The sequence below is a fragment of the Bacillus sp. YH3-2-B2 genome, from assembly GCF_053663335.1.
Window position 1 is genome coordinate 1 of sequence record NZ_JBSJQE010000004.1, and the last position, 57,671, is coordinate 57,671.

The 57,671-nt window shown below is 46.4% G+C and carries 54 protein-coding genes, 5 tRNA genes and 1 rRNA gene (1 of these 60 running past the window's edge); 37 read left to right on the forward strand and 23 right to left on the reverse strand.

What is annotated here, in order from left to right; all coding sequences use genetic code 11:
* The first annotated feature begins 49 nt into the window (after positions 1–49).
* Positions 50–164 (forward strand): 5S ribosomal RNA (gene rrf / locus ACWJJX_RS14705).
* A gap of 95 nt (positions 165–259) precedes the next feature.
* Here the strand turns inward: rrf and ACWJJX_RS14710 are convergent.
* Positions 260–1,471, reverse strand: coding sequence for an MFS transporter (locus tag ACWJJX_RS14710; protein WP_230014806.1), 1,212 nt, complete (start codon positions 1,469–1,471; stop codon positions 260–262).
* 228 nt (positions 1,472–1,699) lie between these two features.
* On the opposite strand from ACWJJX_RS14710, the gene ACWJJX_RS14715 reads away from it, so the two are divergent.
* From ACWJJX_RS14715 to ACWJJX_RS14735, 5 genes are all read left to right on the forward strand, one after another.
* Entirely contained in the window at positions 1,700–2,968 is a 1,269-nt protein-coding gene (locus ACWJJX_RS14715; RefSeq protein WP_039252950.1) for an aspartate aminotransferase family protein, read from the forward strand.
* Positions 2,965–3,915: an inositol monophosphatase family protein gene (locus tag ACWJJX_RS14720; RefSeq protein ID WP_229153664.1), complete on the forward strand. Its 951-nt coding sequence runs from the start codon at positions 2,965–2,967 to the stop codon at positions 3,913–3,915. Before ACWJJX_RS14715 ends, ACWJJX_RS14720 begins: the two co-directional genes overlap by 4 nt.
* Positions 3,890–4,936, forward strand: a complete 1,047-nt coding sequence (locus ACWJJX_RS14725) for a zinc-dependent alcohol dehydrogenase (RefSeq protein WP_003156784.1) — start codon at positions 3,890–3,892, stop codon at positions 4,934–4,936. Before ACWJJX_RS14720 ends, ACWJJX_RS14725 begins: the two co-directional genes overlap by 26 nt.
* A 231-nt stretch (positions 4,937–5,167) precedes the next feature.
* The gene (locus tag ACWJJX_RS14730) at positions 5,168–6,601 is read left to right on the forward strand and encodes a SulP family inorganic anion transporter (RefSeq protein WP_454023082.1); all 1,434 of its coding nucleotides are present in this window, start codon (positions 5,168–5,170) and stop codon (positions 6,599–6,601) included.
* A 150-nt stretch (positions 6,602–6,751) separates the two neighbouring features.
* Complete coding sequence (locus ACWJJX_RS14735) at positions 6,752–7,693, forward strand: bile acid:sodium symporter family protein (RefSeq protein ID WP_094247904.1); 942 nt, start codon at positions 6,752–6,754, stop codon at positions 7,691–7,693.
* Here the strand turns inward: ACWJJX_RS14735 and ACWJJX_RS14740 are convergent.
* The 12 genes from ACWJJX_RS14740 to ACWJJX_RS14795 form a co-directional block, all read right to left on the reverse strand.
* Positions 7,682–8,434 carry an alpha/beta hydrolase gene (locus ACWJJX_RS14740; RefSeq protein ID WP_070081283.1) on the reverse strand — a complete coding sequence of 251 codons (753 nt, stop codon included), beginning with the start codon at positions 8,432–8,434 and terminating at the stop codon, positions 7,682–7,684. The genes ACWJJX_RS14735 and ACWJJX_RS14740 overlap by 12 nt on opposite strands.
* Complete coding sequence (gene feuC, locus ACWJJX_RS14745; RefSeq protein WP_032872817.1) at positions 8,431–9,441, reverse strand: iron ABC transporter permease FeuC; 1,011 nt, start codon at positions 9,439–9,441, stop codon at positions 8,431–8,433. The genes ACWJJX_RS14740 and feuC overlap by 4 nt, the downstream gene beginning before the upstream one ends.
* A gap of 1 nt (position 9,442) precedes the next feature.
* Complete coding sequence (locus tag ACWJJX_RS14750) at positions 9,443–10,450, reverse strand: FecCD family ABC transporter permease (RefSeq protein ID WP_007609051.1); 1,008 nt, start codon at positions 10,448–10,450, stop codon at positions 9,443–9,445.
* Between the two features lie 19 nt (positions 10,451–10,469).
* Positions 10,470–11,426 (reverse strand): ABC transporter substrate-binding protein, encoded by a 957-nt coding sequence (locus ACWJJX_RS14755; protein ID WP_077721704.1) that lies wholly within the window; start codon positions 11,424–11,426, stop codon positions 10,470–10,472.
* An 87-nt stretch (positions 11,427–11,513) separates the two neighbouring features.
* On the reverse strand, positions 11,514–13,109 hold the full coding sequence (btr, locus tag ACWJJX_RS14760; RefSeq protein ID WP_327968999.1) for a bacillibactin transport transcriptional regulator Btr: 1,596 nt from the start codon (positions 13,107–13,109) through the stop codon (positions 11,514–11,516).
* A gap of 137 nt (positions 13,110–13,246) precedes the next feature.
* A complete protein-coding gene (locus ACWJJX_RS14765; protein ID WP_454023083.1) occupies positions 13,247–14,491 on the reverse strand; it encodes an exo-beta-N-acetylmuramidase NamZ family protein in 1,245 nt (414 codons plus the stop codon).
* A gap of 15 nt (positions 14,492–14,506) precedes the next feature.
* The gene (locus ACWJJX_RS14770) at positions 14,507–16,420 is read right to left on the reverse strand and encodes a glycoside hydrolase family 3 N-terminal domain-containing protein (protein ID WP_454023084.1); all 1,914 of its coding nucleotides are present in this window, start codon (positions 16,418–16,420) and stop codon (positions 14,507–14,509) included.
* 46 nt (positions 16,421–16,466) lie between these two features.
* Positions 16,467–17,750 (reverse strand): penicillin binding protein PBP4B, encoded by a 1,284-nt coding sequence (pbp4b, locus tag ACWJJX_RS14775; protein ID WP_327969004.1) that lies wholly within the window; start codon positions 17,748–17,750, stop codon positions 16,467–16,469.
* Between the two features lie 18 nt (positions 17,751–17,768).
* Positions 17,769–19,136 (reverse strand): PTS transporter subunit EIIC, encoded by a 1,368-nt coding sequence (locus tag ACWJJX_RS14780; protein WP_003156771.1) that lies wholly within the window; start codon positions 19,134–19,136, stop codon positions 17,769–17,771.
* A gap of 128 nt (positions 19,137–19,264) precedes the next feature.
* Entirely contained in the window at positions 19,265–20,194 is a 930-nt protein-coding gene (murQ, locus tag ACWJJX_RS14785; protein ID WP_058906522.1) for an N-acetylmuramic acid 6-phosphate etherase, read from the reverse strand.
* Between the two features lie 99 nt (positions 20,195–20,293).
* Positions 20,294–20,770 (reverse strand): GNAT family N-acetyltransferase, encoded by a 477-nt coding sequence (locus tag ACWJJX_RS14790; protein ID WP_014304238.1) that lies wholly within the window; start codon positions 20,768–20,770, stop codon positions 20,294–20,296.
* Between the two features lie 18 nt (positions 20,771–20,788).
* Positions 20,789–21,241 (reverse strand): DUF523 domain-containing protein, encoded by a 453-nt coding sequence (locus tag ACWJJX_RS14795; protein ID WP_003156767.1) that lies wholly within the window; start codon positions 21,239–21,241, stop codon positions 20,789–20,791.
* A gap of 180 nt (positions 21,242–21,421) precedes the next feature.
* Here ACWJJX_RS14795 and ACWJJX_RS14800 point away from each other — a divergent pair.
* From ACWJJX_RS14800 to ACWJJX_RS14860, 13 genes are all read left to right on the forward strand, one after another.
* A tRNA-Glu gene (locus ACWJJX_RS14800) sits at positions 21,422–21,493 on the forward strand.
* A gap of 3 nt (positions 21,494–21,496) precedes the next feature.
* Positions 21,497–21,572 (forward strand) — tRNA-Val (locus ACWJJX_RS14805).
* A gap of 5 nt (positions 21,573–21,577) precedes the next feature.
* Positions 21,578–21,650: transfer RNA gene (locus ACWJJX_RS14810), tRNA-Thr, on the forward strand.
* Positions 21,651–21,669: 19 nt separating this feature from the next.
* Positions 21,670–21,754 (forward strand) — tRNA-Tyr (locus tag ACWJJX_RS14815).
* Positions 21,755–21,758: 4 nt separating this feature from the next.
* Positions 21,759–21,830, forward strand: a tRNA-Gln gene (locus ACWJJX_RS14820).
* Between the two features lie 229 nt (positions 21,831–22,059).
* Positions 22,060–22,623, forward strand: a complete 564-nt coding sequence (sigW, locus tag ACWJJX_RS14825) for an RNA polymerase sigma factor SigW (protein ID WP_003156766.1) — start codon at positions 22,060–22,062, stop codon at positions 22,621–22,623.
* A gap of 13 nt (positions 22,624–22,636) precedes the next feature.
* A complete protein-coding gene (gene rsiW, locus ACWJJX_RS14830) occupies positions 22,637–23,263 on the forward strand; it encodes an anti-sigma-W factor RsiW (protein WP_065180897.1) in 627 nt (208 codons plus the stop codon).
* A gap of 167 nt (positions 23,264–23,430) precedes the next feature.
* On the forward strand, positions 23,431–24,252 hold the full coding sequence (cdaA, locus tag ACWJJX_RS14835) for a diadenylate cyclase CdaA (protein WP_017419295.1): 822 nt from the start codon (positions 23,431–23,433) through the stop codon (positions 24,250–24,252).
* Complete coding sequence (locus tag ACWJJX_RS14840) at positions 24,245–25,687, forward strand: CdaR family protein (protein ID WP_095318536.1); 1,443 nt, start codon at positions 24,245–24,247, stop codon at positions 25,685–25,687. Before cdaA ends, ACWJJX_RS14840 begins: the two co-directional genes overlap by 8 nt.
* 17 nt (positions 25,688–25,704) lie before the next feature.
* On the forward strand, positions 25,705–27,051 hold the full coding sequence (gene glmM / locus ACWJJX_RS14845) for a phosphoglucosamine mutase (protein WP_095315909.1): 1,347 nt from the start codon (positions 25,705–25,707) through the stop codon (positions 27,049–27,051).
* Positions 27,052–27,481: 430 nt separating this feature from the next.
* Positions 27,482–29,284, forward strand: a complete 1,803-nt coding sequence (gene glmS / locus ACWJJX_RS14850) for a glutamine--fructose-6-phosphate transaminase (isomerizing) (RefSeq protein ID WP_003156758.1) — start codon at positions 27,482–27,484, stop codon at positions 29,282–29,284.
* 422 nt (positions 29,285–29,706) lie between these two features.
* A complete protein-coding gene (locus ACWJJX_RS14855) occupies positions 29,707–30,579 on the forward strand; it encodes an ABC transporter ATP-binding protein (RefSeq protein ID WP_070081292.1) in 873 nt (290 codons plus the stop codon).
* Positions 30,557–31,210: an ABC-2 transporter permease gene (locus ACWJJX_RS14860; RefSeq protein WP_316276321.1), complete on the forward strand. Its 654-nt coding sequence runs from the start codon at positions 30,557–30,559 to the stop codon at positions 31,208–31,210. The genes ACWJJX_RS14855 and ACWJJX_RS14860 overlap by 23 nt, the downstream gene beginning before the upstream one ends.
* Before the next feature lie 114 nt (positions 31,211–31,324).
* On the opposite strand, the gene ACWJJX_RS14865 is transcribed toward ACWJJX_RS14860, so the two are convergent.
* Entirely contained in the window at positions 31,325–32,200 is an 876-nt protein-coding gene (locus tag ACWJJX_RS14865; RefSeq protein ID WP_024084819.1) for a hypothetical protein, read from the reverse strand.
* 134 nt (positions 32,201–32,334) lie between these two features.
* On the opposite strand from ACWJJX_RS14865, the gene ACWJJX_RS14870 reads away from it, so the two are divergent.
* Positions 32,335–33,501 (forward strand): DUF4885 family protein, encoded by a 1,167-nt coding sequence (locus ACWJJX_RS14870; RefSeq protein WP_454023085.1) that lies wholly within the window; start codon positions 32,335–32,337, stop codon positions 33,499–33,501.
* Between the two features lie 52 nt (positions 33,502–33,553).
* On the opposite strand, the gene ACWJJX_RS14875 is transcribed toward ACWJJX_RS14870, so the two are convergent.
* The 3 genes from ACWJJX_RS14875 to ACWJJX_RS14885 all read right to left on the reverse strand — a co-directional run bounded on the left by ACWJJX_RS14875 (position 33,554) and on the right by ACWJJX_RS14885 (position 35,576).
* Positions 33,554–34,399 (reverse strand): aldo/keto reductase, encoded by an 846-nt coding sequence (locus ACWJJX_RS14875; protein WP_079890943.1) that lies wholly within the window; start codon positions 34,397–34,399, stop codon positions 33,554–33,556.
* Between the two features lie 110 nt (positions 34,400–34,509).
* Complete coding sequence (locus ACWJJX_RS14880; RefSeq protein ID WP_070081295.1) at positions 34,510–35,202, reverse strand: LrgB family protein; 693 nt, start codon at positions 35,200–35,202, stop codon at positions 34,510–34,512.
* Entirely contained in the window at positions 35,172–35,576 is a 405-nt protein-coding gene (locus tag ACWJJX_RS14885; protein WP_070081296.1) for a CidA/LrgA family holin-like protein, read from the reverse strand. Before ACWJJX_RS14885 ends, ACWJJX_RS14880 begins: the two co-directional genes overlap by 31 nt.
* Positions 35,577–35,770: 194 nt before the next feature.
* On the opposite strand from ACWJJX_RS14885, the gene ACWJJX_RS14890 reads away from it, so the two are divergent.
* The 12 genes from ACWJJX_RS14890 to ACWJJX_RS14945 all read left to right on the forward strand — a co-directional run bounded on the left by ACWJJX_RS14890 (position 35,771) and on the right by ACWJJX_RS14945 (position 45,933).
* Positions 35,771–36,202: a MarR family winged helix-turn-helix transcriptional regulator gene (locus ACWJJX_RS14890; protein ID WP_003156749.1), complete on the forward strand. Its 432-nt coding sequence runs from the start codon at positions 35,771–35,773 to the stop codon at positions 36,200–36,202.
* A 425-nt stretch (positions 36,203–36,627) separates the two neighbouring features.
* Positions 36,628–38,013 carry an amino acid permease gene (locus tag ACWJJX_RS14895; protein WP_077721718.1) on the forward strand — a complete coding sequence of 462 codons (1,386 nt, stop codon included), beginning with the start codon at positions 36,628–36,630 and terminating at the stop codon, positions 38,011–38,013.
* Positions 38,014–38,105: 92 nt separating this feature from the next.
* Positions 38,106–38,819, forward strand: coding sequence for a YjjG family noncanonical pyrimidine nucleotidase (locus ACWJJX_RS14900; RefSeq protein WP_454023086.1), 714 nt, complete (start codon positions 38,106–38,108; stop codon positions 38,817–38,819).
* Positions 38,820–38,829: 10 nt separating this feature from the next.
* Positions 38,830–39,960, forward strand: coding sequence for a sensor histidine kinase (locus tag ACWJJX_RS14905; protein ID WP_003156744.1), 1,131 nt, complete (start codon positions 38,830–38,832; stop codon positions 39,958–39,960).
* Between the two features lie 4 nt (positions 39,961–39,964).
* Positions 39,965–40,609 (forward strand): response regulator, encoded by a 645-nt coding sequence (locus tag ACWJJX_RS14910; protein ID WP_070081300.1) that lies wholly within the window; start codon positions 39,965–39,967, stop codon positions 40,607–40,609.
* A gap of 141 nt (positions 40,610–40,750) precedes the next feature.
* Entirely contained in the window at positions 40,751–41,686 is a 936-nt protein-coding gene (locus ACWJJX_RS14915) for an ABC transporter ATP-binding protein (RefSeq protein ID WP_102421939.1), read from the forward strand.
* A 9-nt stretch (positions 41,687–41,695) separates the two neighbouring features.
* A complete protein-coding gene (locus ACWJJX_RS14920) occupies positions 41,696–42,883 on the forward strand; it encodes an ABC transporter permease (RefSeq protein WP_146283863.1) in 1,188 nt (395 codons plus the stop codon).
* Complete coding sequence (locus tag ACWJJX_RS14925; RefSeq protein WP_146283862.1) at positions 42,880–44,022, forward strand: ABC transporter permease; 1,143 nt, start codon at positions 42,880–42,882, stop codon at positions 44,020–44,022. The genes ACWJJX_RS14920 and ACWJJX_RS14925 overlap by 4 nt, the downstream gene beginning before the upstream one ends.
* A 13-nt stretch (positions 44,023–44,035) precedes the next feature.
* Positions 44,036–44,215 carry a hypothetical protein gene (locus ACWJJX_RS14930; RefSeq protein WP_003156739.1) on the forward strand — a complete coding sequence of 60 codons (180 nt, stop codon included), beginning with the start codon at positions 44,036–44,038 and terminating at the stop codon, positions 44,213–44,215.
* 103 nt (positions 44,216–44,318) lie between these two features.
* Positions 44,319–44,795 (forward strand): DUF4879 domain-containing protein, encoded by a 477-nt coding sequence (locus tag ACWJJX_RS14935; protein WP_015239070.1) that lies wholly within the window; start codon positions 44,319–44,321, stop codon positions 44,793–44,795.
* Positions 44,796–44,875: 80 nt separating this feature from the next.
* On the forward strand, positions 44,876–45,124 hold the full coding sequence (locus tag ACWJJX_RS14940; protein ID WP_007408989.1) for a sigma-G-dependent sporulation-specific acid-soluble spore protein CsgA: 249 nt from the start codon (positions 44,876–44,878) through the stop codon (positions 45,122–45,124).
* Positions 45,125–45,234: 110 nt separating this feature from the next.
* Positions 45,235–45,933: a YqeB family protein gene (locus ACWJJX_RS14945; RefSeq protein ID WP_063174898.1), complete on the forward strand. Its 699-nt coding sequence runs from the start codon at positions 45,235–45,237 to the stop codon at positions 45,931–45,933.
* A gap of 44 nt (positions 45,934–45,977) precedes the next feature.
* On the opposite strand, the gene ACWJJX_RS14950 is transcribed toward ACWJJX_RS14945, so the two are convergent.
* A complete protein-coding gene (locus ACWJJX_RS14950) occupies positions 45,978–46,238 on the reverse strand; it encodes a hypothetical protein (protein WP_003156732.1) in 261 nt (86 codons plus the stop codon).
* Positions 46,239–46,423: 185 nt separating this feature from the next.
* Between ACWJJX_RS14950 and ACWJJX_RS14955 the strand changes: the two genes are divergently transcribed.
* The gene (locus ACWJJX_RS14955; RefSeq protein WP_063174899.1) at positions 46,424–48,043 is read left to right on the forward strand and encodes an APC family permease; all 1,620 of its coding nucleotides are present in this window, start codon (positions 46,424–46,426) and stop codon (positions 48,041–48,043) included.
* A gap of 94 nt (positions 48,044–48,137) precedes the next feature.
* Here the strand turns inward: ACWJJX_RS14955 and ACWJJX_RS14960 are convergent, their stop codons facing one another.
* Both ACWJJX_RS14960 and glpT read right to left on the reverse strand, forming a co-directional pair.
* Entirely contained in the window at positions 48,138–49,025 is an 888-nt protein-coding gene (locus ACWJJX_RS14960) for a glycerophosphodiester phosphodiesterase (protein WP_063174902.1), read from the reverse strand.
* A 95-nt stretch (positions 49,026–49,120) separates the two neighbouring features.
* Positions 49,121–50,455 (reverse strand): glycerol-3-phosphate transporter, encoded by a 1,335-nt coding sequence (gene glpT, locus ACWJJX_RS14965; protein ID WP_003156725.1) that lies wholly within the window; start codon positions 50,453–50,455, stop codon positions 49,121–49,123.
* Between the two features lie 334 nt (positions 50,456–50,789).
* On the opposite strand from glpT, the gene ACWJJX_RS14970 reads away from it, so the two are divergent.
* Entirely contained in the window at positions 50,790–51,032 is a 243-nt protein-coding gene (locus ACWJJX_RS14970) for a DUF2651 family protein (protein WP_003156724.1), read from the forward strand.
* 55 nt (positions 51,033–51,087) lie between these two features.
* Here ACWJJX_RS14970 and hpaB read toward each other — a convergent pair whose 3' ends face one another.
* From hpaB to ACWJJX_RS14985, 3 genes are all read right to left on the reverse strand, one after another.
* On the reverse strand, positions 51,088–52,533 hold the full coding sequence (gene hpaB / locus ACWJJX_RS14975; protein WP_146276035.1) for a 4-hydroxyphenylacetate 3-monooxygenase, oxygenase component: 1,446 nt from the start codon (positions 52,531–52,533) through the stop codon (positions 51,088–51,090).
* Positions 52,534–52,684: 151 nt separating this feature from the next.
* On the reverse strand, positions 52,685–53,110 hold the full coding sequence (locus ACWJJX_RS14980; RefSeq protein WP_454023087.1) for a hypothetical protein: 426 nt from the start codon (positions 53,108–53,110) through the stop codon (positions 52,685–52,687).
* Positions 53,111–53,182: 72 nt separating this feature from the next.
* The gene (locus tag ACWJJX_RS14985; RefSeq protein ID WP_454023088.1) at positions 53,183–55,357 is read right to left on the reverse strand and encodes a glycoside hydrolase domain-containing protein; all 2,175 of its coding nucleotides are present in this window, start codon (positions 55,355–55,357) and stop codon (positions 53,183–53,185) included.
* Between the two features lie 379 nt (positions 55,358–55,736).
* On the opposite strand from ACWJJX_RS14985, the gene ACWJJX_RS14990 reads away from it, so the two are divergent.
* The 3 genes from ACWJJX_RS14990 to ACWJJX_RS15000 all read left to right on the forward strand — a co-directional run.
* The gene (locus ACWJJX_RS14990; protein ID WP_017419322.1) at positions 55,737–56,180 is read left to right on the forward strand and encodes a hypothetical protein; all 444 of its coding nucleotides are present in this window, start codon (positions 55,737–55,739) and stop codon (positions 56,178–56,180) included.
* Positions 56,181–56,438: 258 nt separating this feature from the next.
* Positions 56,439–56,909: a helix-turn-helix transcriptional regulator gene (locus tag ACWJJX_RS14995; protein ID WP_003156718.1), complete on the forward strand. Its 471-nt coding sequence runs from the start codon at positions 56,439–56,441 to the stop codon at positions 56,907–56,909.
* A 72-nt stretch (positions 56,910–56,981) separates the two neighbouring features.
* Positions 56,982–57,671, forward strand: partial view of an iron-containing alcohol dehydrogenase family protein gene (locus tag ACWJJX_RS15000; RefSeq protein WP_454023089.1) — the 5' portion only. It continues 381 nt past the right edge of the window; 690 of the gene's 1,071 nt are visible here — the first part of the coding sequence; the start codon lies at positions 56,982–56,984; its stop codon lies beyond the right edge, outside the window.

The window sequence follows — 57,671 nt, forward strand, 5'->3', positions numbered from 1 at the left end:
TTGAATGTATGCTTACTGTTATCTAGTTTTGAGAGAACACTCTCAATGGTTTGGTGGCGATAGCGAAGAGGTCACACCCGTTCCCATGCCGAACACGGAAGTTAAGCTCTTCAGCGCCGATGGTAGTCGGGGGTTTCCCCTGTGAGAGTAGGACGCCGCCAAGCTGTCTTAAACCAGTTCATGATGAACTGGTTTTTTTATATGAAAGATCACATAGATATAAAAAGCTAATGCCTTTGAAAGGCATTAGCTTTTTTGTTTACATTGATTTTGCTTTGCTGTTGTGATTTTGAAGATTGTTTGATTTTATTGTCTCGAGTATTCTTAAACTGAACACAATCAGCAGCATAAGGACCATCAGTGCAGTAAACAGCCAGAATGCAGTTTGTGCGGGATATTCATCTAAGCTCCAGCCGACGGCGATCGGAAGGAGTGAACCTCCTAATCCGTTTGAAGCGAGCAGAATACTGGTAGTCGTTTCTGTCTTTCCGGGATAAAAATGATTCGTGATGATTAGGGCTATTGCAAACATGCCTGCCATGAACAGCCCTAAAAAGAAGCAAAGGGCAAAGCCGAACCATACGTTTTTACTTAGTGCCAATACGGTAAGTGCAGCCAGACCGCCAATGCTTATGAGACGAAGATAACGGTGATATGTCAGCTTTTCTGATACCGGGCCTGTTAATAACCTTCCGATGATCATCCCCGTCCAATACACTGTAACTGTTATCGTTGCCAAAGAGTTGGGGATATCCCATTTCTCAGCGAAAATGGAGGGGATAAAATGTACAATTGAAACTTCACTGCCGCCGTAAAAGAAGAAGTAAGCCCCCGCCAAGGTAATAAAAAGCAATCCGTGTGACTGATAACCGGTGCTTTCTTTTTTAGTGTCATCGGAAGAGACCTCTTTTCGGATGAGAAGCTGATCAATACTGCCGAAACTCATCTGCTTCCATGCGATTAAAAGTGCAAAACTGGATAACCCTAATACTAAAAAAGCAATTGTCCACATGTGGTTGTTGATAAGAAAGCCTGAGAGCAGAGGCATGAAAAGCGCGCCTAATCCGTAGGCCACTTCCATCTTGCTCATGGCCACAGCCTGTCTTTCTTTAATAGCGGTGAGGATGATCGTGCCTACACAGGATTCCACCAATCCGGCGCCAAGCCCCGCGATGCTGACGAGAAGAAAGAGCAGCGGCCAGGGCGGCAGGAAGGTGATGAACATTTCACAGCTGATGAGTGCCATGCCAAAGATAACGACGTTTTTGCGCCCAAGCTTTTTCACCATGTAAGGCATTCCGATGACACCGATGAGAAAGCCCATGAACTGAGAGAATACCAATACACCGCCATTACTGTAGCTTTGTGAATAATGTGTGAGTAACTCAGGCAGTACGGCTCCCAGAATAACAAGTGTAAAAGCAATCGATCCATAAGAAAAACAGCTTATCCACAGCAGACGAGTTTTCATCATTTTATCTCCTTATTGGTAAAATAATATTTCTCTCTACTCGTATGACATGACGTTTTTACAAAAAATCCAAGTATTGTTACTATATCACATAACTTTTTCTCATACATCCCTTATGGTAACGTTAACAAATTGTTAACATTTTTTACAAGAAAGATCGTTGACATTATTTTCAATAATTAATACGATAAAAAGCGAAATTCTAATAATTTCATAGGGGTGGTATTTGTGGGAACGAAGGAAATCACGAATCCAGACAGCTTGTATTACAGTGTTGACGATGTAGTAATGGAGCGCGGAGAAGGGATTTACCTGTACGATCAAGAGGGGAATGAGTACATTGATTGCGCTTCTGCCACATTTAACTTGAATTTAGGATACGGTAACAAAGAAGTCATTGATACGGTTAAAGAACAAGCCGATAAGCTGATCCATGTGACATCATCTTTTCAAACAGACGCTGTAAATAAACTGGCAGAAAAACTAGTAGAAATCGCCCCCGATAATCTCACAAAAGTACACCCTAAAGTCAGCAGCGGTTCCGGTGCAAATGAAGGAGCTATTAAAATGGCTCAGTATTACTCCGGAAAAACCGATGTCATCTCCTTATTTCGAAGCCACCTCGGACAAACGTATATGACTTCCGCTTTGTCCGGCAACTCATTCAGAAAAGAACCTTTCCCGCCGCAAATTTCTTTTGGCCTTCAAGTCCCTGATCCGTATTGCAGCCGCTGTTTTTATAATCAGAAACCTGATTCATGCGGTATGCTGTGCGTAGAAAGAATTAATGATTTTATTGAGTATGCGAGCAATGGAAAAATTGCCGCCATGATTATTGAACCGATATCCGGAAACGGTGGAAACGTCGTTCCGCCTAAAGAGTATTTTAAACAGCTGAGACAGCTTTGTGATGAACACGATATCGCTCTGATTTTTGATGAAATTCAGACCGGGTTCGGACGGACGGGCAAAATGTTTGCCGCGGACCACTTCGATGTGAAACCTAATATGATGACGGTAGCAAAAGGGCTCGGGGGCACAGGCTTCCAAGTCGCCGCCACTCTGACGGAGGACAAGTATACCGGGCTTCCGGGGTATACGCACTCCTTCACGTACGGCTCAAATGTGATGGCCGCCGCTGCCGCGTGTAAAACCATAGATATCATGCAGCGTCCGGGATTTTTGGAAAATGTAACGACGGTCGGTCATTATATTATGGATCGCTTAGAAACGATGAAAGAGGAGTTCGCTTTTATTTCTGAGGTAAGAGGCGTCGGTCTTATGATCGGTGTGGAAATTGTCAAAGAGAACAATGAACCGGATGTGGAATTGACCAATTATATTGCCAAACGGGCGATGGATTACGGGCTGATTCTCCGGACATCCCGTTACGGGTTCGGAAATGTATTTAAAATCCGTCCGCCTTTAACCATTACACTTAGTGAAGCCGAAGTGCTCTGCTACAGACTTCGCAAGCTATTGGAGGAAATCAAGTGAGAGACTATATCATTGAGCTTGGACAATTTGTTTATCATAAGGTGAAAAATCAAAAAGGCACGCTGAAAAACCGGCTCGTAAACGGCTATTCTCCGGGAGGCGACGCCCAATTTAACATAGACGCCGCTGCTGAGGAGGCGGTGCTGGATTATATTCAAGAAAAGGGCCATCCGGTTGCTTTTTACACGGAGGATGGCGGCCTGAAGCTGATTGGAGAAGATCCGCAATATATTTTAATTGTAGATCCGATAGACGGAACGCGCCCGGCCGCCGCGGGGCTTGAAATGTCGTGTATTTCGATTGCGCTTGCTTCATATAAGCCAAACGCAAAGATTAAGGATATCGAATTTGCTTTTTTGCTTGAATTGAAATCGGGCTCTTATATGTACGGTGATATTTACAGCGATGTCATTCAATTTGAGGGGTATCAGGGAGATTTGCCGAATTTGAGCGGAGTGCGGGATATTAAGAATATGTTTTGGAGCCTTGAATTTAACGGGCATCCGGCGAAGCTGATGACGGACGCATACGGCCATCTGATTGACCAATCGGCTAATAATGGCGGGGTTTTTGTTTTCAACAGCGCTTCTTATTCGATTTCACGAATTATCACGGGGCAGATGGATGCTTATGTGGATATCGGCAATCGTCTGCTGAAAGATGATCCGAAGCTGCTTTCAGATTTTCAGCAGGTCGGGAACGGACAGGTGCTGCATTTGTTTCCTTATGATATTGCCGCAAGCGTCTTTTTGGCGAAGAAAGCCGGAGTGGTCATTACGGACGCATACGGCCGGTCTTTGGACGAAACGCTTCTGACAGATTTAAGTTATCAGAACCAGCAATCATGTATTGCGGCATCAACGAAGGAGCTTCATCAAACATTGTTAGACCAAATCCGCTGGGGCAGAAAGGAAGAGAAATATGAAGGCGTTGGTCTGGACTCCTAATGATAAGCTTGAATATCAAGAGGTGGACGAGCCTCAAATTCGGAAATCCAATGATGTGAAAGTGAAAATTTTCGGCACCGGTATATGCGGAACGGATTTAAATGTGCTGAAAGGAAAAATGAATGCAACCCATCATATGATTATGGGGCATGAATCGGTGGGAGCGGTCGTGGAAATCGGACCGGACGTGACAAATGTAAAAGTCGGAGACCGGGTCGTGATAGATCCTACGCAGTTTTGCGGGAAATGTCATTATTGCCGGAGAGGGCTGACGTGTTATTGCGAAACCTTCGAGGATTGGCAGCTCGGAATCGGGGCACACGGAACGTTTGCGGAATATTACGTCGGAGAAGACAGGTTCATGTACAGAATTCCGGATTCAATGGAATGGGAGCGGGCCACATTGGTTGAGCCTCTCTCCTGTGTGCTGAATGTTGTGGACAAAGCTTCGATTCAGCCGGAGGACTCGGTCTTGGTTTTGGGGTCCGGACCGATCGGACTGCTTGTGCAAATGATGGTGAAAAAACTGGCGCGATTGACGGTTGCGACTGAAATAGGCAGTTTCCGAAGCGAGGCGGCGAGCCGGATATCGGATTATGTCTACCACCCTGAAGCATTAACCGTGGATGAAGTGAAACGGATTAATCAAGGAAGAAAATTTGATGTAATTTTTGACGCGATCGGCAATCAGCTTGATTGGGCTTATCCTTTTATTGAAAAGGGAGGCAGAATCGTGCCGATGGGCTTTGATGATACGTATGAGATGACAGTCAGGCCGTACCAGCTGCTGTCAAACGGCGTAACGATTGTGGGCACAGGTGAAGCCCGTCAGATCATGGAGGCTGCGTTAGCATGCGCGTCCGACCTTCCGCAGCTCTATGATTTTATTACGGAAAAGACGGAACTGAAGAATTATGAAGAAGCCATTGATCATCTCATGGGCATCGACCCGGTGACAAAAGAAAGAAAGGATATCAGCGCAATAAAAACGATTCTTGTGTCTGATCCGGAACTTTTATAAAAGCGGAAACGGCTCCAGTGAGAGCCGTTTTCTTTTCTTATTTATACGGTCTTGCACATTTCTTTAAAGTTTAATATGATACTCTTTGTTAACCATTCCTTTCCTCAACGACATTATACTCTGAGCGTGTCCCCTTTTTCCCCGCAAGCTTGCCTCATATTCCCCAGATGAAAATCAATGTTTCCAACTGATAGGGTGCGGATTTTTATAGTAAAAAGGAGTCGTTATCATTTGAAAGATTATACGTTACAGCAGCAATGGTTCGGGAATGTCCGTAAAGACATTCTGGCCGGTATTCTGGTTGCTCTCGCTCTGATCCCTGAGGCGATCGGATTTTCAATTATTGCAGGTGTCGATCCGATGGTCGGGCTTTATGCATCATTTTGTATCGCGATTATTATTTCTATCTTCGGCGGCAGACCGGGAATGATTTCAGCCGCTACGGGTTCAATGGCGGTTGTCATGGTGACATTGGTGGCTGATTACGGGCTGCAGTATTTGTTTGCGGCAACCATTTTGACAGGTATTATTCAATTTATTCTTGGTGTCAGTAAGATAGCGAAATTGATGAAATTTATTCCGCGTTCGGTCATGATCGGATTTGTGAATGCTTTGGCGATCTTGATTTTTTCTGCGCAGCTGCCGCAGTTCAAAGGAGCTTCATGGGTCATGTACGCCATGCTTGCCGGATCACTGGCTATCATATATCTTTTGCCGAAGGTTACGACGGCTGTGCCGTCTCCGCTGGTGGCGATTATTGTCATGACGATCATTGCGGTGGTCTTCCATGCGGATATCCGCACGGTCGGTGATATGGGCGGGATTACAAGTTCACTTCCGCATTTCTTGATACCGGATGTTCCGTGGACGTTTGAGACATTGCGGATTATTTTCCCGTATTCACTGGCGCTTGCATTCGTCGGATTGCTTGAGTCGTTGCTGACGGCCCAGATCATTGACGAAATGACGGATACGGATAGTGATAAGAACAAAGAAAGCCGCGGACAAGGCATCGCCAATATTGTGAACGGATTTTTCGGAGGCATGGCCGGATGCGCCATGATCGGCCAGTCTGTCATTAATACGAAAGCCGGCGGTCGCGGCCGGTTGTCGGCTTTTACGGCCGGAGCGTTTTTAATGTTTTTAATTGCCGTATTAAGCGGTATCGTCGTGAAAATTCCGATGGCTGCGCTCGTGGCCGTGATGGTTATGGTGTCCATCGGCACGTTTGACTGGTCATCGATTAAAGGTTTGCGGAAAGCGCCCCTTACTGATTCGATCGTTATGGTGATTACCGTCGTGACAGTCGTTCTGACAAATGATTTATCGAAGGGTGTTTTCGCGGGTGTGCTGCTAAGTGCAATCTTTTTTACGGCGAAAATTTCTAAGCTGAAGATTGTGTCACATTCCGAACAGAAAGATGTCAGAACTTATAAGGTCACGGGACAAATCTTTTTTGCTTCCGTGTCTGAACTGATGAATGCCATCGTTTATGATGAAGACGTGAAACGGATTATCATCGATTTGACCGATGCCCATGTGTGGGATGATTCGGGAGCGGCGGCTCTTGAGAAGATTGTCGCCAAATGTAAAGAATACGGAATTGAGGCTGAATTAAAGGGATTAAATCAGAAAAGCCGAGATTTAATGAAGCAAATGGCATAGAATTTGTGAAGTCCGGATGAATATATCCGGGCTTTTTTTCGGTTAAATTTGGCGATGTGCATTGTTATAATGAATGAGACTTGAAAACCGTATATAGGAGACTTGCATATGATGTGGCTTCAGAAGTTGAACCAAGTGTTGGGGAGAATCATGCCGCTTTTGACTCCGTCAAGTGTGGCGGCGGGTGTGCTGTTATCTCAGCATATCAGCTGGATGGCCGGCGCTGTGCCGTGGATATTTGCATTTATTACATTTACGGGCAGTCTGAGTGCCAATTTTCAATCGCTGAAGCGCAGTATCGAGAAGCCGCTCCCGATGATCATGGCATTGTTTGTTCTGCATATTTTCATGCCTGTTTTTGCATGGGGAAGCGGCCATCTGATTTTCAGCGGTGACCCTTTAACTGTGACGGGGCTGATTATGGGTGTGGTGATCCCGACCGGAATTACGAGTTTGATTTGGGCTGCGATGTATAAGGGAAATGTCGGATTGACGCTGTCTATTATCCTGGTTGATACCGTACTTTCTCCTTTTATCGTACCGTTAAGCCTGTCTGTCCTGGCCGGGGCGAATGTTCAGATGGATGTGTGGGGCATGATGAAAGGGCTGGCGGAGATGGTGGTGATTCCGTCCATCGCAGGGATGATGGTCAACCAGTTTTCCCCGCCGGTAAGGACTCAGGCGATAAGCCGGTCATTGTCTCCTTTTTCAAAAATCTGTCTGATGATTGTCATTGCCATTAACAGTTCGGAAATCGCGCCGTATGTCACGCATGTGGATATCAAATTTGCGGGCATCGCTGGCATGGTATTTTTTATTGCCATGACGGGTTATGCCGTGGCTTGGCTGATCGGAAGACTGATGAAGCGGAGCCAGGATGAAATCGTGTCTCTGATTTATACGGGGGGCATGCGCAATATCAGCGCCGGAGCTGTTCTCGCCGTGTCTTTTTTTCCGTCTCAAGTGGCGGTTCCGGTCGTCATCGGGATGCTCTTTCAGCAAATCCTTGCCGCTTTGTTCGGCTATTTGCTGAGACGCTTTGAACTTAAGCCGGTCGTGATCAAGTATGAAAAAAACCGCTCAGCTACGTGAGCGGTTTTTTCCGTACAGCCAGCTTAGTGCTGAATTGAATTGTCGTTTGAACGCTTCTTGATGGTGCACGGCACCCTCTTCGATCGTAAATGAGAGCTGAGATTGAGAAAAGCCTTTTTGCCTCAGGCTTTTGTACACGCCTTTATTTTGTCCGATCATGGTGTTTTGGATGTTACATTTTTGCTCTGCTTCACGGCTGCCGACAGACATATAGATACGCCGCCGTGCCGGCCGCAAAGGTGCGGAGCGGACATAATCTGCTGATTTTTCATACCAGAAGGAACCGGAAATACAGCCGATTCTGCCGAATATTTCAGGCTTTTGCAGCATCGCGTATATCGAAAACAGTCCGCCTAATGACGCGCCGATCAGTCCTCTCGTTTCCGAATGTGCAGAAATGTGATGCATATCTTCAACAGTTGGAATGATGACATTTGTCAGCTCCTCAAGAAAGAGCCTCCCTTTGCCGCCGAAATCATGAAACGCAGGGCTCAGGGAAGGCGCGGGCCACGGTGTGTACTCATCGAGTCTGTCAGCCGGTTTGATGCCGATGAAAATCAATTCGGAAAGTGTTCCGTCTGCAAATTGGAATTCAAGCTTATCTATCTGTTCTAAAAACAAAGATCCTCCGTCAAGTACGTACACACAGGGTAAAGCCCCCGTTTGAACCGAATAGGACGGAGGAAGATACACAGTGCATTCCCTTCCGTTTATCCGGTGTTCTGTAAGGGTGCCTCTCATGCGTCCAGCCCCTTCTTTTGCTTAAACAGAAGAAAAAAGAAATAAGGAACGCCGAGAATCGCAAGAATAATTCCCGCCGGCACTTCTGAAGGCTGAAAGAACAATTTGCCCGCAAAGTCGGCGGATATGACGAGGAGCATACCGACCAGTCCGCTGACCGGTAATGAGTATCTGTGCTCAATGCCGGCGAGCCTGCGGGAAATATGGGGCGCGATCAGTCCGACAAATGCCATGCTGCCCGCTGCGGTTACACATGCGCTGATCAAAGCGATGCAGGCAATGAGTAAAATGGTTTTTTCTTTATTGGTTGAAACACCGAGGCTTTTCACCGTGTCCTCATCGAAACGAATGGTATCCAGCAATGACGTTTTCGCCATAAGAAGAGGAATGAACAAGATCAGCCACGGAAGGATTGCCGTAATGGTCATCCAGTTTGCCGACCAGATGCTGCCGTTTTTCCAAACCATCGCCATCTCATAATCCTGCGGGTCCATTTTTAATGATAGAAATAAAGACAGCGCGCTGAATCCGGAATTCATGGCGATTCCGACGAGAATAATTCTGCCCGATTCCAGATGCCCCCGGTGCCAGGCGAAAATATAGATCAGCACGGCCGCCATCAATCCTCCGATGAGGCCGAAGACAGGCATACCCATCGCAGAGGCAAGTGCCGTCGCTTCAGATTGTCCCTGAAACAGAAGCATAAACGTGACGATTCCCGCTCCGGCTCCTGCATTAATGCCCAAAATACCGGGATCGGCAAGACCGTTTTTGGTAATGGCCTGAATAACGGCTCCGGCTATCCCCAATCCGAGTCCGATGGCAGCAGCCATGACTATGCGCGGCAGCCTCAGCTGAAACAGCAAAATGTCATATTGCGGATTCGGATGGATGCGGAAAAGCGTACTGAGCAGTTCACCCGGCTTTGCGGAAAAAGAACCGCTTGTCATGCTGAAATAGCTTACGAGCAATATGAGAGCAATCAGAATGATATAAATTCCGGCCATTTTACGCACCACGCTGATCCCCTCCTTTTCTTTTAATCAAATAAAGAAAGAAAGGAACACCGATGATAGAAGTAACTACTTCAATAGGCGTCTCAAACGGGTAATTGATGAATCGGCTGGCAAGATCGCAAAGGGTCAGGAAGACGCCGCCGATGATGCACGCGCATGGGATCAGCCTGCTGTAGTCCGATCCGACGAGAAAACGTGTGATGTGCGGAACGACCAAACCGACAAAGGCAATTTTTCCGGCGAGCGCCACCGAGCTTCCGGTCAATATGACAACGGCTGCCATCGCCATGAGTTTGATGGTTCTTTTCTGCTGTCCCAGACTTTTTGAAATGTCGTCTCCTAATGATACGGCAGTGACCTTTTTGCTGAGAATCATGGCCGTGATGATTCCGATCGCAAAAAATGGGACGGCCAGTTTCAAAAAATCAGGGTTCATTTGATGCAGTCTCGCACTGTACCAAAAACTGAGATCCTGCGAAATTTGAAAATAAATCGAAAGCGCAGCCGACAGACTGCTGAGAAGCATACTGGTTACCGTTCCGATAATGGCAAGCTGCACAGGGGTAAAACCGCCGGGAAGAATGGAGGCCAGCCCGAAAACAAGAGCCGCGCCGAATGCGGAACCGATAAACGAGTATATGATCATTTCAATGGATGTCGATTGAGGGAGCAATACCATGCAAAGGGTGATGATAAAAGCGGAGCCGTCCGACACACCCATGATCGAAGGCGAGGCCAGATAGTTCCGTGTGATTCCCTGCATGAGCGCTCCGGAAACAGCAAGGGCGGCGCCGATAAACATAGCGCCGGCAGCCCTCGGGATTCTTGAATGCCATATGATCTGATGGTCGGTATTCTCCGGATTAAAGTGCAGCAATGCGGAGAACACGGTATGGAAGTCAAGCTGCTTTGCGCCGTATAAAACGGAAAGGAGCAGTGACAGAACAATGGCAATCGGTGAAGCAATGATAATAATGTGTGTCCGCCGTTTTGCATACATGTGAAAAACCTACTCTTTATTAGTCTTGAGTCAATTTGTCAGCCGCAACCTGTAAGAAGCTGATTTTACTCCACGCGGTTCCGCCTTGGGCTAATGGATCAATCGTATTGACGTATACATGGTCTTTTTTGACTGCCTTCAGGCTCTTCCAGATCGGATTTTTCTCTAAGTCTTTCAAAGCGTCCGGCTTATCTGCGTTTTCGTCATCAGAAAATTGTACGAAGATATGGTCAGGGTTCATTTCGCTTAATTTTTCAAGAGAGATCAGTTCCTGCGCTTTCGCCGCTTTGACTTCGTCCGGTGCCTTCAGGCCTAAATCACCGTAAAGCGTGGAGTTGAAATAAACTTGTTCAGGATAAATATAAATATTGCCTTGTCTGATTCTGATGACCAGTGCGTTTGACTGTTTCGCTTTGCTGTTGATCTTTGTTTTTGTCTTTTTCAGATCCTGTTCGTAATCTGCGATGATTTTTTTCGCTTTTTTCTCTTTATCTGTAAGCTGGGCGAGCAGCATCATGTTTTCTTTCCAGTTTGATGAGATATGAGAGACAGGGATGGTTTCAGCGGTGCCGCTCAATTTTTTCAACGTTTTTTCCGGGAATTTGGTTGATGCCAGAATGACGTCCGGCTGCAGCTCAAGAATTTTTTCCATATTCGGCTGCATTTTTTCTCCCGTTGATACGGATTTATCTGTAATATCTTTAAACAGTTCCGGGAATTTGCCGGAGAAAGAAATTGCTCCTGCCGGATGAACGTCAAGCAATTTGGCGTCTTCCATTGATTCTACGCTGCCTGTAATGGCGATTTTGTCAGTCGGCGCTTTGACTTCATATGTTTTTCCGAGATATTCGATTTTCTGTTTATCTGAAGAAGCGTCCTTTCCTTTACTTGCTGTATCAGATGTTTCTGAGCTTCCGCAAGCCGCGGCCGTGAAAGCCAAAAGCAAAATCATGAAAGCGAATGCCAATTTCTTCATCTATTGTTCCTCCTGTTCAATTGATAACTATTATCAATTGGAATTATAGAGAATGAACAGGGATAAGACCATGGATAATTTCCGGCATTACCATGGACGATCTTCGGATAAAATGGAAATGCTTTGCTCGATCATCCGCTGATGTCCGCTTGGAGAATATTCAATCCACGGGTCAGATGAAATGGGAAACACGCGTTTACTGCTGACGGCACTAAGGTTCTGCCATATCCCGGTCTGCTGAATCCGCTGAAAATAGCGAAGCGTTTCCGGTTCTTTACAAGTGAAAAGCATGATGCAGTCAGCCTGGCAATCCGCCAGCATTTCCAAGGAAATCTTTTCGTCAGGAGCAAAAGATTCCGGTTTTGCGGAGGCAAAGTCTAAATCACCGAAGAAGACTTCCTCAATACTGTTGTTATGGGCGATGTACATATTTTCTTTATATACACGGACAAATAAGAACCGCTGATGCCGCACGTGTTTAAGAGCATCTTTCGCTGAATGGGCGAGACTTTGATAAGTATTAAGCCAGTGCCGCGCTTCCTGCTCTTCATTCAGATATGCGGCAGTGCGAAGAAACTGGTCTCTCCAATTCTCTTGAGCCGGAAGATAAAAAACTTCAGTGATGTCATTCAGGCGCTGTTTTTCTTCTTCACTGACAGAATCGAGACTGAAAATGATGTCCGGGGCAGCTTGAGACAGCGTGTGCAGGTTCTCTTCCCAATTTGCATTATAGCGGTAAGCGCTCAGGTGAACCGGAATATCGGAAGAGAATTGTTTGTAATAATAGGCCGTCCATTTCGGGTGCAGCGCCGCAGCGTAAGGCACGTGATGCAGAGGAATCAGATGCCCCATCGTTTCTTTTCCGTACGCGGCCATTTTTGTGCGCCTTTTTTTCATATAGCTTGTAGGTGAGCTGCCGGTATGTTTTTTAAAGATGCGGCTGAAATAAAATTCGTCCTGGTAGCCGATTTGATGAGCGATTTCCCGAAGTTTGCAGCTTGCCTTGGCCATCAGTTTTTTCGCATTGGTTATGCGGATGTCTGTGATATATTCAGTTACGCTCTGCCCGTATAGTTTTTTAAAGGTTTCACTGTAATGCTTGGGACTGATTCCCGCCATATGAGCGAGCTGGGTGAGCGTGATTTTTGTGTCGGACTGAGCATGTATGAATTGTTTTGTCTGTTCGATCGCCGCTTTCGTATTATTTTGATGGCATACTTTTGCGGCATAAAGGTCGTACATCAGCTGCTGAAAGTCGGCTGTATATTTCATTTTCTGCAATCCATCCGCCGATCGCACGTTTTCAGAAAGTGATTGAAGCCGGCTTGTCAAATGATCAATCGTTTGTAAATTCATTTGCTGAAGTCCGTGGAAGATGTCTTCCCCGTTATCCGGAAGCATCGCTTCATCATCTGAGGAATAGGAGAAAACACGGAGTCTGACGATATACAAATGGATGCCGCCTGACGATATAGGGGCAATATTGAATGTCTCATCACAAGGACAGATGTAGAGCGTTTCCTTCTGCAGCGGAAAGCTGTCTGTGCCGATATCAATTTGTCCCTCGCCTTTCACATGAAAGATCAATACGGGGGAATCAGTGAGCTGATGCTCTGACAGAAGGTCGGCTGTTTTTTTTACGGAGATGATATCAATGGGCTGAAAGAATAATGTGTTTTTCATGAGAAACCACCTTTTAGGAAACATTCATTTAAATGATAACTGTTATCAATTGAATTGTACCAAATAAATGAATGTTTTCCTATAAAAAGCGGAAATGTGAAATGCGACAAAATGTTACACGTGTAACACGAATGTTGTCAGTATATGAGGTATTGTTTTCTTAGAGTTTTGAATTGGTCCAGCCGGCGTTGATATGTGCCGGTGATGTCTTCAATGGAAGCGCCGTTTTCTATTTTTTTGCGTACCCAGCCGTTACCGATCAGCATGTCAAAAGAGCCTGTCGGCAAGAATGAAAAGTCATTCGGATATAAGTCATGCATGGTTTTCAGAATGGAGAGCCCTGTTTTTGCCGCTTCAAATGTGTTTCTGTTTGTTACGTAGACTTGTACGCCGTGGCACAGCTTGCCCTGGTGCTTGGAGAAGCTGGGGATGAATGAAGCGGCTCTGAAGGTGACGCCCGGAAGCTTGAGACTGTTCAGGCGTTCTTCGAGCTCGGTGCTTTTCATATAAGGCGCGCCGATAAGTTCAAACGGCTTTGTCGTGCCCCTTCCTTCGGATACGTTTGTGCCTTCGATTAGTCCTGTCGCCGAATATGCGAATATGCTGTCCGGGGTCGGGATATTAGGCGAAGGGAGGACGAACGGCAGACCGGTATCTTCAATCGTCATCGTCCGCTTCCAGCGCTTCATTTTTACGACGGTGAGGTCGGCGCCAATATGAAACTCTTTATTGAATAAAAGAGCAAGCTCACCGATCGTCATGCCGTGCTTCAGCGGGATCGGATACAGTCCGACAAATGAAGCGTAATCCGGTTCAAGAACCGGGCCGTCCGGATTTCGTCCGCCTTGCGGATTCGGCCGGTCCAAGACATAAAAAGGAATGCCTTTTTCTTTGGCCGCTTCCATGGCATAGGCCATTGTATAAATGTACGTGTAGTACCGCGTTCCGACATCCTGAATATCGAAAATCAGCACATCTGTATCTTTCAGCATGTCAGGCGTCGGTTTCCTCGTTTCCCCGTATAGGCTGTAGACGGGAAGTCCTGTTTTTTCGTCTATATAGGATGTGACTTTGTCTCCGGCCTGAGCGTCGCCGCAGACACCGTGCTCCGGTCCGAATAATGCCGTCAAATGGATGTCTGGCGCCTCATACAGCACGTCAACGCTGCTTTTCAATGATGCGTTCACACCGGTCGGGTTGGTGATCAGCCCGACCCTTTTTCCCTTCAGTTCCTGTTTATAATCTTTCAGCAGGCGGTCGATGCCTGTTTGGATGCTTGGTTTCTTGGCGGTATGAAGGTTTCTGTCAGAAGCCGCCGAGACTGCCGTCATAGCACTGATGACGACAAGTCCGGCGAGAAGTGCAGCCGTATGTGTTTTCATAATCAGCCCTCCTGTTTAAAGCGGTTTTCCGGTCTTCAGATTGATACCGAAACCATAAGGATACAGTGTCGTTCCCGGATGCGTGACGGAAGGAATGTCAGCGGGCAGCCTGCCTTGCGGTGTTGTCTGTCCGAATATCGCTTCAATGCCTGCCGGAATGTTTGGCTGGAGGAATTGTCCGTCTGTATATCCTTTAAAACCGTAGACTGCGATAAGGGCTTCAGCTTCTTCAAAATTCGCGGCGTCGTAAGGATTACGCAGGCTCATCAGCACAAAGGGTTTTTGGTTCGATTGTGCGGCTTTCATGACGGCGCGCGGAAATGCAGTCGTCCACTTGCCGGGATCTGTGACGGAATCGTCAATCACGCCGTCGTTTACGACAGGGTCATTTTTCACGACATAGGAGCCTGTAATCACGTAATCCGCGTCGGATACCAGCTTTTTGTGTTCATCATGAAATGTGCGCTCGGCGAAGTTCATTTTACTGATGGTTACCGGCCGGATTTTTTTCTTCTTGATGAGCTGCTGAATGGTTTGTTCCATTGCCACTGTTTGATCTTCATAAGGAGCGGCAATGAGAACGCGGCTGTTCTTTTTCGGTTTGAATGGGAGCGTGCGGTTTTTGTTTTGTAAGACGGTGACGGATCTTTCCGCGATTTGTTTTTCAGTTTTTAGGTGATTTTTACTGCCGACGGTTTTCTTTGCTTTTGCAATCTTCTTTTTCAGATTTGTCTCTTTCGGTGCGGGATATATCCCTCGTTTTATTTTCAGGGAAATGATGCGTTCAACTGATTTGTTAATTTGCTGCAGCGGAATTTCCCCTTTTTGTACCGCCTGTTTTAAAGCGGAATGAACCCGGGCAAAGCGGTTTTCTGTTTGCAGCGATGTCACTTGGGCCGGCATCAGGGCAATATCGACTCCTGCTTTTACTGCCATGACGACCGCCTCTTCCTGGCCGAAATGATCGGCAATGGCTTTCATATTTAATGCATCCGTAACGATGACGCCGTTAAATCCCATTTCCTCACGGAGAAGATGAGTCATCACTTTTTTCGAGAGTGTGGCGGGTACGAGGATGTCTGAACCGTCCAGCTTGCTTTTATAGGTTGTATCGTCAAAAGCGGGAAATTGCACATGGGCTGTCATGATCATATCAGCTCCGGCCTGAATGGCCTGCCGGAACGGATAAAGTTCAATTTGACGCAGCCTTTCTTGATTGTGGGTGACAAGCGGAAGACCGTAGTGGCTATCGACATCCGTGTCGCCGTGTCCCGGGAAATGTTTGACGGCGGCAGCGACATTCTGCTTTTGCTGAGCCTTCATTGAGGCAAGGCCGAGTGAAGCTGTCAGATCACGGTCTGAACTGAACGACCTGACGCCGATGACAGGGTTTCCGGGATTATTATTGATATCGAGAACGGGAGCGAAATTCGTATTAATGCCCAGTGCTTTCAGTTCTTTCCCGATAATGGCGCCGGTCTGGGACGCGTAGGCTGTTTTTCTAGCAGCCCCGAGCGCCATATTGCCTGGGAAATGAGTGCCCTCACCAAGTCTAGTTACGATGCCGCCCTCCTGATCAATGCTTAATAATAGCGGAATGTCAGGGCTCGCCTTTTGAAAGGCATCTGTCAGGCGTACCGTTTGCTCAGTATTTTTTACATTTTCTGCAAATAAGATAACGCCGCCGAACCGGTACTTTTGAATAAGCCTTGCGACTTCGTCATTCATTTGGGTAAGAGCCTCAGGTGATGACTGCCCCTTTTTTTGCCAATTACGAAAATCAGGCATGAGCATCTGCCCTAATTTTTCATCTAATGTCATACGGGATACCGCTTGTTCCGCCTGTGACGGAATATCCGGTTTTGTCGATGCATGATGCGTGCCGAAAACAATAAACAACAGTAATACAGCTGAGATGAAAAGTTTCATAATGGTGCCCTCCTGCCGTCATAGTTTGGACAAAAGACATGGGTTGTCATTCAATGGCTTCATAAATCGCTTTTATGACGCTGCCGTAGCTTCCGGTCGGGAAAAGATCCCCTTCAAAAACATTCGGGTTTTCACCGGGGCTGACGACGGGGGAATGCTTTTTATTGGTCAAAAGTGCGATCCCCAGCTTATAAGCGGGATCAATAATCGTGATGGTGCCGGTCCATCCCGTATGGCCGTATGCCTGCCTGCTTGCATAAGGTCCGAACATCCACTCCATATCCGGGCTGCCGTTTTTCCGCCAGCCGAGAGCGAATGTCGGATCAGAGGATGCCGCGGTTGTGAACAAATCGGCCGTTCTTTTATTGAAGAGAGAAACATGTTTATAACTGCCGCCGTTCAGCATGACTTGAAGTAGGACGGCCATATCATCAGCTCTGGAAAACAGCCCGGCGTGTCCGGACACTCCTCCCATTGAGTAAAATGCTTTTTCATCGTGAACTTCCCCCTGCAGCGTATACGTCCTGATGTGAGGGAAATGGATGACTCCGTCACGTGTGTTGCCTAAACGTTCAGTAGCTGCGAATGCTTTTTCTTTAAAACCTTTTTGCAGCGGATTGAACAGTGTGTGCGTCAGTTTCAGCGGTTTGTACAGTTCTTGTTCCGCATAGGTATCAAGGGTTTTTCCGGTTATGTTTTCAATGATGCAGCCGAGAAGCATGTAACCGATATCGCTGTATACGTGTTTTGTTCCCGGCTTGTATTCAAGCGGGATTTGGGTGAGAAAACGGATCGTTTTATCCCGTTCTTGTGAATATAAAGGGCCTGCGGTGTCCGGCTGATAGAAATAAAAGCTTGCCGGCAGACCGGATTGATGCTGGAGCACATCGATGACGCGTATGCGGTCTTTTCCTTGAATCGGATCGCTTTTTCTGTCCTTGAAATCAGGAAGGTAAGCCGAGACTTTTTGATACACATCAAGCTTTCCCTGGCTGACGAGTCGCTGTAGTGCAAAATTGGCCGCGTACATTTTTGTATTGGAAGCTAAATCAAACATGGTTGATGTTTTCATTTTTTTCGGACGGGATAAAAGGGTGTTCCCGTCATATTTTTTGCTGTAGCCGTATGCTTTCTTTTTGATCACCCGTCCGTCCTTTACGACGACGAGGACGGCTCCGGGGAATCCTGCTGCGATGTCTTTTTCAATCATTTGATCAACCTTTCTGAGCTTTGCTGCGTCGTATAATTTGGATTGGGCTTCGACTTTGTGCTGCGGCAGAAAAGAGAGGCTCATGACCATTGTGAGTATGGCGGCTGTCAGTGTTTTCATATTCTGATCCCTCCCGGTTTATTCAAATTCAGCAGCCATGTCATCCTTAAATCCGAACGCATAAGTGAAGACAAAGCCCGCCGCGTAAGAGATGAAGAGACCGATGATATACAAAACGATTTGAGCCGGCTGTACGAGAAACGAGAGCGGAAGGCCGGAGACACCGATTGAAAAAGTAGCCACTTGAAAATGGGCTTGAAAAGCGCCGCCGATTCCCGCCCCTAAACACGCCGTCAAAAACGGCCGGCCGAGCGGGAGCGTGACGCCGAAGATAAGCGGCTCCCCGATTCCGAGCAGACCGGATGGAAGTCCGCCGCCGATCGCTCTTTTTAATGAGGCTTTTTTTGTTTTCATAAAGATGGCGAAGGCCGCGCCTACTTGACCCGCGCCTCCCATCGCGAGAATCGGAAGAAGCGGGTCATCTCCGATTGATCGGATTAATTCCAAATGTACGGGAGTCAAGCCCTGATGCAGGCCGGTGACGACAAGCGGCAGGAAGGCGGCTCCCAGTACAAACCCTGAGAGCACTCCCCCGACATTCAGCAGCGACAATAAACCTGATGTAATCAGATCAGAAATAAAACCGCCTGCAGGGATAAAAACGACATATGTCACCAGCCCGGTGATAAGTAAAGACAATGTAGGCGTGACGATAATGTCGATGGATTGATGGACGTACTTTCTGATAAACCGTTCGGTATAAGCGATAAAAACCGCAGCGAAAAGAACGCCGATTAATCCTCCCCTGCCAGGGAGCAGATTCTCTCCGAACAAACTGATATTGGCGATCTCAGGGTTAAGGATCAATATGCCCGCAAGGCCGCCCATCGCGGGTGTCCCGCCGAATTCCTTCGCCGCATTGATGCCGACAAGGACGCCGAGGTAAGCGAACAAGCCTGAACCGATAACCGTTAAAATAAGTGCGATTTGAGATTCTTTCGGGAGCCAGCCGGCCTGAATGACGGCTTTCGTAATACCGGTGATTAAACCTGATGCAATGAGTGCGGGAATAAGGGGAATGAAGATGCTTGATATTTTTCTCAGAAACAATTTGATGGGTGTGGTGTTTTTTCTGTTGAGATCGGCTTTTTTCCGTGAGGCGGCTTCTTTTAAATCAATGTTTTTTCCGGATGGCATAAGTTTTGCGAAAGCGTCGGCGACATGATTGACGACACCCGTGCCGAGAATGATCTGCAGTGTTTCAGCTTCGACGACGCCTATTACCCCGTCAAGCCGTTTCAGCGCCTCAATATCCGTTTTGTCCCGATCTAAAGGTGTAATCCTCAGGCGTGTCATACAGTGGGTAAAGCCTGAAATATTCGATGAACCGCCGCAATTGTCCAGGATATCTTTGGCCAGTGACTGATAAAATGCCTCTTTGCTCATGGAGATCCTCCTTTTTCCGTACGATTTTTCCCGGGGAGCTATGCCTGAAACGCGTCCTAAAAGCGCCTGCGCCGAACATGAAAACGGCGCGGGCTCGTAAAAGCACATTATTTTTCACCAAAGAACGATCAGCGTTCTTTTTCTCTTGAAACGTGCTGTTCAATGGCTTTATCAATGAATCCTTCTGATTCTTTGAGCAGTGCCTTCGCGTGTGTTTCGTCCGAATTCGTCTTCAGCATGACGATTGCCGTTTTGACATGGCTGCCTGCGGCCTCAAGCGTTTCTTTTGCCTTGTCGTACGGAACGCCAGTGATGCTTTGGATAATGCCGATTGCGCGTTCTTTCAATTTTTCGTTGCTGACATGAACGTCCACCATTAAATTTTCGTACACTTTGCCGCTTTTAATCATCACGGCCGTGGAAATCATGTTCAGAATCATTTTATGTGCCGTCGCGGCTTTCATTCGTGTTGACCCTGTAATCACTTCGGGGCCGACAATGACTTCAATGCTGTGATCGGCAAAGGTGCTGATCAATGAGTCCTTATTGCATGTGAGCGCGACGGTTTTGGCGCCGATTGTTTTTGCATATTTCAGCGCACCGGCCGCATACGGCGTGCGCCCGCTTGCCGCGATGGCGATCACGGTGTCTTCTGCGGTAAGCCCGATCGTTTTGAGATCGAGAGCGCCGGTTTCCTCGCTGTCTTCTATACCTTCAGCCGCTTGCAAAAAGGCGTCTGCCCCTCCGGCCATCAGACCGATGACGGTGTCGGGACTTACGCTGTATGTAGGCGGGCATTCAACCGCATCCAGTACACCGAGTCTGCCGCTTGTGCCCGCTCCCGCATAAATCAGCCTGCCGTTTCGCCGTAAGGACTGATGGGCGAATTGAACGGCAATCTGAATATCGGGCAGCACCTGCTGAACGGCTTCAGCCACTTTGAAATCCTCTTCGTTAATGATGCGGAGAATTTCCATCGTGTCTGCCTGATGGATTGAAGCGGTCTGCGGGTTTCTGGTTTCTGTGGTCAATCTGTGAATGTTAAGCCGGTCTGTCATGATTGTACCCTCCCAAGTCGTTAATACTTGAAGTATATGGGCTTCTGAATAGATGTTTCAAGAAAAATCGGCAGGGATGAGATGAATAATCAAGCGCTTTCACAAAAAATGATGCAGAATGTGCTGTTCACCGATCGGGCCGATCCTGCGCCGCCCTTTGTCAATAAAACCGGAAGACCGGTACAGGTTCTTTGCACGTTGATTGCGATGGTTTACAGCAAGCACGATTTCATCACACCAAGGAAAATAATTTGCGACAAAAGCGGGCAGCTGCAGCATCGCTTGTTTGGCATAACCTTTTCCCTGATGCGGCGCATGTAATGACAGCGCACTCAGCAAAATGGCAGACACATTGTTCGAATACGGGGCAATGGTTTCTTTTGAGGTATGTAAAATAAAAAAACCGACGGGGCGGTCTTCTTTTAAAATGACTGTCGGGTAGCGATCCCGGATGACAAGCGCCTGCGGCAGGACATCTATCGGCAGAGCTGTGAACTTTTTATCTTCTTCACTCAGCACAAACCCGTTCAGCCCGTCTGCATGCTCCGGTTTATAAAAGGACAGGGCTACATCCATGATATCTACTCTCCTTTTTTATAATTGATCCAATTCATCTTCTGATAGAACACGGCAGCCTGCCCGTTTTAAAAGAGCGGAAGTGATGCCGTCTCCGAGTATTTTTTTTCCTGAGAAAGTGCCGTCATAGATAAAGCTGCTGCCGCAGGACGGACTGTTTTCTTTAAGGATGACCGTTGCGGCGCCTATTTCTTTTGCGTATGCTAACGTTTTTTCCGCGCCGTCCATATATAAAGCTGTAACGTCTTCGCCTGATGCCGTTACGATTCTTGCCGTTCCGTTCAGCACGTCTTCACCCGTGCCGCCGATGATTTCCGCCGGTTCGCGGGGAGTGGTGAAGCCGCCCAAAAGTTCGGGGCAGACCATAACAGCTTTCTTTTCTTCTACGAGTCTGCGGATTTTTTCCGAAGCGGCGTGAGAGCCGTTATATCTGCATTCGATACCGCCGAGACAAGAGCTGACTAAGATCATCTGTGTCCATTCCCTTCAATATTTTGATACTTTCATCATAAATGAAATAAGAGAGGAGGGATGAGTTTTTCAGTTAAAAAACGGGTAAAAAAGTTTGAAAATAAAAAAAATAATTTTTCTCTTTACAAATAGGGTACAACCTGTATATAATAACTTTTGTCAGCTCGACGCGGACACAGCGGCCCGTTGGTCAAGCGGTTAAGACACCGCCCTTTCACGGCGGTAACACGGGTTCGAATCCCGTACGGGTCATATGGAGGATTAGCTCAGCTGGGAGAGCATCTGCCTTACAAGCAGAGGGTCGGCGGTTCGAGCCCGTCATCCTCCACCATATTTGCCGGCCTAGCTCAATTGGTAGAGCAACTGACTTGTAATCAGTAGGTTGGGGGTTCAAGTCCTCTGGCCGGCACTGTTTTCCAAAAAAATACGGAGGGGTAGCGAAGTGGCTAAACGCGGCGGACTGTAAATCCGCTCCCTCAGGGTTCGGCAGTTCGAATCTGCCCCCCTCCACCATCTTTGGGCTATAGCCAAGCGGTAAGGCAACGGACTTTGACTCCGTCATGCGTTGGTTCGAATCCAGCTAGCCCAGTATCAGACACCTTTTGCATAAAGGTGTCTTTTTTTATCAGCATTTTGTTTCGATTTTTGATTGTTCATCAGATATACTATTTTTAAGCTGCTGTTAAGGCAGTATATTCTGTATTTTCCATCTACACCCTGCCTGAAATTTGGTAAAATAAATGTAATAAAAAAATGAAACCTTTTAAAACAATCAACGTATAGATACAGACCGGTGAAGGGCAGAGGTAAGATAAAACATGGAAAACCTGATTAAAAAAAGAATCAAGCAAGTCAAAAAAGGCGATCAAAATGCGTTTGCAGAAATCGTTGACCTTTATAAAGATAAGATTTACCAGCTTTGCTACCGCATGCTCGGCAATGTTCACGAAGCGGAAGATATTGCGCAGGAAGCTTTTATCAGAGCGTATGTCAATATCGACAGTTTCGATATCAACAGAAAGTTTTCAACGTGGCTTTACAGAATTGCGACCAACCTGACCATTGACCGCATCCGCAAGAAAAAGCCTGATTACTATCTGGACGCAGAAGTAGCGGGAGCAGAAGGGCTGACGATGTATTCGCAGATCGCCGCGGACGGGGTTCTCCCTGAAGACGCCGTATTGTCATTGGAGCTGTCGGACACAATTCAGAAAAAGATTTTAAAGCTGCCGGACAAGTACAGAACAGTTATTGTATTAAAGTATATTGACGAACTCTCTTTAATTGAAATCGGGGAGATTCTGAATATCCCTGTCGGCACCGTCAAGACAAGGATACACAGAGGCAGAGAGGCTCTTAGAAAACAATTGAGGGATCTTTAAGTGGGGTGATGAAATGAGCTGTCCTGAACAGATCGTGCAGCTTATGCATAAGCATCTTGATGGAGATATCCTTCCTGAAGATGAAAACGTATTAAAACAACATTTGCAGTCATGCGGGAATTGCAAACGGCATTTTCATGAAATGGAGAAATCCGTAGCACTCGTCCGAAGCACATCGCATGTCACGGCCCCTGCTGATTTTACTGCCAAAGTTATGGCGAATCTTCCAAAAGAGAAAAAACGCGCTTCTGTAAAACGATGGATCAAAACTCATCCGATGATTGCAGCCGCAGCGGTTTTTGTGATTTTAATGGGCGGCGGTTTTTTCAACAGCTGGCATAATGACCACAATTTCAGTGTGTCCAAACAGCCGAACCTTATCGTGCAGAATCACACGGTCACCGTCCCTGAAGGCGAGACCGTAAAGGGCGATGTCACAGTAAAAAACGGCAAGCTGTTCATTGAAGGAAAAGTCGACGGCAATGTGACCGTCGTCAACGGAGAAAAATACATGGCCTCAGCCGGACAAGTCACCGGGCAGATTGAAGAGATTAACCAATTGTTTGACTGGGTCTGGTACGAACTGAAATCGGCGGGCCAGGGCGTCGTGAGCGCTTTGGACCCGAATGAAGATGAGTAAAGCGTATAATCGCTTTACTCTTTTTTTTATGCATCGCCGTGCTGGCCCATTTCACTTGAGAAATCAAAATGTGGTATAATGAGCACGCTATATGATGTACATATTGCTCATGCAGCACAATTCATAACGGAAAAAACGAAATGACTGAATTCTTGGAGGACGAGGAAATGGCTTTTGAGGACATCCCATTTTTGCAATACCTCGGCAATGCCGTTGATATTCTCCTTGTTTGGTATGTGATATATAAATTAATCATGGTCATACGCGGGACGAAGGCGGTTCAGCTTTTAAAAGGAATCGTCGTCATCGTATTGGTCCGGATGGCCAGTTCATATTTGGGACTCAGCACGCTTCAGTGGCTGATGGACCAAGCGATAACATGGGGATTTTTAGCGATCATCATTATATTCCAGCCTGAGCTGAGACGGGCGCTTGAACAGCTCGGACGGGGCCGGTTCTTTTCCAGGAGCGGAACCCCCGTGGAGGAAGCGCAGCATAAGACAATTGAAGCGATTACAAAATCGATCAGCTACATGGCGAAACGCCGCATCGGCGCACTCATCGCCATTGAGCGCGATACGGGAATGGGCGATTATATTGAGACGGGCATCCCGCTTAATGCGCAGGTCAGCTCGGAGCTTTTGATTAATATCTTCATCCCGAATACACCGCTGCATGATGGAGCGGTCATTATGAAAAATAACGAGATTGCGGCGGCAGCCTGTTATCTGCCGCTTTCTGAAAGCCCGTTTATTTCAAAGGAGCTGGGGACACGTCACAGAGCGGCTGTCGGCATCAGTGAAGTGACGGACAGCTTAACCATTATTGTATCTGAAGAGACGGGCGCCATCAGTGTGGCCAAAAACGGAGACCTTCACAGAGAATTGACGGAAGAAGAACTGAAAGAAATGCTTGAAGCCGAGTTTAAGAAGAACGCCAGAGACACTTCTTCTAACCGCTGGTACTGGAGGGGCAAGAAAAATGGATAAATTCTTAAACAACCGCTGGGCTGTAAAGATCATTGCATTGCTCTTGGCGCTGCTGCTTTACGTTGCGGTTAACAACAACCAGGCGCCGACTCCGAAAAAGCCGGGGGAATCCTTTTTTCCGACATCAACGACTGACGAGGCTACGCTTACTGATATTCCTGTAAAAGCATACTACGATGAAGCGAACTATGTCGTCACCGGCGTGCCCCAGACCGTAAATGTCACGATTAAAGGCTCGACAAGCGCGGTGAAAAAGGCGAGACAGACGAAGAATTTTGAGATATACGCCGATATGAATAAGCTGAAGACCGGGACTCATAAGGTCGAATTGAAGGCCAAAAACGTATCGGACGGACTGACGATCTCCATTAACCCGTCAGTCACGACGGTTACGATTCAGGAAAAAACGGCTGAGAGTTTTCCCGTGGAAGTTGAATACTACAATAAAAGCAAAATGAAAAAGGGATATACCCCTCAGCAGCCGATTATCAGCCCGAAGAACGTGCAGATTACAGGTTCGAAAAATGTGATTGATAACATTTCACTTGTCAAAGCATCTGTGAACCTTGAAAATGCAAATGAGACCATTGAAAAGGAAGTGAAGGTGACCGTCTATGACAAAGACGGCAACGCACTTCCTGTTGATGTTGAACCGTCAGTCATTAAAGTGACGGTTCCCGTAGCCAGTCCGAGCAAAAAGCTTCCTTTCAAAATCGAAAGGAAGGGAAGTCTTCCGGACGGGGTGAGCGTTGCGAGCATTGACTCGAATCCGAGTGAGGTGACGGTTTACGGCCCGCAGGATGTGCTGGATTCACTTGAATTTATTGACGGCGTATCTCTTGATTTAGGCAAAATTGATAAAGATACCGATATCAATGCCGATATCCCGCTTCCTAAGGGTGTCACTAAGGTATCACCGGAAAAAATCACGCTTCATGTTAAAGTGGACAGTGAAGACAAAAAGGATTTTGACAATGTCGCAATCAAGACGGTCGGACTGGGAGGCTCACAGCAGATTGAGTTTCTCGACCCTGAATCGCAGGCGATAAATATTACGGCCAAAGGCTCTCCCGCCAACATTAAGGCGCTGAAAAAGTCGGACATTGAACTGTATGCCAATGTCTCGGACTTGGATGACGGAGAGCACTCTGTAAAGCTTGAAGTAAACGGCCCGCAAAACGTCACATGGTCCCTGTCAAAAGACACGGTTAAGATCAAGCTGACTTCTAAGAAAAACACAAGTTCAAATAAAAATGACAACGGCGGCTCCGCTGATTCCGGCAATAAGAACGGCACAAGCGGAGACGCAGACAAAGACAAGAGCAAGAACCGGGAAGACGACACTGACAGCGATCAGAATAAAAGTCAAAACCAGGATCAAAATCAAGACCAGGATGAAGACGGATCAAGCGCTGATTCTTCTTCAACAGAATGAAAAAGGAGCGATACAAAATGGGCAAGTATTTTGGAACAGATGGTGTAAGAGGTGTTGCCAACAGCGAGCTTACGCCAGAGCTGGCCTTTAAAGTGGGGCGTTTTGGCGGTTATGTCCTGACCAAAGATAAGCAGCGCCCGAAAGTGCTGATCGGCCGTGATACACGTATCTCCGGACATATGCTGGAGGGAGCCCTTGTCGCCGGACTTTTATCGATCGGAGCTGAAGTGATGCGCCTCGGCGTTATTTCTACGCCGGGGGTATCCTATTTAACGAAAGCCATGGATGCTGAGGCGGGCGTCATGATCTCCGCTTCTCACAACCCCGTACAGGATAACGGAATTAAATTTTTCGGAGGGGACGGCTTTAAGCTTTCTGATGAGCAGGAGGCCGAGATTGAACGTCTCATGGAGGAACCGGAAGATAAGCTGCCGAGACCGACAGGCGCGAACCTCGGGCTTGTGAACGATTATTTTGAAGGCGTTCAAAAGTATCTGCAATTTTTAAAGCAGACGGCGGACGAAGATTTTACGGGCATTCATGTAGCGCTTGACTGCGCCCATGGTGCGACATCTTCCATTGCGACGCACCTTTTTGCCGATCTCGATGCTGACGTATCTACAATGGGGACGTCTCCGAACGGATTAAACATTAATGATGGCGTCGGTTCTACACACCCGGAAGCGCTGAGTGCTTTCGTCAAAGAAAAAAACGCCGATATCGGCCTTGCGTTTGACGGAGACGGCGACCGCCTCATTGCCGTTGATGAAAAAGGAAACATCGTCGACGGCGATCAGATCATGTACATATGCGCGAAGTATTTGAAATCAGAAGGCCGTCTGAAGGATGATACCGTCGTATCGACCGTGATGAGCAACCTCGGTTTCTACAAAGCGCTTGAAAAAGAAGAAATCAAAAGCGTTCAAACGGCAGTCGGCGACCGCTATGTCGTAGAAGCGATGAAAAAAGACGGCTATAATGTCGGCGGAGAGCAGTCAGGGCACCTTATTTTCCTCGATTACAACACTACCGGCGACGGTCTTTTGTCCGCGATCATGCTTGTGAATACGCTGAAGGCGTCCGGCAAAACCCTTTCAGAACTTGCGGATGAAATGAAAAAATTCCCGCAGCTCTTAGTGAACGTGAAAGTGACGGATAAATATAAGGTAGAAGAAAACGCTAAGGTGAAGGCCGTGATTTCTGAAGTGGAAAAAGAAATGAACGGAGACGGCCGGATTTTAGTGCGCCCGTCAGGCACCGAACCGCTCGTACGCGTGATGGCGGAAGCGAGAACAAAAGAGCTTTGTGACGAATATGTCACAAAAATCGTGGATGTCGTGCGGACAGAAATGGGAGCGGAGTAGCGAAGTTTATAAGCAGAGAGCGAACAAGACAAGTGCGATCAGCATAAAATGATAGTAACATGATGCCGGGGCGGCAAAAAATAATTGACCGTCCTTGGCACATGCTGTAAAATCAAGCTTGTTCAGCCTTTGTTTTTCACTTGCAGGAAAGGCGGGATTGTTTGCATCTTTTATAATTACAGCGCCCGAACTAAGCGCCCGAAAAACGGCTTAGTTGACGAGGATGGAGGTTATCGAATTTTCGGCGGATGCCTCCCGGCTGATTCATTTAGATCACAGCCGTAAGGATTTCTTCAAACCGGAGGGGCGACTCTCCGAACAAAGGGAAATCACATGATCTTCCAAAAAAACATGTGGGAGGGGACGATTGAAAGTCCCCTTGTAATTTGACTTTCTTCGTCTCCTTTTACACCTTTAGGAGGAAGAAAATATGTGTGGAATTGTAGGTTACATCGGTCAGCTTGATGCGAAAGAGATTTTGTTAAAAGGATTAGAGAAGCTTGAGTACCGCGGCTATGACTCTGCCGGTATCGCTGTGGCGAATGAGCAGGGCGTGCATGTGTACAAAGAAAAAGGCCGCATCGCCGACCTTCGTGAAGTGGTGGATCACACGGTTGAATCTCAAGCGGGAATCGGCCATACACGCTGGGCGACTCACGGCGAACCAAGCTTCCTGAACGCTCACCCGCATCAAAGCGCACTCGGCCGCTTTACACTTGTTCATAACGGTGTGATCGAGAACTATGTTCAGCTGAAGCGCGAGTATCTTGAAAACGTTGAACTGAAAAGCGACACGGACACTGAAGTAGTCGTTCAAATGATCGAGCAATTTGTGGCGGGAGGACTCAGCACAGAAGAAGCGTTCCGCAAAACACTGACTCTGTTAAAAGGCTCTTACGCAATTGCATTATTTGACGGTGAAAACACAGACACCATTTACGTTGCAAAAAACAAAAGCCCTCTGTTAATCGGCCTTGGAGATACGTTTAACGTCGTGGCATCTGACGCGATGGCTATGCTTCAAGTAACGAATGAATACGTTGAGCTTTTGGACAAAGAAATGGTGATCGTGACAAAAGACGAAGCCGTGATTAAAAATCTTGACGGTGAAGTCATGACACGTGCGTCTTATATCGCTGAGCTTGACGCCAGTGATATCGAAAAAGGCACATACCCTCACTACATGTTAAAAGAAACGGATGAGCAGCCGCTTGTTATGCGCAAAATCATCCAAACGTATCAGGACGAAAACGGCAGACTGGCCGTGGCGGGCGATGTCGCTGACGCCGTGGCGGAAGCGGACCGCATTTATATCGTGGCTTGCGGAACGAGCTATCACGCCGGTCTTGTCGGGAAACAATATATTGAAATGTGGGCAAACGTACCGGTTGAAGTGCATGTAGCGAGTGAATTCTCTTACAACATGCCGCTTCTGTCTAAGAAGCCGCTCTTTATCTTCCTTTCTCAAAGCGGAGAAACAGCGGACAGCCGCGCCGTGCTTGTTCAAGTCAAAGCGCTGGGTCACAAAGCGCTGACGATTACAAACGTTCCGGGATCAACGCTTTCCCGTGAAGCGGATTACACATTGCTTCTGCACGCAGGCCCTGAGATCGCCGTGGCATCAACAAAAGCGTATACGGCTCAGATTGCCGTCCTCGCGATCCTTGCGTCCGTTGCAGCAGAACGCAACGGCGTTGATATCGGTTTTGATTTAGTCAAAGAATTAGGTATCGCGGCAAATGCCATGGAAGCTCTCTGCGACCAGAAGGACGAAATGGAAATGATCGCGCGTGAGTACCTGACTGTTTCAAGAAACGCTTTCTTCATCGGCCGCGGCCTCGACTACTTCGTTTGTGTCGAAGGCGCCCTGAAGCTGAAAGAGATTTCTTACATCCAGGCGGAAGGCTTCGCCGGCGGCGAGCTGAAGCATGGAACAATCGCTCTGATTGAAGAAGGAACACCGGTCTTTGCGCTTGCGACACAAGAACACGTCAACCTGAGCATCCGCGGAAACGTGAAGGAAGTCGCAGCCCGCGGCGCCAACACTTGCATCATCTCGCTGAAAGGCTTAGAAGACGCAGACGACAGATTCATCCTGCCGGAAGTCAACCCTGCGCTTGCTCCGCTGGTATCTGTTGTGCCATTGCAGCTGATCGCTTACTACGCTGCGCTGCACCGCGGCTGTGACGTTGATAAACCGCGCAACCTTGCGAAGAGTGTTACGGTGGAATAATATATTTAACCCCTTTGGTTATTAGCCAGAGGGGTTTTTTAATGCGGAAATGAGAAATACATACTCTTTGCGATTGTAAAGAAATCCCCTTTTATATATTGAAAAGGAATAACACCTGCTTTATAATACGAGATGCATTCCGGTTAACATCCATAAATGTAATCATTAGTAAATCATTTTTGTGTATGTCTCATCGAAAAGTAATCACCTCCAGTAATTTTCATCATGAATATCCATTATATAAATGTAATCAATCGATTACACTTCCAAATTATGATTAAAAAAGACTTTAAAATCCCTTTTGTATTTGTCGGCTCCTGATCCATTATGAATACCTAGACTAGATATGAAAATAACAACATTTTGCAATACTCCGGTTCAATTCTTAAAAAAGTCCTGACAACAATGATAGGAGTGGAATGATGTCAAATCTTTTAGAAATCAGAAACATCAGCAAATCTTTTGGTCATAAAGCTGTTTTAAAGGATGTTACATTCAATGTGCCTGCCGGATCAATTGTCGGTTTTATCGGTGATAACGGCGCAGGCAAGTCAACAACATTTAAAACGATATTAGGATTAATCTATCAGGATAGAGGTAAAGTGAAAATCTTTGGTAAAGAGAATCTGGATAAACATATAAAGTTCAAAGAAGATATTGGGGTCGTATTTGATGCGATGAATCTGCCCGCGCACCTTACGATAAAGCAGCTGAATCATGTATTTAAGAAACTATTCGACGCTTGGGACCAAGATCATTTTTACCGGTTGGTTCATTCTTTCTCTTTACCTATGGACAAAAAAGTGAATACATTCTCGCGCGGCATGTCAATGAAGTTATCCGTAGCTGTTGCTTTGTCGCATAATGCAAAATTATTACTTCTGGATGAAGCAACGGGAGGGCTTGATCCTTCTTCAAGAGATGATCTGTTAAATGAATTAAAAAGCTTTGTGAGTAAAAGCAACGGCGGTATTTTACTTTCATCGCACATTATGACTGATGTCGAGAAGATAGCCAGCCATATCATTATGATGAAAGATGGCAAAATTTTATTAAATGAAGAGAAAGATAAGGTTCTTGAAAGCTATACCGTTATAGACGTTGATGAAGGTCAATTGGCTGAGATTGACGAAGATATCGTTCTAGCAAAAAGGAATCATGGATCTTATTGGAGTGTGCTTGTATCGGATCAACAGAAATTGCCGAATGGCGTAACGGCCAACACCATTTCCATAGAAGAAATCAGCGTCTTTTTAACGAGGAGTGAAAACATTGAGAGGTCTGTTACTGACTAACTATTACTTGGTTTATCGAAGTTTCTTTGCATACACGGGGTTGGCCATATTGGTATCAGCAGTCATTTTTTATTTTGGGGATGCTTCAATGCATCGTTTTGTTGCTATGCTGATTATATTGTTTGTCGTTATGCCCGCACTTGAGGTTATAAAGTATGAGAGCAAGTCTGGCTATGACAGGTATGTCCTGACTTTACCGGTCAGCAGAACAAATATTGTTCAAAGTCACTATTTCTTTTATCTTTTGATTGTTGTGATCGGAGCTGTAATATCTTATGGTATTTTCGTTGTATACAGCCTGGGTTCTGATGAACCAATTGACGGCATATTTAATATTGTCTCTTTTGGAACGTTCATCGTTCTCTTTGCCGGTGCAATCGTTTATCCTCTTCTCTACATGATAGGCCCGGAAAAATCCGATGCTATCGTGATTGGAGGGGCAATGGGGGGACTTTTTGCTACCTTTGGATTGCAAAGTGTCGTTGGGTATGCAGCAGAACAAGTACCGCTGTCATTTTTGCACATAAATCCTTCTTTATATGTCCCGATTATATATCTCATGATCGGAGTTATCTTATATATCATTTCATTTTTCATCGCCGCAGCTATATATCATAAAAAAGAATTTTAGCAGCTGTTTAATGATTTTATGCTGTGACAACAGGATAAGGCATGGCACGGGCTCATGATTTTACTTTAAATCCAAGCAGGCAGCCGCCCGCACAATGGGCGGCTGTTCTTCTAATTAAAACTGCGTTGTCACATCGTACTCATAATCAATCTTCAATTTCACATTTTTCATAGCCGATTTTGCTGTTGCAAGTGTGTTGTATTTAAAATTCCAGATGCTTGAGACTGAGAGGTTATCTTCCAGTGTGATACCGTAATTTCCTTGAGTGGAGCTGTTTGCGAGTGCGCGGTGCCACACTTTATTTTCTTCTGTCATTATGCAGTGTCTTGTGTTTCCTTGACTTGGTATTTGAGTCGCGGCGGTGCTGATTCTTTTCACTATGGCATCTTTTGGAATGCTTGTCTGTTTGGTTAAGTCGAGCCTGAGAACGGTTGAATCTGATCCGTTCGGACTGAGGCTTGTATTTCCTTTATTTTCAGCTGTGCCGCTGAATGCGAAGGTCTCGCTTCCGGCTTTGATTCGATCGTAAATGGAGAGTGTAAAGTATATATCGTCAGTGTATGAGCCGCGGGACACTTTTACGTAGAACGTCTCGTTGTTTTCTTTCGCATCTGTAATGGCATAGATAAAAGGAAGCGGCGTATCAGGGTTTATCACTTCTGTGCCTTTACTGATCAGCACTTTGTTTTTATTATAAATTTCAATGCTCATTCCCTTGTATTCACTTCTTGTTGAGCTCCTGACATAGAGTCTTTCTCCCTTATTTGCCGTGAAAGTGAAGTACGATTCTTTTTCCCCTTCCGGCAATATGGCAGTATCAATATTTTTATATTTCCAGTAGCCTACCGGATTGGCAGTTTCAAATGAGTGATTTCCTGTAATAGCGCTTATTTGTGATGAGTTCTTTTGAGACGCAGAGGCTGAAGGTGCAATCAATACGCCTGATAATACGATTGCACTGACAAATAGTATAGATATATACTTTTTCATGGAAAAATCCCCCTTTTTGACAACATCATACATAAAAACTCCCGTAATGTAAACATTTGTTATTTTAGTTTAAAATCAACTGGAAAACAGCCGATACAAATACTAGAACATTATCTCAAGCGGAGGTTAAAAACATGCGCCTAAACGCTCGTTATATAAAAAATCAAGTAATGGCTCAGCAAGTGCTTCAGCGGTATTCTTCCAAAACAAATGTGAAAGATGCGGCAAAAGGATCGGACAGCTTATTGATTCAGACAGGCGGGAGCCGCGATCTGAGCCAGGTGAATTATTCAAGGAGCGGTGTCACTGAGAAAGGGAGCAGCCTGTCCCGTTTATATCAATCCGCAAATCAGAAAACGATTACGGATAATGGGAATGAGACGGTAATAGACGCTAATAATCCGTATGAGTCTGAGAGTGATATTGCGAGCAAGATTCTTGATGAGAAATACAGCCGTATCAATGAAATCAATAAACGAAAACCAGATCCTTTGCATTATATTAAGGATAAATACCAGCGTGCCGATTCACCTTATTTCAGAAGTGATTTATCAGAATCGGAGCGTCAGGCCGCTTATCATAATGAAACGGAATGGCTGTTTAAGGGGAAAGCCCAAAGCTATGATTTCCGTGATGCGGCGTTTCGGGGTGAAACACTCAATGGAGAAATTCAAGGAGAAAATGAAAAGGTGTTTCAGAGAGGGCAGGTCAATCAGCAAATCGGAGTGCTTTTTCATCGGAATCATATTCAGATTCCGGAGGGCGCGAGTCTTACATTTACGATATCACCGATTGATTATCTGTTAAAAGTGAGCGGGACTGACGATAAAGAGCTCACTCAGCAGATCGAAGCTGTCTTAAACTCCGGGGAAAACAGCAAAGAGCTGTTTGCGCACATCATTCGCAGCCGGAGTGATGACTCCTCGCAGTTTACGCCGGAAGCGTATGAGAAATATCAAGTCGTTCGGGAAATGTATGAGGTGACCGGCTATCATCTGAAAGACTTGCAGACTGTGGGCGGGAAGTTCGTCACAGAAGACGGCCGCGACCTTTTAGACGTTTATAAGGAAGCGCTGCAGCATGATCCTTTGCTGAAACATACGGCGGCAGAAGCGGCCGCCCATTACGGACAGGGGCTCACGAAGCTTGCGAGAACGGGTTATGATGCCATTCCTGATTTGGTGCTGTCCATTGAGTATAAAAACGGATCTCTGCGTGATGCCGGTCAAAGCAGGCAATACGGATCTGGGGATACAGATTGGCTTTCTGAATGGAAACGGGAGCTGTGTGTGCGTATATAAAATGAGAAAAAAGCTGACGAACGATGCCGTCAGCTTTTCTTTATGTGTTTTCTTAAAACTCCTCATACTCCGCCGGGTCTTGGCCGTTTATGCGTCCGTCGGGGCGGGTAAGCGAGTCGATGATGTTCATGTCGTTTTCATCAAGGGAGAAATCAAAAACAGAGATGTTTTCAAGCTGGCGCTCGGGCGATGCTGATTTTGGAATCGGGATGGCGCCCAGCTGGATATGCCAGCGCAAAATGACTTGAGAAATGGTTTTGCCGTATTTGTCCGCAATCTGTCCGAGTTTTTGATCGTTTAATACTTCACCGGCGCGGGATAACGGACTCCATGATTCTGTCACGATACCCTGTTCTTCGTGCCATTGGCGCTGCTGCTGCTGATTAAAAGCGGGATGCAGTTCAATTTGGTTGATGCCTGGCTTTACGCCGGTTTCACGTTCGAGCCGTTCGATATGCTCAGGCAGGAAATTGCAGACGCCGATGGATCGGATCAGGCCCCATTTTTTCGCATCAATCAGTGCCTGCCATGCTTCCGTGTAGCGGTCTTGTTTCGGATTCGGCCAATGGACGAGATACAGGTCATAGTAGTCCAGACCGGCGCGGTATAAAGATTCTTGGATGGTTTGTACAGCTTTGTCATAGTCATGGTAGCGCCCGGGCAGCTTGGACGTCACGTATAGCTGTTCTCTCGGAACAGAACTTCTGCGGATGGCTTCTCCGACCGTCCCTTCATTTTCATAGTTATAAGCGGTGTCAATCAGACGGTAGCCGATATCAATGGCGCTGGTAATGGCATGAACGCCATTGTTTCCATTAAGAGCGTATGTACCGAAGCCGATCGCGGGAATGCTTGTCCCATCCAGCAGTTTCTTTTGCGGAATTGTCCCAGTCATCATTAAATCCCTCCTTGTTTTCTACTTTACCATTATTCTTACAAATGAAACATAATAATGGAAGGAAATGAGATGATCCGCACATGAAAAAAGCTGACGGAGAACCGCCGGCTTTAAATTTGAAACATCCATGCTACAACGGGGCCGAAGACCGACCCTAACACGGCGCAGAGCGTCATGGAAACAGAACTCATGGAGACCGTTAATTCTCCGTACTCCATTGCTTTTGAGGTGCCGAGCGCATGGGAAGCGCTCCCGAATGCAATTCCTTTCCCGAGTGAGCTGCGGATGCGGATCCACTTGAGAAGCAGCGGTCCTAAGATAACGCCGGAAAACCCTGCGATCATGACGAACACGACTGTCATGGAAGGGACACCGCCGATACCGGACGCAATCTGTATGGCGACAGGCGTCGTAATTGATTTTGGGATAATTGACAAAATCAAACTCCGGCTGATGCCGAACAGCTCTGCAAATAGCAGGCCGCTGACCATTCCGGAGAATAAACCGGCCAACACGCCGCCGATGATCGGAAACATATACTTGATTAACACCCGGCGCTGCTTATAAAGCGGGTATGCCAAAGCCACCACGGCGGGTCCGAGCAGTGAATTGATCCATTGTCCGCCGATCATATACGCTTTATACGGAATATGAAAAACAAGCAGCACGGCGATAATGAAAATCGTAGTGGTCAAAACCGGTATGAGAAAGGGATATGGAAAGCGCACATATAATCTCACCATAGCCAGATAGGCGGCGGCCGTGAACAAAATTATAACGATTGCGATACATGCTTGCTGCACTTCTTTTTCTCCTTTCTCTGATTGGCTTTGTGCTCTAACAGCTGGCTCGCGTATCCTGCGGCGATCATTGTGACGATGGTGCTCAGCACGATGATCAGAAACAGAGCAGCCCCGCTGGCGGAAAACAGTGACGGGTAATTGATGACGCCCGTCATGGCCGGAATGAATAAGAGCGGAAGAAAAGACAGCAAAAATCCGGCTCCGTCTTCAATCATTTTGACGGGAATGATCTTAACCGATAAACATATGATCAGCAGGATCAAACCGATGATGCTTCCGGGAATGGGCAGGTGAAAGAACTGCTGAACGGTTCCCCCGATAAAGGAAAATGCGAATAAAATAATGATTTGCAAGATGATGCGTATGACTTTCACGACAATGCTGTTCTTTGGAGAAGAGCAGCTTCCCCCTTTCTTGATGTTTCTATAAGTTTCTTTACTTTTGGCACATATATTTGTACTATACAAATATATGTATGCAAAATATTTCTATATGTTTTCTGAGTAAATGTGCATATGTTTGTATTATACAACTAATGTTGCTGTTGTCAATGTAAGGAGTGAGGCGTTTGTCAAAACAAGATCCGATTGAATTAATTGAATATGAGCTCACCACTTTTATCAGGAGAGCTGTTTATCTTGATAACTCCGACCGTAAAATCGGACATCTGGAAAGGGCTGCGTATTTGTTACTACGGCAGCTGGATGAATTCGGGCCTGCGCGTGTGAAGGAATTGGCCGAATCATTTAAGCTGGATATTTCTACATTGTCACGCCAGGCAGCGGCCTTGGAGTCGAAAGAGCTGATCCAGCGTTTTTCTGATCCTTCTGACGGGCGGGTCAGTCTGTTTGCGATTACGAAGCTTGGCAAACAGAGGTTAAAAGCTGATAAAAAGATGCGCCTTGAGCGGTATCATCGTATGCTTGACGATTGGTCCGGCGATGAAAAAGAAATGTTCGGCCGGCTTTTGCTGCGGCTGAATGAGGCATTTATCGATTAATGCATGATTTTTGCCGGGTTAAGCAGGATTATGGCGTATACAAGGGAGAATGGAAGAGAGTAAGGCTTTACGCCATTCTGCTTAGCAAAAATAATATTGAATAGGGGGCGGAAAACGTTTCTCCTGGGAAATAATGTTTCTCGGAGGCTGCGGCATTTATTATCTCAATATTCATAATTCAATGAAAATGAAAGCGCTTTATTTTTACTCCGGTGGTCCAGAGTGTAAGGTGTTTGCCTGAAAAAAACAATTGTATTTTCCACGAAAATTTATTATGATGGAATAAGGAAATTGGAGATTATATAACGATAGGAAGATAGAATGTTTCTAATATTGCGGGAAATGAAGATTGAGTTAGGGTCAACAGGTGCACCTTCTGCTTCATTATTTCACATATATCAGAGCTGTTAAGAGGAGGAAGCGAAGTGGCAAACAAAGAATTAAAGAGAGGCTTAGGCGCGCGTCATATACAGATGATTGCGCTGGGCGGCACGATCGGTGTCGGTTTATTCATGGGGTCATCCAGCACGATCGGATGGACCGGGCCGTCTGTCCTGCTGGCTTATGCGATCTCGGGTATCTTTATCTTTTTTATCATGCGTGCGATGGGCGAAATGCTCTATGTAGAGCCGAGTACAGGGTCGTTTGCGACATTCGGCCATAAGTATATACATCCGTTAGCCGGCTATATGACGGCGTGGAGCAACTGGTTTCAATGGGTGATCGTCGGGATGTCTGAAATTATCGCCGTCGGTTCGTATATGAAATATTGGTTTCCTGATCTGCCGGCATGGATTCCCGGCATTATCGCCATGGCCATTCTCGGTGCGGCGAATTTAATTTCAGTAAAATCTTTCGGTGAGTTTGAATTTTGGTTTGCCATGATCAAAATCGTCACCATTATTCTGATGATTGTGGCCGGAATCGGAATTATTTTCTTCGGTTTCGGTAACGGAGGGCATGCGATCGGATTATCTAATTTATGGTCGCACGGCGGTTTCTTTACAAATGGTTTTTCAGGATTTTTCTTTGCTTTGTCTTTGGTTGTTGCGGCCTATCAAGGGGTCGAGCTGATCGGAATTACGGCAGGGGAAGCGAAGGACCCGCAAAAAACGCTGCGAAGCGCGATTCAGAGTATTATCTGGCGGATTTTAATTTTCTACATCGGTGCGATTTTCGTAATCGTTACCGTATATCCGTGGAATGAGCTTCACTCACTCGGCAGTCCGTTTGTTTCGACATTTGCGAAAGTCGGGATTACGGCGGCGGCCGGTCTGATTAACTTTGTGGTGATTACCGCTGCGATGTCCGGATGCAACAGCGGGATATTCAGTGCGGGACGTATGCTTTATACGTTAGGCGTGAACGGACAGGCACCGAAATTCTTTAAGAAAGTTTCTTCGAGCGGTGTGCCGATATTCGGTACGCTTGCGGTATTAATCGGACTTGTGATCGGTGTCGTGCTGAACTACATCGCGCCTCCGAAAATTTTTGTTTATGTGTACAGCGCGAGTGTGCTGCCGGGAATGATTCCGTGGTTCGTCATTTTAATCAGCCATCTCGGTTTCAGAAGAGCGAAGGGCGCTGAGCTTGATAAGCATCCGTTTAAAATGCCTTTTGCGCCGTTTACAAACTATTTGACGATCTCTTTCTTACTCATGGTATTGATCGGCATGTGGTTTAACAAAGATACGCGGATTTCTTTGGTTGTCGGGGTGATTTTCCTGGCGGTTGTGACGGTCAGCTATTATGCGTTCGGTATCGGCAAGCGCATGCCTGGTGAAAAATCGAAAATAGAAGACGCTGTATAATTCAAAAAGACACCTCTCTTACAGGGGTGTCTTTTTCGGCTTGTCCGCGAGTGGTATACTGGTTAAAAAAAGCAGAACCGGGGGAAACATCGATGAGTCATTACCGTACGTTATTATTTGATATAGACAATACGCTGCTGGATTTTACCGCTTCAGAAACCGATGCTCTTCAAAAATTGTTTCAAGGTTCAAAGCTGGAGCTGACGGCAGAGGTGGAAGCCCGTTATAAAGCGTTAAATCAAGGGCTGTGGAAGGCGTTTGAAGAGGGGGAAATGACCCGCGATGAAGTGGTGAATACACGGTTTGCCCTTTTGTTTAAAGAATACGGCCTCGAAGCCGGCGGCGTGCTGATGAATCAGGCGTACCGCCAATACTTAGAAGAAGGGCACCAGATGATAGACGGAGCTTATGAGCTGATTGAACGGCTGAGTCCTTTATTTGATTTATACATCGTGACGAACGGCGTCTCAACATCACAATATAAGCGGCTGGGCGACTCCGGTCTGTATCCGTTTTTTAAAGATGTGTTTGTATCTGAGGACACGGGTTTTCAAAAGCCGATGAAGGAATACTTTGATTATGTATTTGCGAGAATTCCCGGTTTTTCTGCCGGGCACGGGCTTATTATCGGCGATTCATTGAGCGCGGACATAAAAGGCGGTCAGATGGCGGGAATGGATACGTGCTGGTTTAATCCCGGAAAGAAAGCAAATGAGTCCGGGATCATCCCGACGCATGAAATTCATTCGCTTGATGAGCTGTATGATGTGCTGAACGTGGAGCGAAAAGCCGCCGCTCATCTGTAAGGAGAATACGATGAAGATAGCACATACGAAGTTACTGATCAGGGGTTTTGCATTACTATCAATCTTTCATGCGATTCTTCAGCTTCCTCCCGGCCGGGGGGAGCTGAAGGTTTTTTTGTCTGTGCTCGTGATGATGCTGACGGCTAATGACTGCCTGCGGCCGCTATATATGAAGAGAAGGCCGGCTGTATATCAAGGCTCTTTTCTCCTGAGCAACGTTATCGCGGGAGTTCTTTTGTACAATGTCTATAGTGTGGGGACACAGGCCGTAATGGTGCTTTTATTGGCGGAGGTGCTTATTACTGATCAGCAGATTCCGGCTGTTTTGTTAACGGTGAATGCCGCCGCATTTGCCGCAGCTTTATACGCCGGAGGAGCGGGTGTCAGTGATATCGTGCCGCCATACTTCATCATGTTTGCGGTGATTTATTTATATCGGAAAAACCTGCAGGAGAAGTCGAAGGTAGAATTGCTGAACCGAGAGCTGAAAACCGCTAATGACACACTGAAGGAATATTCAGACCGGATTGAGGAACTGGCCGTTACGAAAGAAAGAACAAGAATTGCGCAGGAGCTGCATGATTCTCTCGGTCATTATCTGGCTGCTCTGAAAATGAATTTAGAATTTGCCGGGAAGACAGCCGGGCATCAGCCGGACAAAGTGAAGCAGATCATTCATAAAGCGCATGATCTTACGAAAGAATCCATTTTAAAGCTTCGCCAGGCGGTTACGCTGCTGCAGGGCTCGTTGTCCGGGCGGGCGTTTGAGCAAGAGCTCCGTGACATTTTCAGTCATTTTCAAGAGGCGGGAGGCATACGCTTCGAGCTGGAGACGGACGCGGCCATAGAAGCGGAACAGCCGGATGTGAAGCATTGTCTTTATCAATCCGTTCAGGAAACGATTACGAATGCGATAAAGCATGGACATGCTTCATATGTTTCTGTCCGGATTCAAAAAAACCGAAATATGATATTGGCGCACATTCATAATAACGGCTCAGCCTGCGGAACGATCATAAAATCAAATGGTCTGAAAGGAATTGAGAAAAGAGCGGCCGCACTTGGCGGAGAGGCTGTTTTCTCTTCCGGGAAGGAAACGGGTTTTGACGTGAAAATAAGGATTCCATGCAAGGAGGAATAATCAAGTGAATGTCATGATTGCAGACGACCAGTCCATTGTGAGAGAGGGGCTGAAAATGATTCTGAGTCTTCACGAAGGAATTCAAATATCGGGAGAGGCTTCTTGCGGCGAAGAGGTTCTCCGGCTGCTTTCTCAAACCGAAACCGATGTGATTTTGATGGATATCAGAATGCCCGGTATGGACGGAATCGAAACGACAAAAGCGGTAAAAGCGCGATATCCTTCCGTAAAAGTCATCATTCTGACAACGTTTGAAGATGATCACTATATTTTTGCCGGGCTGAAAAGCGGAGCCGACGGCTATCTCTTGAAGGATGCTGATTCAGATGAAATTACCGCCTCCCTTCAAGCCGTTTATGAAGGGAAGATGATGCTGAATCCCAAAATCACGGTTTCCGTCGTAAAAGCGCTGAACAATATGGAGATCCCTGCGGTGCAGGAAGAGCCGCGGTCAAAGCTGAAGGAGATTCTCACGCCGAGAGAGCTTGATGTGGCGAAACACATTATGGAAGGCAAAAGCAATAAACGCATTGCCGCAGACTTATTTCTGACTGAAGGCACTGTGAAAAACTATGTATCCAGAATCCTCGATAAACTTGAAGTGTCAAACAGAACCGAGCTTACCTTATATTTGCAAAAATTGCTATAACCCCGTTTCACCCTCCTCTCTCCCTTTTTATCACTAAACATATGACGAAAGTAATACCCATATCGAGTACGAAAGTGAATAGAAAACAAGGATCGCCAAGAGTAGAATAAGTGCAGACATGACACAAGGAGTGCTGCACGAATGCTCGAATTAACGGATTTGACAAAAAAGTACGGCGATTTTACCGCTGTCAATCATATATCACTGCGCATCGAAAAAGGAGAGATATTCGGTCTGCTGGGGCCAAACGGCGCCGGTAAATCAACAACGGTGTCGATGATCAGCACCGTGCTCCCGCCGACGGGCGGAACAATCTGTATTGACGGAGCCTCATTGCAGGAGCAGCCTGCGGCCATAAAAAAAGTGATGGGAGTCGTCCCGCAGGAAATCGCTTTATATCAAGCGTTAAGCGCAAAGGATAATTTGGCTTTTTTCGGAAGTCTGTACGGACTTTCCGGTAAGGAACTTTGTAAACGGGTTGATGAAGTGCTGGACATCATCGAATTACAGGAACAGCGAAATCAAAGGATATCTGAGTTTTCGGGCGGCATGAAAAGACGGGTGAATATCGGTGCCGCGCTAATGAATGAACCGAAACTATTCATTTTAGATGAACCGACCGTCGGAATTGATCCGCAATCCAGACACCACATTCTTGAAACCGTGAAGACGTTAAATCAAGAAAAAGGGATGACCGTCATCTACACGAGCCATTACATGGAAGAGGCCGAATACCTCTGTGAAAAAGCGGCGATCATGGATCACGGCTCAATCATTGCCTGCGGGACGAAAGACGAATTGAAGCAGTCAGCCAAAGCCTCTGATACCCTGACCGTGAATGCAGAGGGGCTGAATGATGATGCCGTTAAAAAAATCCGCCGCATTCCCGGTGTTGCCGAGGCTGCTGTCAGCCGGCAGACCATTACGATGCTCGTCTCTGCGGCAGATCGCAATATCCTTGATATTGCGGATGATATCAGGAAAACCGGTATCACCATTAAGGGCATTCATTTCGAGGAAGCCAATCTGGAAAGCATTTTCCTCCGGCTCACCGGCAAAACGCTGCGGGATTCATAGGGGGGCGTCATGAAAATATTATTCAGGCTGATCTTATTAGATTTTCGGTTATTGGCCGGCGCAAAGTCTTTCTATATAAAACTGCTTCTGTTTCCGGCGCTGATGATTTTCATTTTAGGAACGGTTTTTCACGGCGATTCAAAAGTGAAGCCATTTCAGACTGCGTTTTATAATGCGGATCACGCGGAGAGTTCTTTGGGTGACCAATTAAAGAATGACGTGCTGAACCAAAACGATCTCATCCGTGTAAAAGATATAGGCAGTTACCAAGAAGGGAAACAGCTTGTCGAAAGCGGCAAAGTCTCCGTTTTTGTATACGTGCCGAAAGGCTTTGCAAAAGCGGCGGAACACAATGAAAAAACAAGTATCAAAGTCATCTCGGACCAACAAGGCTCTGTAAACGGAGACATTGTGGAAATGATGGCCGATTCGTTTGTCACCAGAGTAAAAGCGGAATTCAGCGAAGAAAAAGCGGTGCTGAAGCAGTCGGGACATCTGTCAAAGGGAGATGTCAGCAAAATCATCAGCGGCCTTTCGGGTGAACGTGGACAGGCTGTCACCATTCCGAAACAGTCCGCAGGCAATCACGCGGCTCCGATTGATGCGATGCAGTATTATTCAATCGCAATGGTCGTCATGTTCTCCATTATGACCGCGTTTGCGCTCATTCACGGGATAGTGGAAGAGAGACAGCAGCACACGTTATTCAGAATCAAATCAATGCCTGTTTTACGTATCCAATACGTGGCGGGTAAGCTTTTGGGAATCATGTTTGCCATCCTGATGCAAATGGCTGCCGTCATCATCGCAAGCAGCATCTTGTATCAGGTAAAATGGGGCAATTTGTTTGAAGTATTGCTGGTGACGATCGTTTATTCATTTGCGATCGGCAGTATTGTGCTCCTTTGGGGGGTTACTGCAAAAAACCACGAGACCGTCTCAAGCATGGCGGCTCCTATTCTGTATGGCTTCAGTTTTTTAGGCGGAAGCTTTATCGCAAAAGGCGGCTTGCCTGACAGTTTGAAAATCGTGCAGGAGCTGATACCGAACGGCAAAGCGATCAACAGCTATGTCAGTGTCACGCAGTATGCCGGTCTGAGCGGTATTGCGGCGGATTTGGCAGAGCTTGCTGCCATCGGCGCCGTGTTTTTATGTTTGACCGTCTGGGTGTTTAAACGGAAGGAGGCGGTTTCATGATGCAGCTGTTATTCATGATCAGACATCAGCTGAAACTGATGCTGCAAAATCGGGCTGCCATCTTTGCGACGATTTCCGCTCCGCTCCTTCTCACATATTTCTTTTCCTTTTCTGCGGAAGGCAGTCAGCAGAAGGAAGTATATGTAGCTGATGAGGATCAGAGCGCCTATTCAGCGCAATTTATGAAAATGATTCAGACAGCCGGCCATATAAAAGTCACGAAGGTCACGGAGGACGTATTAAAAACAAAGGTTAATCATCAGGATATATCCTTTGGATTGCTGATCGGCTCTCATTTTGAAGAGACATTATTTTCCGGAGATGAATTGAACGTTTCATTTATTCAGAATGAAGAAAAGGGTGATGCTGTTTTGACAGAGCAGCTGATTGCGCAGCAGGCGGGCGCGCTGAAAAAAATAGTCCGCGATGCAAAAGTGATATCCCGCACGCTGCACACCGATGGGAAGCAGGCGGCAGCTGATCTCTTGAAGGATATTCAGGGTCATTCCGCCGTCACCGTTGACCGCCATCACGTTTATGCAGGCGGGCAGGCGGCCGACAGACTCATCGGATTTTTAGTGATGTTTATCTGGTTCGTTGCAGTCCAAAGCCTGCGATCATTTATAGATGAACAAGAAAATCATACATATGACAGATTGCTGAGCACGCCCGTTTCCTATACGGCATATGCAATTTCTAAGTTTGCGGCGGCGTATCTTTTCGGACTTCTCCATATTATCGTGATTCTCGCTGCCGGAACATTCATGCTGCACATCCGTTTTGCTGATCATGTTTTTGCTGCGGGAGCGGTGCTTGCGGCCTGCTCGTTTGCGCTGACTGCTGTAACGATGGCCGTGATACCGTTCATGAAGAGCCAAAAGCAATTCACGTCGCTTGCTTCCGTTTTTATAGCTGTCACGGGTTTATTGGGAGGGGCGTTCTTCACATTAGACACGGCTCCGGAGTACATGCGGATGCTGTCATTGTTTACCCCTGAAAAATGGGCGATCGGCGCGTTTCAAAACAATGGCGGAGGCAGCATGCAGATAGTGCCGCTGAGCCTGTTTCTTGCCGCCGGTGCAGCGTCATTGGTTTTATCACTCTATTTGATAAACCGTAATATGAAAAAACACAGTTAGGAGGATGGCTGCTTTGTATATGGCAGAAATCATCGGAATCATAGAAGTGCTCGCTGGAGCCGCAATGAACGTATGGATCGGCTGGCTCGGAAAAACCTTTTTCGGTAAGGATGACAGAAGTTCAAGAGTCGTGTTAAGAATCTGCGGCATCTTTCTCATAATCAATGGCGTTTCCAGAGCGTTTCATATCTAGTTCACAAAATATTCCGGACTCTTTTATAAAATGTAATCTTTTTCCTTGGGAATCATGTAAAATAGTATAGGATTCTACGAAAAGATTAAGAGGAGGAAGAAATATGAAAAAGAGACTCGTTATGCTATTTGCCGCGGCCGCCGCTGCTTTGTTGCTTGTGAGCGGGTTGTGGGCTCCGTCAGCGTCTGCGGCGCCCGCTCCTGCTTTAACACAAATCCGTATTATCGGTGTGACGTCTGACGGTCAGAATTACCAATGGGAAAATATCGGGCCGAACCAAATCAGCGCATCAAAACCGATGAAGGGGACAACGGGTTATTTAGCCGTATATTTCCAAGGGTATCCGAACAATAACTCGATCCAGGCGTTTAACAACGGAACGAATATTACAAATCTTACGTCAAAAGCGCTGGAAGATGAATATACGAAAAACGGCAATATCGTTACAGGCTATATTAAATATTACAGCGTTCCTCTTTCTTATGTCAGTTCAGGAACGTTCTCTTTCTCCGCAACGGGGCTGAACGGGCCGTACACGCCGTTAAGCAGCGGATTTTTCTCCATTCAGGTACAGAGTTAAAACAGCCGCCCGGTGCTTTCATGTATAGTTTTTCTCTCTTTCCGGGAAGCTATTCCTAAAGAAAAGGGAGGGCTTACATGATGGACAGGACACTTGGATATTTGCGCGAGTCGCTTTCGAACCACTTGGAGCATGATGTGTGCCGGGGGATTTATAAAAAGCTTCAGGTGAAGCATTATGCAAATGAAGGCGAGTTCGTGAAAGATCTAAATGATCTGGAAATGGATGCGCTGAATCAGGTGCTTGAAAAGGAAATCAAATATGCTGAGAACGAGCAGGATGAGAAGCGCACGATGGAATTGAATGAAGTATATGAGCTCCTGTTTTAAAAAGCCTCCCGGCGGCCGGGAGGCTTTTTTATTGTTTCGGAAACAGTTTACAGAATCATCCAACCCTTTGTATAATGGATAGTTGTGAAAAACACAGACGGAGGAGAATCATGAACGAAATAAAAAAACAGACGGTTCTTGAGTTGTCATCGGTTGAAAAAGCTTTGGTTTTTCTGGTGCCGCCATTATTAGGGCTGGTCATCGGATGGTTTCTGCCGGTCATTGCGAAGTGGGCCGTAACATTGGATTGGCTGCCTTTTCACGGGCCGCTGGAAATAATCGCTTCCTTTCACGGATGGAAGGCTGCGGCTGCAACTGCCGTTATCGGCTTAATTGGGGGAGTGTGGCTGACGCAGGCAGCTTTTAAAGAAAGTCTTGTCGCAGTCGTGACGGACAGCGAGGTGTCCTTAACCATATATAATGAAGAAAGCGTGTTTTCGAAAGACAGCATTTCCGGTGTGTTTACGGATGGGAAGTATCTTGTCTTATTAGGCACTGAAGGACAGGAGCTTTTTCGGGAGAAGCTTGAGCCGGCGGTTGAAAAAGCGGCTGATGCGTTTCGCGCGCATGGGTATGTCTGGCTGGGGACGGAAGATCCTTTTAAAGAAGAATACAAACGGTGGGTGCCGGACACGCCGGATTTGGAGCCTGGGGCAAATGCTCTTTTAAAAGCGAGAGAAAAGGCGCTGAAAGAGGAGGAAAAGGCAGATGCGAAAGAGCTGAAAGCGGAAATATCCAAACTGGGCATTACTGTGCGGGAGAAAGGATCGCGCCAATATTGGCGGATCTATAAAACGCCGTCTGCATAAAAAAGCTGCCGCCGTTTGATACGGCCGGGCAGCCCGGGAACAGATTATTTCTTCTTGTCATCATAATATTGAACCGGGTACATGGAGCCTTCCGATACCATTTTGTTGTCTTCAATATCTTCGGGATGCGGATTGCCTGCTTTGTTGACGGGGAATGATTCAATATCCTGCTTCCCGGAGAGCGATGTTTTCATATTGCGGATAAAGTTCATCACCTTTTGGCGGTTTGATTTATCTTTGAGCAGGTAGGAAGTCACTCCGACAGTCGACACGGCAAGTCCTGAAATGAGCAGTTTTTGTTTCACGATAAAAACTCCTTTCTATTTCTGGCTTGCAGTAGTTATTCCCGCTTAACGGCTGTTTAAACATCGGAAGGTTAATTTTGGCTTTCCGCTTTAATGCGATAAAGATTGACAAAACTATTTTCAGAATAATATTATAAATATATGATAGCGCTGGAGTCATATTTTAATTGAAAGGTGTTAACTTTATGAATCAATTACATCGCAGAATGGGAACGTTTGCACTCATGATGGTCGGACTTGGGTCGATGATTGGCTCCGGTTGGTTATTCGGGGCGTGGCGGGCGGCTCAGATTGCGGGACCTGCCGCAATTATTTCCTGGATTATCGGTATGATCGTAATTTTGTTTATCGCACTTTCTTACAGTGAATTGGGTTCAATGTTCCCGGAAGCCGGGGGAATGGTAAAATATACTCAATATTCTCATGGATCATTTATTGGATTTATCGCAGGATGGGCAAACTGGATTGCGATTGTTTCCGTTATTCCGGTGGAGGCGGTTGCGTCTGTTCAATATATGAGCTCATGGCCGTGGGACTGGGCAAAGTGGACAAGCAATCTCGTTCACAACGGCACACTTACGGGAGAGGGGCTCGGCTTCGCATCCGTATTGCTGATTATTTACTTTTTACTGAATTATTGGACAGTTAACTTGTTTTCAAAAGCGAATTCATTGATTACCATCTTTAAAATTATTATTCCGGGGCTGACAATCGGAGCGCTGCTGTTTACCGGTTTTCACGGCGGAAACTTCACATCCGGTTCAAGCATTGCGCCGAACGGCTGGGCGAGCGTGCTGACGGCGGTGGCCACATCAGGTATCGTATTTGCGTTTAACGGGTTTCAAAGCCCGATTAACATGGCCGGAGAAGCAAAAAATCCCGGCAAATCGATTCCGATTGCGGTTGTCGGTTCGCTGTTGGTCGCAACCGTCATTTACGTCCTATTGCAAATCGCATTTATCGGTGCGGTTGAACCTTCCATGATCGTTCACGGCTGGAGTCACCTGAACTTTAACTCTCCATTTGCCGATTTGGCGATCGCATTGAATATCAATTGGCTTGTCATTATTCTTTATGCGGATGCGTTCGTATCTCCGTCGGGAACGGGTATCACTTATACCGCTACGACGTCCCGCATGATTTACGGCATGGAAAAAAATAAATATATGCCGAGCATTTTCGGAAAGCTTCATCCGCTGTACGGCGTGCCGCGCCAAGCGATGATTTTCAACCTGATCGTATCGTTTATCTTTCTGTTTTTATTCAGAGGATGGGGCGTGCTTGCTGAAATCATTTCCGTTGCGACGCTGATTTCTTATATCACGGGTCCAGTGACGGTGATGACGCTGCGGCGGACGGCGGCGGATTTGTACAGGCCTCTCCGTCTGAAAGGCCTCAGCGTGGTTGCACCGCTCGGCTTCGTGTTCGCGTCTCTCGTGCTGTATTGGGCGCGCTGGCCGTTAACAGGGCAGGTGCTGTTTATCATTTTGATCGGCCTTCCGATTTATTTCTACTACCAAGCGAAAGTGAAGTGGAAAGGATTCCGCAGAAACTTTAAAGGCGGCGTCTGGATGGTTGTCTATCTGCTCAGCATGATGGTCATTTCATGGCTCGGAAGTGAAAAATTCGGCGGTCTGAACATCATTCCGTACGGATGGGATATGGGGCTGATCGCAATCGTTGCCCTTGCCTTCTATGCGTGGGCGCTGAAGAGCGGATTCAAGACTGAGTATTTGAAAGACGCCAAAGCAATCAACGATCAATTAAAAGGCGGACAGGCGGAAGCCGCTGCCGGAAAAGAATAATGATTGATAAAAACCTTGCGGTAACGTTCCCGCAAGGTTTTTTTATCGGGCAAAAAAACATGGGTTCGGCAACATCCCCGAACCCATGCTGGCTTTATGATTTATATTCTTTTTTGACCTTCTGAAATATATCGGCATAGTTGGTGAACACACCGGTTACGCCCCAATTCAGCAGACGGCGCATGTCCGTCTCGCTGTTCACGGTGTAAGGGTGAAGCAGTAGGCCGTGGCTGCGAATGTTTCGGACATTTTGAGCGTTCAGCGCTTTGTAATCCGGTCCGATTCCGACGGCATATGTTTTGATGTCCGTTAAATCTGCGTCAGTCATTGACGTCATCTGTTCCGCTTCAAGCAATTGGACGGCGGGAAGTTTCGGATCGAGCTGTTTGATTTTCAGAAGGCTGTCCCTGCTGAAAGACTGAATGATAACTTGTCCAAGTTTCGCATGCTTTCCTGCCAATTTATATTTTTTCAGTGAAGCGATCAGTTTTTCTTCCATACCAGGATATGTTTCGGGCGCCTTTGTTTCAATATAATAGTTTGCATGTCTGCCGAACCGTTTTAACACGTCATCAAGTGTGGGAACGCGAAGTCCGGCGTATTGCGGTTTTGCTTTTTCCGGATAGGCCTTATTGAACCAAGAACCGGCGTCGAGCTTTTGAATCTCGGCTAATGTATGATCCTTCACCCAGCCTTGTCCGTTTGTGGTGCGGTCCAGCTTTTCATCATGCATGACGATCAGCTTGCCGTCTTTTGTCATTTGTAAATCCAACTCAATATAGTCAGCCTTCATTTTTTGCGCAGTTTCATAAGAAAGGATCGTGTGCTCCGGGACATACCCCGAAGCACCGCGATGGGCAATGGTCAAAATTCTGTCAGGAGACAAGAGGTTTCCTTTTCCCGCCGCCGATACAGGCGTGACGATGAATGACAATAAACCGAATGAAAGCAATACCAAAGCAAACAACTTATGTTTCCGCATGTTTTCTTCCCCCTTAAAAATCAATATCTGTCTCTAGCGTAGAAAATCGTTGTAAATGCTGTACTGCAAAAATATTAATCTTTTATGTTGTTTTCTTACACATGCTCCGCCCGCTTGCCTGTATTCCACGTCATAGCCAAGAAGACGATGGACAGCACGCATGAGGAGATAAGCATGATAAAGCCGCCGTTCCAGTCAAACCGGTCTACGACATAACCCATAATGGCGTTGGCGAAAGCAGAGCCTCCGATGTAGCCGAAAAACCCGGTTAAGCCGGCTGCCGTTCCCGCCGCTTTTTTAGGCGCAAGGTCAATGGCCTGAAGTCCGATCAGCATGACAGGCCCATAGATTAAGAATCCGATGCTGATCAGCGCGATATTATCGATGAGCGGATGACCGGCAGGGTTAAGCCAGTAGACCAATACAGCGATAAATACGCCGGCCATGAACAGCACGCCGGCCGGTGCGCGGCGGCTTTTGAAAAACCGGTCGCTGATCCAGCCGCACAAAATCGTTCCCGGAATTCCCGCATATTCATAAAGGAAATAAGACCATCTGGAGTCTTCAGGAGAGAACCCTTTCGCTTCCGTCAAATAGGTCGGCGCCCAGTCAACGACACCGTACCGCACGAAATAAACAAAGACATTGGCAAATGCGATATACCACAGAAATTTATTATTCAGCACGTATTTGAAAAGAATTTCTTTGGTCGTCATCTCTTTTTCCTGGTCTTTGAACGCATGCTTCGGATAGTCATTCCGGTATTCTTCAATCGGCGGAAGCCCGCAGGATTGCGGCGTGTCCCGAACGAGAAGAACAATCACAAATGAAATGACGATGGCGATAATCGCCGGAAAGAAAAATACGCTTTTCCAAGTAACAAACATGGCGATGCCGAGAGTCACGAGCGGGGCGAGAATACCTCCGCCTATGTTATGGGCGACATTCCATATCGACATTTTCGTTCCGCGTTCACTGATGGAAAACCAATGAGCCATCGTCCGTCCGCAAGGCGGCCAGCCCATCCCTTGAAACCATCCGTTAATAAACATAAAAATGAACATAATCGTCACGCTTGACGTGACCCATGGCATGGAAACAAATAAAATGTTGACGACACCTGACAAAAACAGACCTGTCGCAAGGAAATACCTCGGGTTGCAGCGGTCAGACACCATCCCCATAATAAATTTGCTGAAGCCGTAAGCGATTGATACGGCCGCAAGCACCAAGCCAAGTTCCCCTTTTGAAAACCCTTGTTCCTGAAAATAAGGAATAGCGAAGGCAAAGTTTTTGCGAAGTAAATAATACCCGGCATACCCGATGAAAATCCCCAAAAACACCTGCAGCCTGAGCCGTTTATAGGCCGCATCCGTCTTTGAATCATCCAATCTCTCAATATGCGGAGCCGGCTTGAACAATTGAAACATCATATCCTCCCCTTTGCTGAACGTCTATCATGATGTATGTATGACTCCTTTCCTTGAAAATGACAAAAAGAACCAGAAATCACCCTTATGAAAGGGCGCGGTTTCCTGGTTCTCCTCATCTCCATCCAAAAATCATTAACTTGTATATGATAGCGCTTTCTTAAATTATCACAGTCTGGCGTGAATGTAAACGCTTTAAGGAAAGTTTTCATTTTTTTGAATAAATAACCGGAGGGAATATCAGCCGGAGCGCGAAAGATTTGATGTACTCGATTTTGTACTCAGGCATAAGATGTGTTAGGCCGAACTAAGAAAAGCGAAGGGAGTGCATCTGTTGATTGATGAATTGGATTTTGCGTTCGGTGTTCTGCCGCTTTGTATCATCATCCTGTCAGTCGCCGGAACGTACCTGTTTAAAAACGCGTTCATTATGCCGGCTGCCGCTTTGGCCGTTTGCCTTATATGCACCTTTACCATATTGAATTTCTCGTTTATCGGGTGGGCCGTCGTGTACACGCTCGTCTCTTTCGCGTTATCGCATATTACGATGGTGGTGATCAGCCAAAATAAAAAATAGGATCGGCGGCAGCCGATCCAGCTATCAAAAGCAGAGAACACATCTCTGCTTTGTTTTATTTATGAATGTGCAGGAATTCCTTGATGACCGCGGTCTGTTCTTCTTTCGGGTAGCTTCTGTACAGATGGCTGGCTAAGCGGACGGGGTCACCGAAGAAGTACCGCTCATATTGTGTCTGCCTTGTTCCAAAGGGGCTCATGGTCAAATCCCATGCGAGGCGGAACACTTTTACCCGGTCTTCAGCGTTCAATTCGGCCGCCTGCAAATATTGGTCAAGGTCTCCTCTGATGTCGGAACGGAACGCTTTTTCAGTCGGCAAAGTCACCATTCCGCTTGCCCCGATCAGCTGGATGATTTCCGTGAAGCGCGGGTAGATGTCAGGGAAAATCGCGCTGACCACACGAAGCGGAGTGACACTCGGACGCATATAACCCCATTCGTCTGTTTCCGCATCATTCTCCGACTTTTCCAAAAGGGCTTTCATCGTTTCCAGACCGGTGATGATCTCAGCCATCTTAGCCTGAATATGCTGATATTCGCCTACATCTATCGCATCGACAAGCGTTTGGGCGAGGCCAAGGAGAAACTCCGTCTTTACAATTTGTCTCGTGATAACTTGATGAAATGCGAAGGCGTTAAAAGAGCTTTTCATATTAAAATCAAAAGCCGCCTCGTAATTATTGTAAAAAAATACGCGTTCCCAAGGGACCAAAACGTGATCAAATACAACGATAGAATCCATTTCTTCATATCTTGAGCTGAGCGGATAATCAAACGATGATTTTCCGAGTACGAAAGATTCCCTGCAGATAAATTTTACTCCCTTTGTATTGGAAGGAATTGAAAAAGCGAACGCTTCATCCGATTCAAAATACATCTTAGGCAGAGAAACCACGAGCACTTCATCCGTCAGGCCGCCTTGTGTGGCTAAAATCCGCGCGCCGTGTATGATGAGGCCTTTTTCATTTTTATCGACGACTTTTGCCGAGATAGGTGTCGGCGATACGTTTACGCCCATTTGTGAACGATTCACCTGAGGGGTGATAAACGTGTGCGTAAAAGAAAGATCCTGTGCGGCAGCGCGTTCGTACAGCGCTTGAACATGTTCCGGAAAACAATGATCGCGGTCTTTCAAAAGCGCGGCAGAGGAGGCGAAGCTCATCAGCACGGTATTCATATAATCCGGGCTTCGTCCCATCATTCCGTGCGTGTGCCTGGCCCAATGTTCGAACATGTTTCTTCTTCTTTTTACGTCTTCTTTCGTTTTCGGCTGCAGGTATGAAAGCCCGGCCCGTTCTTTTTTACCGGGAAGACTGTAAGTCATTTGATCTATCATGTCCGGTTTCGTTTGCAAATCATAAAGAGAGCGCTTCGTTTCCAGAAGGCCCTTAAATGCGGGATGTTCAGAAATCTGTCCCTCGATCTTTTCACCATCAAGCCAAATCTCATTTCCAAGCTGATTTAATCGGTCAATGAACATTTTGCCATTAATGATACCCATCATGTCGCCCTTCTTTCTTTGCAGATCCACTACCTCATTATATTGAAAACGAAATTGGGTGTTCCGGTTATTTCCAAAGGGGAAGAGCCTTTTTTGATAAGGGGGGTGAAGGGATTGCATCATAAAAAAAACCCCTTAAGCAGAGGGGTTTTTAACTGATCATGTCTTTGTATCGTTGTTCGAGGACAAAGTCTATCATTCCGGTGATACGGGTGTTTTCAGATTTTTGTCTGAAACGGTCAGACACTTGGATTTTCCTTGAAAACGGAAATGCAGCAAAAATCCAAACAAGGCCGGCCAGGCCAAAAACCATCTGCAGAGCCATTTCAATCAAATCATTAAAATGAGTGCTGAAAAAAAAGATATATAACGTGATGAATGTGACTGTACATACGATTTTGACAGTATGTCGGAATGTGAGGGGCGGTTCAATGAAACACATTTTCATTTGATTCAGTGTGAGCGAATCTTGTTTCATCAAATATGTAAGCAGTTCTTTGTCATTTTGACTTCGCGGAATCAAATCATTTTCTATTTTTTGAACGGTGTCCTTGTATGTCTCCATATCAATCTTCATGCGAATCCTCCTTTAAAAATAACTCCAAGAATACTCATTGAGCATTCCTGGAGCAAGGAGCTGCCTGTTCAATTATAGAAATAGTGATAAAACTGTGCTGAACAAGGCTGCAGCTCCTCCTAATTCAGGTGCTAAAACGACTAAAGCACCGATCCCTACAATAACAATAATTCCTGCGCCTGCAATAGCCATGGTATTCACGACAGAATCCCAATCCGGAGAGTACACCTCTTCGGAATCCGGCAATCTGAAGCTCTTTTGTTTTATTTTAAATGTAATGGTAGTTGTTAGTCCAGTTGTAGCACTGTCACCGACCGGAATATCAGGTGTATAAATTTTAAATTGAATATTCAGCGATCCCGCAGACGGATTGACATACACTTCTAAATAACCGTTGCGGACTGACAAGCTCAGACTGTTAAGCAGGTTTTGATAGGAATCAATTTGTGATGCTGTAAAAGAGACTTGTGAATCTCCCATCAGACCAGTAATATAAGCTCCCGGTTTGCCGTTTGTAATGGTAACTGTGTTGGGAGAACCTTCGCTTGGCACTGTTGCCAAAAGTGAAGTAGATAAAAGAATATCCATTTCAGGTGATGTATAAATGGTTTCTGTCTTGTCGAATTCAAACATGGCATTCGCAAGATTCGATATATTTTCTAAAGCAGGAATGGTTGTTAAAATGTCCGTCAGTGTGCGCAGTCTTGCATCATACACAGGATCAGAAGGCGGATGGACGCTGCTTGCACCCGAGTCTTTTCCGGAGTATCCGTCTTTGTCAATGGCGACTTTTCCCGCTCCGCTTCCGATCGTTCCTTCATAAAATTGATCAAAAGCCCAGTTTTTCGGCATCGGGTATCCGAGGTTGCCGCTGAATCCGGTCGACATGTTAGCCGTAAAGCTATATTTGGTCAGACCTGCTTCTGACGTCCGGATACAAATGTTTCTCGGCCCGTATACCCCGATTTCATATTTCGGCGCAGTTGAGAACGCCTGCATTTTCATAAAAGCTGACTTGATTTCTTGGAAGTAAGGGATGATTTTATCCGTAACTTCATAATCATACGCATCGAAATCGACGGCAAAGTAAATGGTCGTTCCTGACGGAAAACCTAATCTTCGGGCGGCTGATGCAGCGCTGTACGCATCTCTCGTTCCTTGGTCTTTTACAAAATAAGAAGATTCATAGCCGCCGTCCTGATAAATCGGAAACACACTTAAGCCGGCATTGAAAATCGCGGAAAGTTCTTTTGACGTTAACGCTTTCGATGTCAGTCCGCTGCTCGTCCGCACATTCCCGGTCAAATATCTTCCCACGATTTTATAGCCATTCTCACGCAAAGTTTTAGCCGTATCTGCCGTCAAAATGGCAGCGGTGTCACAAGCTGAAGCAGCCCGCGTTGTGTCGCCTGAGCTTGATAATAAAGCTTTAATCGTCGGCATGTCCGCATAACCTGTCTGCGGCAGGCACATAAATTCTTGGAAAGCTTTCACTGCCGATACAACTTCGACGCCGTATTTTCCGTCGAATTCACCGGGGTCAAATGATTTCCCATTACAGTAAAGCGCGTATTGCACAATCAAAACAAAGCCTGTCCGTGAATCGCCGGGAGTCAAGGTAGGACATAAGCTGGTCGTTCCGTTCCCGAAAAATCCATTGGCGACGCTTGTGCTCATGCCTTCTTCTTTTTGCAGAGCATAAATGAGAGCCTTGTTTGTATCGCGGGCATATAAGCCGTCACAAGGCATCAAGCCGATGTAGTCATTGTAATCCCGGTTCAGGTTCTGCTGGATTTGGCGGATTCTTTTGTCGCCTCCCGCTACTAACCGAAAAGCGCTCATATCCAGCAAGGCCTTCATAATGAGTGCCGTGACGATGCCGTCTTGCTTAGTGAGCCCGGCCGCTTTTTGAAACTCTTTTACAGCGCTTTCGGTATTTTCATAGAAAACGCCAGAAAATCCGCCCGGGTTAAATCCTTTACACCACAGCGCCCCTTGCAGAATGTAATTCATGTTTGTCGGCTTAGAATCGGGAGCCTGCTTTTTCAGCGGTTTAAACAATCTTTGTGTCGTCGGTCCGAAGTTATCGGCGGGTTCTGAAATACCAAGCTCAATTTGAAGCGCCCGTGTCAGACCGTAAATGGTATCCCAGCCTGTTTTTCCGTTTTCCGGCACCTTGTTGTACCCATGTCTGCCTTTGTACGTCTCATTCAGCCATTGTTGTGTTTCCAGGACCATTTCGTCCATTGCAATCCCTCCATTATGTGTAGTGTGCGTTCATTCATAGGTGGCAAACGTATGACAGTTTGTCATGGGTTTATGAGTTTGTTCAAGCAGGGACAGCCCCATCATACAATCGCAGCACAAACGCCGAAAGAGAGGCATTGATAGGAAAAGATCTCTCTATGACAATTGATATAAAAACAGCAAAATGGATAGCGGTTTAAAGTAACATTATCACTTAATCAAAAATAACAAGAATCATAAGTAGTAGTCATATAGTCATTTTTAGGGCTGTTCATACCTCTTCCTGCAGTCAAAATGGTTAGTTGGACGGATTTATGATTAGCTATATTGTCATTAACATAAATAGGGTAAATAGTTACAGGAAGGAAGGATTTTCTCGATGAAAAGCAAAAAGATTTTTAAGTCGCTCATCATTATTTTTACTCTTTTAATCAGCGGAATTGGTTTTATGGGTTTTTCTTCTCCGCAAAAAGCAGAGGCTAAAGACTGGCTTCATACTTATAAAAGCGGGTATTTCACTAACTATGTGATCAATACGTATCACCCTAAATTCACTAAGACGACAAAAAAGTACAGCTTGAGAGCCGTGACTTTTAAATCCAACAGTAAAGGGAAGGGCACGTATAAAATATACGTCCAAAAGCAAGTCAACGGCAAAGGTGCCTGGAAAACAATCAAAACCGCCAATGCAAAGAAAAATGGAACGACTTATTTTGAAACACCTTCGTTAAAAAAAGGAGATTCATACAGATTTAAAATGGTCAATCAAGGTTCGAAAAAACGTGTCAATTATAGTGCGAGTTGGATTGTATTCGCTTCATAATTTTGATTTTCAGCTTATAATGTTTTAGCTGCCGCAGCTGCGGCAGCTTTTTATTTTCTCCCTCAACCGCCAGGGAGTCCGCACCTGTCTCTTCGGGCGTACGTTTGTATTCACCGCATCATTCTGGATTATGCGGAAAGGTACATCGCTTCAATGATAAGCCAATCCCGGGTCCTTTTGATTTGTTTGAAAATGTTCTGATATAAAAAAGGCGTGCCGCGGTGTAAAATGGCTATATTGATAAATATGGAGGTTGAGATGGATCAAGATTATATGACTGAGCTTGTCTCAGTCCAGCTGAAGAAAATCCGGTCGGAGAGAGGCTACACACAGGAGAAAATGGCAGATGTGATCGGCCTTTCTAAAAAGTCGCTGGTGCAGATTGAGAAAGGGCGGGCGCTTGCGGAATGGCCGCACGTTGTGGCGGTTTGCGCGCTTTTCAGATCAAGTGAAACACTGCAATCCGTATTAGGAGATGATCCGCTGGAGGTCATTGAAACGGTTGCTCACCGCACAATTGACAGGCCGAAGGGGAAGACGATGGGCGGCAAGGTGTGGTGGAAAGCCATCGAGAAAAAAGGCGAGTTCCGCTTGCAGCAGCATTTGATTTCCCACCATTACCGCATCCTTGATTCTTATGATGATCTGTGGTTCAGCAGTTTTGAAAAGGCAGAGGCTTTGGAGCGGCTTGATGAGCTGTTTTTGGAGGCGGAAGAAGCGAAGCGCTGACGCACCTCCGGTTGATGTATTTTCTGACAAGTGAGAAAATATATATAAATTCCAGCCAAAGGAGAGATTCGAATGAAGCCTGAAGATATCGTGCGAAGCGGCCCGAATCAGTACATATGCAAGGAAGGAATCGCAAAAGAACTTCCGGGGCTGCTGGAGACATTCAGAAAACCCGTTATTGTGACCGGAATCAAATCTTTTCAGGCGTTCTCCGATTACGGCGGCGGTTCTTCCTGGGATGTGATTCAGCACAAAGGATACTGTTCACCTGAGGCGGTGCGTAAGGTCTGTGAGCAGGCGGAAGACGCGGATGTGATCATCGGTATCGGAGGCGGCACGATTTTGGATTTGGCAAAAGCGGCGGCAGACCGGCTTGATATTGAGGCTGTGATGGTTCCTTCCATTGCGGGGACGTGTGCGGCAAGTACGCCGTTGAGTGTCATATATGATGAGAGCGGCAATTTTATCAGAGTTGATTATCACAAGCGTTCAAGCTATTTGACGCTTGTTGATCCGCTGTTTTTGCTTTCCTCTCCCATTGAATATATGAAAAGCGGGATCGGTGATACGCTGGCGAAATGGTATGAGGCCGAGGCGGTCATCAGAAATACGGAGGAGGCGCCGCCGCTGATGGCGCAGGCGGGGCTGAGACAGGCGGAATATACCCGTCATCTGTTATTGCGTTACAGTGAAGCCGCCGTCGTAAGCATGGAGAAAGGCGAGCTGTCCGTGCCGTTCATCCATACGGCGGAAACGATCATT

Excerpts from the sequence above, each read along its gene's own strand:
- ACWJJX_RS14710 (WP_230014806.1), bottom strand. The coding sequence starts at position 1,471 with ATGAAAACTCGTCTGCTGTGGATAAGCTGTTTTTCTTATGGATCGATT.
- ACWJJX_RS14725 (WP_003156784.1), top strand. The coding sequence starts at position 3,890 with ATGAAGGCGTTGGTCTGGACTCCTAATGATAAGCTTGAATATCAAGAG.
- ACWJJX_RS14735 (WP_094247904.1), top strand. The coding sequence starts at position 6,752 with ATGCCGCTTTTGACTCCGTCAAGTGTGGCGGCGGGTGTGCTGTTATCT.
- ACWJJX_RS14740 (WP_070081283.1), bottom strand. The coding sequence starts at position 8,434 with ATGAGAGGCACCCTTACAGAACACCGGATAAACGGAAGGGAATGCACT.
- feuC (WP_032872817.1), bottom strand. The coding sequence starts at position 9,441 with ATGGCCGGAATTTATATCATTCTGATTGCTCTCATATTGCTCGTAAGC.
- ACWJJX_RS14750 (WP_007609051.1), bottom strand. The coding sequence starts at position 10,450 with ATGTATGCAAAACGGCGGACACACATTATTATCATTGCTTCACCGATT.
- ACWJJX_RS14755 (WP_077721704.1), bottom strand. The coding sequence starts at position 11,426 with ATGAAGAAATTGGCATTCGCTTTCATGATTTTGCTTTTGGCTTTCACG.
- btr (WP_327968999.1), bottom strand. The coding sequence starts at position 13,109 with ATGAAAAACACATTATTCTTTCAGCCCATTGATATCATCTCCGTAAAA.
- ACWJJX_RS14765 (WP_454023083.1), bottom strand. The coding sequence starts at position 14,491 with ATGAAAACACATACGGCTGCACTTCTCGCCGGACTTGTCGTCATCAGT.
- ACWJJX_RS14770 (WP_454023084.1), bottom strand. The coding sequence starts at position 16,420 with ATGAAACTTTTCATCTCAGCTGTATTACTGTTGTTTATTGTTTTCGGC.
- pbp4b (WP_327969004.1), bottom strand. The coding sequence starts at position 17,750 with ATGAAAACACTGACAGCCGCCATACTCACAATGGTCATGAGCCTCTCT.
- ACWJJX_RS14780 (WP_003156771.1), bottom strand. The coding sequence starts at position 19,136 with ATGAGCAAAGAGGCATTTTATCAGTCACTGGCCAAAGATATCCTGGAC.
- murQ (WP_058906522.1), bottom strand. The coding sequence starts at position 20,194 with ATGACAGACCGGCTTAACATTCACAGATTGACCACAGAAACCAGAAAC.
- ACWJJX_RS14790 (WP_014304238.1), bottom strand. The coding sequence starts at position 20,770 with ATGGATGTAGCCCTGTCCTTTTATAAACCGGAGCATGCAGACGGGCTG.
- ACWJJX_RS14795 (WP_003156767.1), bottom strand. The coding sequence starts at position 21,241 with ATGATCTTAGTCAGCTCTTGTCTCGGCGGTATCGAATGCAGATATAAC.
- sigW (WP_003156766.1), top strand. The coding sequence starts at position 22,060 with ATGGAAAACCTGATTAAAAAAAGAATCAAGCAAGTCAAAAAAGGCGAT.
- rsiW (WP_065180897.1), top strand. The coding sequence starts at position 22,637 with ATGAGCTGTCCTGAACAGATCGTGCAGCTTATGCATAAGCATCTTGAT.
- cdaA (WP_017419295.1), top strand. The coding sequence starts at position 23,431 with ATGGCTTTTGAGGACATCCCATTTTTGCAATACCTCGGCAATGCCGTT.
- ACWJJX_RS14840 (WP_095318536.1), top strand. The coding sequence starts at position 24,245 with ATGGATAAATTCTTAAACAACCGCTGGGCTGTAAAGATCATTGCATTG.
- glmM (WP_095315909.1), top strand. The coding sequence starts at position 25,705 with ATGGGCAAGTATTTTGGAACAGATGGTGTAAGAGGTGTTGCCAACAGC.
- glmS (WP_003156758.1), top strand. The coding sequence starts at position 27,482 with ATGTGTGGAATTGTAGGTTACATCGGTCAGCTTGATGCGAAAGAGATT.
- ACWJJX_RS14855 (WP_070081292.1), top strand. The coding sequence starts at position 29,707 with ATGTCAAATCTTTTAGAAATCAGAAACATCAGCAAATCTTTTGGTCAT.
- ACWJJX_RS14865 (WP_024084819.1), bottom strand. The coding sequence starts at position 32,200 with ATGAAAAAGTATATATCTATACTATTTGTCAGTGCAATCGTATTATCA.
- ACWJJX_RS14870 (WP_454023085.1), top strand. The coding sequence starts at position 32,335 with ATGCGCCTAAACGCTCGTTATATAAAAAATCAAGTAATGGCTCAGCAA.
- ACWJJX_RS14875 (WP_079890943.1), bottom strand. The coding sequence starts at position 34,399 with ATGATGACTGGGACAATTCCGCAAAAGAAACTGCTGGATGGGACAAGC.
- ACWJJX_RS14900 (WP_454023086.1), top strand. The coding sequence starts at position 38,106 with ATGAGTCATTACCGTACGTTATTATTTGATATAGACAATACGCTGCTG.
- ACWJJX_RS14905 (WP_003156744.1), top strand. The coding sequence starts at position 38,830 with ATGAAGATAGCACATACGAAGTTACTGATCAGGGGTTTTGCATTACTA.
- ACWJJX_RS14915 (WP_102421939.1), top strand. The coding sequence starts at position 40,751 with ATGCTCGAATTAACGGATTTGACAAAAAAGTACGGCGATTTTACCGCT.
- ACWJJX_RS14920 (WP_146283863.1), top strand. The coding sequence starts at position 41,696 with ATGAAAATATTATTCAGGCTGATCTTATTAGATTTTCGGTTATTGGCC.
- ACWJJX_RS14925 (WP_146283862.1), top strand. The coding sequence starts at position 42,880 with ATGATGCAGCTGTTATTCATGATCAGACATCAGCTGAAACTGATGCTG.
- ACWJJX_RS14935 (WP_015239070.1), top strand. The coding sequence starts at position 44,319 with ATGAAAAAGAGACTCGTTATGCTATTTGCCGCGGCCGCCGCTGCTTTG.
- ACWJJX_RS14940 (WP_007408989.1), top strand. The coding sequence starts at position 44,876 with ATGGACAGGACACTTGGATATTTGCGCGAGTCGCTTTCGAACCACTTG.
- ACWJJX_RS14945 (WP_063174898.1), top strand. The coding sequence starts at position 45,235 with ATGAACGAAATAAAAAAACAGACGGTTCTTGAGTTGTCATCGGTTGAA.
- ACWJJX_RS14955 (WP_063174899.1), top strand. The coding sequence starts at position 46,424 with ATGAATCAATTACATCGCAGAATGGGAACGTTTGCACTCATGATGGTC.
- ACWJJX_RS14960 (WP_063174902.1), bottom strand. The coding sequence starts at position 49,025 with ATGCGGAAACATAAGTTGTTTGCTTTGGTATTGCTTTCATTCGGTTTA.
- glpT (WP_003156725.1), bottom strand. The coding sequence starts at position 50,455 with ATGTTTCAATTGTTCAAGCCGGCTCCGCATATTGAGAGATTGGATGAT.
- hpaB (WP_146276035.1), bottom strand. The coding sequence starts at position 52,533 with ATGGGTATCATTAATGGCAAAATGTTCATTGACCGATTAAATCAGCTT.
- ACWJJX_RS14980 (WP_454023087.1), bottom strand. The coding sequence starts at position 53,110 with ATGAAGATTGATATGGAGACATACAAGGACACCGTTCAAAAAATAGAA.
- ACWJJX_RS14985 (WP_454023088.1), bottom strand. The coding sequence starts at position 55,357 with ATGGACGAAATGGTCCTGGAAACACAACAATGGCTGAATGAGACGTAC.
- ACWJJX_RS14990 (WP_017419322.1), top strand. The coding sequence starts at position 55,737 with ATGAAAAGCAAAAAGATTTTTAAGTCGCTCATCATTATTTTTACTCTT.
- ACWJJX_RS14995 (WP_003156718.1), top strand. The coding sequence starts at position 56,439 with ATGGATCAAGATTATATGACTGAGCTTGTCTCAGTCCAGCTGAAGAAA.